Origin of the sequence: Pseudomonas sp. BN102 (assembly GCF_029871245.1) — a bacterium.
Classification (GTDB): Bacteria; Pseudomonadota; Gammaproteobacteria; order Pseudomonadales; family Pseudomonadaceae; genus Metapseudomonas.
In genome coordinates this window covers 1-56929 of record NZ_SSON01000017.1, presented here as the reverse complement: position 1 = coordinate 56929, position 56929 = coordinate 1, and the positions used below count along the sequence as shown (strand labels likewise).

51 protein-coding genes (1 of these 51 cut by a window edge) are annotated in these 56929 nt (G+C 65.2%); 28 read left to right on the top strand and 23 right to left on the bottom strand.

Annotated elements, in window-relative coordinates; all coding sequences use genetic code 11:
• Positions 1-1193 carry the 5' portion of a DNA helicase RecQ gene (recQ, locus tag E8F12_RS01505; protein WP_280323523.1) on the bottom strand. It extends 943 nt beyond the left edge of the window, so 1193 of the gene's 2136 nt are visible here — the first part of the coding sequence; the start codon lies at positions 1191-1193; its stop codon lies off the left edge, out of view.
• Positions 1194-1330: 137 nt separating this feature from the next.
• Here recQ and E8F12_RS01500 point away from each other — a divergent pair, with 137 nt between their 5' ends.
• From E8F12_RS01500 to lapD, 4 genes are all read left to right on the top strand, one after another.
• Positions 1331-1918, top strand: coding sequence for a YecA family protein (locus tag E8F12_RS01500; RefSeq protein ID WP_280323522.1), 588 nt, complete (start codon positions 1331-1333; stop codon positions 1916-1918).
• Positions 1919-1931: 13 nt separating this feature from the next.
• Positions 1932-2333 carry a YbaN family protein gene (locus E8F12_RS01495; RefSeq protein ID WP_280323521.1) on the top strand — a complete coding sequence of 134 codons (402 nt, stop codon included), beginning with the start codon at positions 1932-1934 and terminating at the stop codon, positions 2331-2333.
• 72 nt (positions 2334-2405) lie between these two features.
• On the top strand, positions 2406-3101 hold the full coding sequence (gene lapG, locus E8F12_RS01490; protein WP_280323520.1) for a cysteine protease LapG: 696 nt from the start codon (positions 2406-2408) through the stop codon (positions 3099-3101).
• Between the two features lie 3 nt (positions 3102-3104).
• Positions 3105-5051, top strand: coding sequence for a cyclic di-GMP receptor LapD (gene lapD, locus E8F12_RS01485; protein WP_280323518.1), 1947 nt, complete (start codon positions 3105-3107; stop codon positions 5049-5051).
• 254 nt (positions 5052-5305) lie between these two features.
• Here the strand turns inward: lapD and E8F12_RS01480 are convergent, their stop codons facing one another.
• From E8F12_RS01480 to E8F12_RS01470, 3 genes are all read right to left on the bottom strand, one after another.
• Positions 5306-5644 (bottom strand): tryptophan synthase subunit beta, encoded by a 339-nt coding sequence (locus E8F12_RS01480; protein WP_280323517.1) that lies wholly within the window; start codon positions 5642-5644, stop codon positions 5306-5308.
• 66 nt (positions 5645-5710) lie between these two features.
• Positions 5711-5881, bottom strand: coding sequence for a hypothetical protein (locus E8F12_RS01475; protein WP_280323516.1), 171 nt, complete (start codon positions 5879-5881; stop codon positions 5711-5713).
• 222 nt (positions 5882-6103) lie between these two features.
• On the bottom strand, positions 6104-12208 hold the full coding sequence (locus tag E8F12_RS01470; RefSeq protein WP_280323515.1) for a retention module-containing protein: 6105 nt from the start codon (positions 12206-12208) through the stop codon (positions 6104-6106).
• Between the two features lie 464 nt (positions 12209-12672).
• Here E8F12_RS01470 and E8F12_RS01465 point away from each other — a divergent pair, with 464 nt between their 5' ends.
• Genes E8F12_RS01465 through E8F12_RS01455 form a run of 3 tightly spaced genes read left to right on the top strand, consistent with a single transcriptional unit; the run spans position 12673 to position 17574 of the window.
• Entirely contained in the window at positions 12673-14028 is a 1356-nt protein-coding gene (locus tag E8F12_RS01465; protein ID WP_280323514.1) for a TolC family outer membrane protein, read from the top strand.
• Between the two features lie 22 nt (positions 14029-14050).
• A complete protein-coding gene (locus tag E8F12_RS01460; RefSeq protein ID WP_280323513.1) occupies positions 14051-16210 on the top strand; it encodes a type I secretion system permease/ATPase in 2160 nt (719 codons plus the stop codon).
• 11 nt (positions 16211-16221) lie between these two features.
• Positions 16222-17574: an HlyD family type I secretion periplasmic adaptor subunit gene (locus E8F12_RS01455; RefSeq protein WP_280323512.1), complete on the top strand. Its 1353-nt coding sequence runs from the start codon at positions 16222-16224 to the stop codon at positions 17572-17574.
• A 156-nt stretch (positions 17575-17730) separates the two neighbouring features.
• On the opposite strand, the gene E8F12_RS01450 is transcribed toward E8F12_RS01455, so the two are convergent.
• The gene (locus E8F12_RS01450; RefSeq protein WP_280323510.1) at positions 17731-18333 is read right to left on the bottom strand and encodes a DTW domain-containing protein; all 603 of its coding nucleotides are present in this window, start codon (positions 18331-18333) and stop codon (positions 17731-17733) included.
• Positions 18334-18345: 12 nt separating this feature from the next.
• Positions 18346-19239, bottom strand: coding sequence for a LysR family transcriptional regulator (locus E8F12_RS01445; RefSeq protein ID WP_280323508.1), 894 nt, complete (start codon positions 19237-19239; stop codon positions 18346-18348).
• Positions 19240-19515: 276 nt separating this feature from the next.
• Here E8F12_RS01445 and speB point away from each other — a divergent pair, with 276 nt between their 5' ends.
• The 9 genes from speB to E8F12_RS01400 all read left to right on the top strand — a co-directional run bounded on the left by speB (position 19516) and on the right by E8F12_RS01400 (position 28100).
• Positions 19516-20475: an agmatinase gene (gene speB / locus E8F12_RS01440; protein ID WP_280323507.1), complete on the top strand. Its 960-nt coding sequence runs from the start codon at positions 19516-19518 to the stop codon at positions 20473-20475.
• A gap of 8 nt (positions 20476-20483) precedes the next feature.
• On the top strand, positions 20484-20888 hold the full coding sequence (locus E8F12_RS01435; protein ID WP_280323505.1) for a nuclear transport factor 2 family protein: 405 nt from the start codon (positions 20484-20486) through the stop codon (positions 20886-20888).
• Positions 20889-20911: 23 nt separating this feature from the next.
• The gene (locus tag E8F12_RS01430; protein WP_280323504.1) at positions 20912-22432 is read left to right on the top strand and encodes a cytosine permease; all 1521 of its coding nucleotides are present in this window, start codon (positions 20912-20914) and stop codon (positions 22430-22432) included.
• Positions 22433-22505: 73 nt separating this feature from the next.
• Positions 22506-23330, top strand: coding sequence for a transporter substrate-binding domain-containing protein (locus E8F12_RS01425; protein WP_280323503.1), 825 nt, complete (start codon positions 22506-22508; stop codon positions 23328-23330).
• A gap of 101 nt (positions 23331-23431) precedes the next feature.
• Positions 23432-24175 (top strand): amino acid ABC transporter permease, encoded by a 744-nt coding sequence (locus tag E8F12_RS01420; RefSeq protein WP_280288056.1) that lies wholly within the window; start codon positions 23432-23434, stop codon positions 24173-24175.
• A 10-nt stretch (positions 24176-24185) separates the two neighbouring features.
• Positions 24186-24917, top strand: a complete 732-nt coding sequence (locus E8F12_RS01415; protein ID WP_280288055.1) for an amino acid ABC transporter ATP-binding protein — start codon at positions 24186-24188, stop codon at positions 24915-24917.
• Complete coding sequence (locus E8F12_RS01410; protein ID WP_280323502.1) at positions 24917-25639, top strand: class II aldolase/adducin family protein; 723 nt, start codon at positions 24917-24919, stop codon at positions 25637-25639. Before E8F12_RS01415 ends, E8F12_RS01410 begins: the two co-directional genes overlap by 1 nt.
• 111 nt (positions 25640-25750) lie before the next feature.
• Positions 25751-27130 (top strand): sodium:solute symporter, encoded by a 1380-nt coding sequence (locus E8F12_RS01405; RefSeq protein WP_280323501.1) that lies wholly within the window; start codon positions 25751-25753, stop codon positions 27128-27130.
• Positions 27131-27374: 244 nt separating this feature from the next.
• Complete coding sequence (locus E8F12_RS01400; RefSeq protein ID WP_280323500.1) at positions 27375-28100, top strand: MBL fold metallo-hydrolase; 726 nt, start codon at positions 27375-27377, stop codon at positions 28098-28100.
• A 5-nt stretch (positions 28101-28105) separates the two neighbouring features.
• Here the strand turns inward: E8F12_RS01400 and E8F12_RS01395 are convergent, their stop codons facing one another.
• Together E8F12_RS01395 and E8F12_RS01390 are read right to left on the bottom strand one after the other, a co-directional pair.
• A complete protein-coding gene (locus E8F12_RS01395) occupies positions 28106-28243 on the bottom strand; it encodes a PA1414 family protein (protein WP_280288051.1) in 138 nt (45 codons plus the stop codon).
• A 206-nt stretch (positions 28244-28449) separates the two neighbouring features.
• Positions 28450-29355 carry a LysR family transcriptional regulator gene (locus E8F12_RS01390; RefSeq protein WP_280323498.1) on the bottom strand — a complete coding sequence of 302 codons (906 nt, stop codon included), beginning with the start codon at positions 29353-29355 and terminating at the stop codon, positions 28450-28452.
• Positions 29356-29463: 108 nt separating this feature from the next.
• Between E8F12_RS01390 and E8F12_RS01385 the strand changes: the two genes are divergently transcribed.
• The gene (locus E8F12_RS01385) at positions 29464-30657 is read left to right on the top strand and encodes an MFS transporter (protein ID WP_280323497.1); all 1194 of its coding nucleotides are present in this window, start codon (positions 29464-29466) and stop codon (positions 30655-30657) included.
• Positions 30658-30716: 59 nt separating this feature from the next.
• Here E8F12_RS01385 and E8F12_RS01380 read toward each other — a convergent pair whose 3' ends face one another.
• From E8F12_RS01380 to E8F12_RS01355, 6 genes are all read right to left on the bottom strand, one after another.
• Positions 30717-31802: an extracellular solute-binding protein gene (locus E8F12_RS01380; RefSeq protein WP_280323496.1), complete on the bottom strand. Its 1086-nt coding sequence runs from the start codon at positions 31800-31802 to the stop codon at positions 30717-30719.
• Positions 31799-32839, bottom strand: coding sequence for a histone deacetylase family protein (locus E8F12_RS01375; protein ID WP_280323495.1), 1041 nt, complete (start codon positions 32837-32839; stop codon positions 31799-31801). Before E8F12_RS01375 ends, E8F12_RS01380 begins: the two co-directional genes overlap by 4 nt.
• 301 nt (positions 32840-33140) lie before the next feature.
• Positions 33141-34031, bottom strand: a complete 891-nt coding sequence (locus E8F12_RS01370) for a hypothetical protein (RefSeq protein ID WP_280323494.1) — start codon at positions 34029-34031, stop codon at positions 33141-33143.
• A 311-nt stretch (positions 34032-34342) separates the two neighbouring features.
• The gene (locus E8F12_RS01365) at positions 34343-35362 is read right to left on the bottom strand and encodes an AraC family transcriptional regulator (RefSeq protein ID WP_280323493.1); all 1020 of its coding nucleotides are present in this window, start codon (positions 35360-35362) and stop codon (positions 34343-34345) included.
• A gap of 13 nt (positions 35363-35375) precedes the next feature.
• Positions 35376-37112 carry a bifunctional isocitrate dehydrogenase kinase/phosphatase gene (aceK, locus tag E8F12_RS01360; protein WP_280323491.1) on the bottom strand — a complete coding sequence of 579 codons (1737 nt, stop codon included), beginning with the start codon at positions 37110-37112 and terminating at the stop codon, positions 35376-35378.
• A 224-nt stretch (positions 37113-37336) separates the two neighbouring features.
• Positions 37337-38251, bottom strand: coding sequence for a LysR family transcriptional regulator (locus E8F12_RS01355; protein ID WP_280323490.1), 915 nt, complete (start codon positions 38249-38251; stop codon positions 37337-37339).
• A gap of 107 nt (positions 38252-38358) precedes the next feature.
• Here E8F12_RS01355 and E8F12_RS01350 point away from each other — a divergent pair, with 107 nt between their 5' ends.
• The 3 genes from E8F12_RS01350 to E8F12_RS01340 all read left to right on the top strand — a co-directional run bounded on the left by E8F12_RS01350 (position 38359) and on the right by E8F12_RS01340 (position 42072).
• On the top strand, positions 38359-40101 hold the full coding sequence (locus E8F12_RS01350; protein ID WP_280323489.1) for an amidohydrolase: 1743 nt from the start codon (positions 38359-38361) through the stop codon (positions 40099-40101).
• 103 nt (positions 40102-40204) lie between these two features.
• Complete coding sequence (locus E8F12_RS01345; protein WP_280323487.1) at positions 40205-40936, top strand: TorF family putative porin; 732 nt, start codon at positions 40205-40207, stop codon at positions 40934-40936.
• Between the two features lie 227 nt (positions 40937-41163).
• Entirely contained in the window at positions 41164-42072 is a 909-nt protein-coding gene (locus E8F12_RS01340; protein ID WP_280323486.1) for a DMT family transporter, read from the top strand.
• A 199-nt stretch (positions 42073-42271) separates the two neighbouring features.
• On the opposite strand, the gene E8F12_RS01335 is transcribed toward E8F12_RS01340, so the two are convergent.
• Entirely contained in the window at positions 42272-43357 is a 1086-nt protein-coding gene (locus tag E8F12_RS01335; protein WP_280323485.1) for a polyamine ABC transporter substrate-binding protein, read from the bottom strand.
• A gap of 175 nt (positions 43358-43532) precedes the next feature.
• Entirely contained in the window at positions 43533-44507 is a 975-nt protein-coding gene (gene cysK, locus E8F12_RS01330) for a cysteine synthase A (protein WP_280323484.1), read from the bottom strand.
• Between the two features lie 130 nt (positions 44508-44637).
• Here cysK and E8F12_RS01325 point away from each other — a divergent pair, with 130 nt between their 5' ends.
• The 5 genes from E8F12_RS01325 (at position 44638) to E8F12_RS01305 (ending at position 49145) form a co-directional block, all read left to right on the top strand.
• A complete protein-coding gene (locus tag E8F12_RS01325) occupies positions 44638-45717 on the top strand; it encodes a DUF748 domain-containing protein (protein ID WP_280323483.1) in 1080 nt (359 codons plus the stop codon).
• Positions 45718-45880: 163 nt separating this feature from the next.
• A complete protein-coding gene (locus E8F12_RS01320; RefSeq protein ID WP_280323481.1) occupies positions 45881-46726 on the top strand; it encodes a MoxR family ATPase in 846 nt (281 codons plus the stop codon).
• A 74-nt stretch (positions 46727-46800) separates the two neighbouring features.
• Positions 46801-47196 carry a GFA family protein gene (locus E8F12_RS01315; protein WP_280323480.1) on the top strand — a complete coding sequence of 132 codons (396 nt, stop codon included), beginning with the start codon at positions 46801-46803 and terminating at the stop codon, positions 47194-47196.
• Between the two features lie 33 nt (positions 47197-47229).
• Positions 47230-48408 carry a VWA domain-containing protein gene (locus E8F12_RS01310; RefSeq protein ID WP_280323479.1) on the top strand — a complete coding sequence of 393 codons (1179 nt, stop codon included), beginning with the start codon at positions 47230-47232 and terminating at the stop codon, positions 48406-48408.
• Positions 48409-48659: 251 nt separating this feature from the next.
• Positions 48660-49145 (top strand): SgcJ/EcaC family oxidoreductase, encoded by a 486-nt coding sequence (locus E8F12_RS01305; RefSeq protein WP_280323478.1) that lies wholly within the window; start codon positions 48660-48662, stop codon positions 49143-49145.
• A gap of 91 nt (positions 49146-49236) precedes the next feature.
• On the opposite strand, the gene E8F12_RS01300 is transcribed toward E8F12_RS01305, so the two are convergent.
• From E8F12_RS01300 to E8F12_RS01275, 6 genes are all read right to left on the bottom strand, one after another.
• Positions 49237-49704 carry a hypothetical protein gene (locus E8F12_RS01300; protein WP_280323477.1) on the bottom strand — a complete coding sequence of 156 codons (468 nt, stop codon included), beginning with the start codon at positions 49702-49704 and terminating at the stop codon, positions 49237-49239.
• A gap of 524 nt (positions 49705-50228) precedes the next feature.
• Entirely contained in the window at positions 50229-50537 is a 309-nt protein-coding gene (locus E8F12_RS01295; protein WP_280323476.1) for an NIPSNAP family protein, read from the bottom strand.
• A 37-nt stretch (positions 50538-50574) separates the two neighbouring features.
• Positions 50575-51099: a DUF2937 family protein gene (locus tag E8F12_RS01290; protein WP_280323475.1), complete on the bottom strand. Its 525-nt coding sequence runs from the start codon at positions 51097-51099 to the stop codon at positions 50575-50577.
• 17 nt (positions 51100-51116) lie between these two features.
• Positions 51117-51890, bottom strand: a complete 774-nt coding sequence (locus tag E8F12_RS01285; RefSeq protein WP_280323474.1) for a class II glutamine amidotransferase — start codon at positions 51888-51890, stop codon at positions 51117-51119.
• A gap of 3 nt (positions 51891-51893) precedes the next feature.
• Positions 51894-52340 carry an HIT family protein gene (locus E8F12_RS01280; RefSeq protein WP_280323473.1) on the bottom strand — a complete coding sequence of 149 codons (447 nt, stop codon included), beginning with the start codon at positions 52338-52340 and terminating at the stop codon, positions 51894-51896.
• A 66-nt stretch (positions 52341-52406) separates the two neighbouring features.
• Positions 52407-52886, bottom strand: coding sequence for an MFS transporter (locus E8F12_RS01275; RefSeq protein ID WP_280323472.1), 480 nt, complete (start codon positions 52884-52886; stop codon positions 52407-52409).
• A gap of 96 nt (positions 52887-52982) precedes the next feature.
• On the opposite strand from E8F12_RS01275, the gene E8F12_RS01270 reads away from it, so the two are divergent.
• Positions 52983-55025, top strand: coding sequence for a S9 family peptidase (locus E8F12_RS01270; RefSeq protein WP_280323471.1), 2043 nt, complete (start codon positions 52983-52985; stop codon positions 55023-55025).
• On the opposite strand, the gene E8F12_RS01265 is transcribed toward E8F12_RS01270, so the two are convergent.
• A complete protein-coding gene (locus E8F12_RS01265; RefSeq protein ID WP_280323470.1) occupies positions 55026-55352 on the bottom strand; it encodes a hypothetical protein in 327 nt (108 codons plus the stop codon). It lies immediately after the preceding gene.
• Positions 55353-55485: 133 nt separating this feature from the next.
• Here E8F12_RS01265 and E8F12_RS01260 point away from each other — a divergent pair, with 133 nt between their 5' ends.
• Complete coding sequence (locus E8F12_RS01260; protein WP_280292478.1) at positions 55486-55860, top strand: YajD family HNH nuclease; 375 nt, start codon at positions 55486-55488, stop codon at positions 55858-55860.
• A 43-nt stretch (positions 55861-55903) separates the two neighbouring features.
• A complete protein-coding gene (locus E8F12_RS01255) occupies positions 55904-56599 on the top strand; it encodes a type 1 glutamine amidotransferase domain-containing protein (protein ID WP_280323469.1) in 696 nt (231 codons plus the stop codon).
• Positions 56600-56929: the final 330 nt, after the last annotated feature.

Here is a 56929-nt window from a genome sequence, read left to right as displayed (position 1 = left end):
TCGGTGCAGATGTCGCAATGGCCGCAGGGGTTGGGCAGTTCCTCGTCGAAGTAGGCCAGCAGCGTCTGGCGACGGCAGCGGGTCTCCTCGCAGAGGGCGAGCATGGCGTCCAGCTTGTGCTGTTCGACGCGCTTGTGACGGTCGTCGCCCTCGGAGTTGCTGAGCATCTGCTTGAGCAGCAGCACGTCCTGCAGGCCGTAGGCCATCCAGGCGTCCGCCGGCAGGCCGTCGCGTCCCGCGCGGCCGGTTTCCTGGTAGTAGGCCTCGAGGGACTTGGGCAGGTCGAGGTGGGCGACGAAGCGCACGTTGGGCTTGTCGATGCCCATGCCGAAGGCGATGGTGGCGACCATGATCAGTCCTTCCTCATTGAGGAATCGCTTCTGGTGGTAGGCCCGCAGGTCGTTGGCCAGTCCCGCGTGATAGGGCAGCGCCGGGAAGCCCTGCTCGGAGAGGAAGGCCGCCACCTCCTCCACTTTCTTGCGCGACAGGCAGTAGACGATGCCGGCATCGCCACGGCGCTCGGCGAGGAAGCCCAGCAGCTGCTTGCGCGGCTGATCCTTGGCGACGATGCGATAGAAGATGTTCGGCCGGTCGAAGCTGGAGAGGAAGCGCTCGGCGTTCTGCAGGTGCAGGCGCTGGACCATCTCCTCGCGGGTACGCATGTCCGCAGTGGCGGTCAGGGCCATGCGCGGCACATTGGGGAAGAGTTCGGCCAGTTGGCCCAACTGCAGGTACTCGGGGCGGAAGTCATGGCCCCATTGAGACACGCAGTGGGCCTCGTCGATGGCGAACAGGCCAATCTCGAGGCGCTGCAGGAAGGCCAGCATGCGCGGTTGCACCAGGCGCTCGGGGGCGAGGTAGAGCAGCTTGATCTCGCCACGGCGGATGCGCTCTGCGATATCCCGCTGGGCCTCGGCCGACAGGGTGGAGTTCAGCGCCACCGCCGGTACGCCCAGCTCGTCCAGGGTGGCGACCTGGTCCTCCATCAGCGCGATCAGCGGTGAAACCACTACCGTCAGGCCGTTGCGAAGCAGCGCCGGGACCTGGTAACAGAGGGACTTGCCGCCACCGGTCGGCATCAGCACCAGGGTATCGCCCCCGGACGCCACGCGTTCGATGATCGCGGCCTGGTTGCCGCGGAAAGCGTCGTAGCCGAATACGTCTTTGAGGATGCGCTGTGCCTGGTCGAGCATGGGGGTCTCCGGAACAAGCCGCGCATTATACGTCAGCCGCAGCGGCAAAATGCCCACGCCCATCGGTCCTGCCTTTTGCCGCGGGCCTCGCACTCGACTAGAATTCAGCGTCGTTTATTCCTCAAGGTAGTCCCACGATGTCCTTCGCTGAGCAACTGTCCCGCCTGCAAGCCTTTCTCGACGCCGACGATCTGCACGAGGAAGCTCTGGACTATGTGGCCGCACACGGCTACCTGACCGCCCTGTCGATCTGCCCGGACCAGGTGTCCGAGCGGGAATGGATCGACGCCCTGTTCGCCGAACCGCCGCACTATCGCAGCGACGCCGAGCGCGAAGAGATCGAAGCCACCCTGGTGTTGCTCAAGGCCCACATCGCCCGCCAACTGGCCAGCGACGAGGACCCGGAGATGCCTTGCGACCTGGATCTGGGTGATGATCCGGACGATTCCGACCTGCGCGGCTGGTGCATCGGCTTCATGGAAGGCGTTTTCCTTCGCGAAGTCGCCTGGTTCGAGGACGCTGAGGAAGAAGTCAGCGAACTGCTGCTGCCGATCATGGTGGGTTCCGGCCTGTTCGACGAGCAACCCGAGTTCGCCGACATCGCCAAGGACCGCAACCTGGTGGACGAGATGATCGAGCAGATCCCCGAACTGCTGACCGCCCTCTTCCTCCTCTGCAACGCCCCGGAAGAAAAGCCCGCCCTACTCAAGCCCCGCCAGCACTAAGACCGGCGCGCGGATGGCGCACAGCGATATCCAGCAGCAGCGCCACCCGGCGCTGCGCATGGCGCTGCTGGTCATCGGCTGGCTCAGCGTCGTTCTGGGCGTGATCGGCATCTTCGTGCCGGTGTTGCCCACTACCCCCTTCCTGCTCCTCGCTGCGGCCTGCTTCGTGCGCAGCTCACGGCGTTTCTACCTCTGGCTGGTGGAGCATCCCAGGCTCGGTCCCTGGATCCGCGACTACCTGGAAGGCCAGGGCATCCCGCTCAAAAGCAAGGTCTACGCCCTGGTCCTGATGTGGGCGAGTATCAGCTTGTCCTGCGTCCTCGTACCCCTGCCCTGGGCGCGTGGGCTCATGCTCACCAGCGCAGTGCTGGTGAGCATCTACATCCTGCGCCAGAAGACCCTGCGCAACCGCTGAAACGTGCATTCCGCCCGGCAAATCCGAAATTGCATGCCTAGACTCTCCGCATCCCGGGCGGAGAGGTGGCTGATGCGGCAGCGGTGGTTGGCAAAGGGACTGCGGCAACCCTCGTGGCTGGCATGGCAAGGCACCTGCCTGCTCGCCGGCCTGCTGCTCTGCCTGGCCAGCGTGCTGGCCAGCTGGGACTTCGACCTGATCCTGCATAACGCCGAGAAACGCTACGGGGACCTGGGCCCGGCCAAGGCGCGCATCCTCGCCTGGAGCGAGCTGATCCAGGCCAGCATCGAGCTGCCGGAAGCCGAGAAGCTCAGTGCGGTGAACCGCTTCTTCAACCGCCAGCTGCGTTTCACCGACGATAGCCGCACTTGGCGCGAAAACGACTACTGGGCCACCCCGATCGAAGCCCTGGTGAAAGGCGCCGGCGACTGCGAGGACTACTCCATCGCCAAGTACTTCACCCTGCGCCGCCTCGGCATCCCCGCCGAAAAGCTGCGCATCACCTACGTCAAGGCCCTGCGGCAGAACCAGGCGCACATGGTGCTCACCTACTACAAGAGCTCCACCGCCGATCCCCTGGTGCTGGACAACCTGATCGGTGAAATCCGCCCGGCGTCCCAGCGTACCGACCTGCTGCCGGTCTACGCATTCAACGCCGAAGGGCTCTACACCGGCGCCAAGCGCGCCGGAGACACGAAGAAGCTGTCGCGCTGGCAGGACTTGCTGAAAAAAATGCGAACCGAAGGCTTCGCCATTGGAGAGGGTTAGCCCATGTCGTTACTCAAGCAACTTTTCCTGGCCATCTGCCTGCTGCTCGCGCTGGCCTTCGCCGGCAGCTTCCTCGCCGGGGTGGAAAGCTCCCGCGAGCAGCTGCTCAGCCAGTTGCGCTCCCACGCCCAGGACGCCGCCACCGCCCTCGGCCTGTCCATGACACCCCATGTGGACGACCCGGCGATGATCGAGCTGATGGTCAGCTCCATCTTCGACAGCGGTTATTTCGCCAGCATCCGCGTCGTGCGCATTCCCGATGGCGGCGTGATCGCCGAACGCCGTACGACGACCACCAGCGAGCAGGTGCCGAGCTGGTTCGCCCACTTGGTCAACCTGCGACCCCAGGGCGGCGATGCCTTGATCATGCGTGGCTGGCAGCAGGCCGCGCGGGTGGAGGTACTCAGCCACCCGCAGTTCGCCCTGGCCAAGCTCTGGGACAGCGCCCTCGGCAGCCTGGCCTGGCTGCTGCTCTGCGGCCTGCTCAGCGCCCTGGTCGGCGCCTGGCTACTGCGTACCCAGTTGCGCCCCCTGGACACCATGGTGCAACAGGCCGAGGCCATCAGCCGCCGCGAGTTCCTGGCGCTGCCCAGGGTGCCGCGCACACCGGAACTGCGCCGCGTGGTGCTGGCGATGAACCAGATGGTGGACAAGCTGCGCAACCTCTTCGCCGAGGAAGCCGCGCGCAGCGAACGCCTGCGGGAAGAGGCCTACCAGGACAGCCTCACGGGCCTGGCCAACCGACGCCAGTTCGACATCCGCCTCGCCAACCAGCTGGTACCCAACGACCAGAACGCCGCCGGCTACCTGGTGTTGCTGCGGGTCAACGACCTGGCCGGGCTCAACCAGCGCCTCGGCGGCCAGCGCACCGATGCCCTGATCCGTGACATCGGCGAGTTGCTCGGCGACCTGCAGCAACGCCGCGGCAGCGTGGACTGGCTGGCCTCGCGCAGCCGCGGCGGAGAATTCGCCCTGCTCGCACCGGGCCTCACCGGCGATGACGCCGAACACCTGGCCCACGAGTTCGCCCACCTGCTGGAAAACCTGCACAGCACCGGCGCCAGCGACCGCAGCCCGGTGGCCTTCCTCGGTATCGCCGCCTACCGGCCGGGGGAAGATATCCAGAAGGTGATGGGCCGCGCCGACCAGGCCCTGGCCCAGGCCACGCAACGCCCTGACCAGCCCTGGGCGCGCCTGGACGACTACGACGCCGCGCCGGGCCAGAGCCTGCACGAATGGCGCAGCTGGATCGACGATGCGCTGAACAAGGGCAAGCTGCGCCTCTACTTCCAGCCGGTGAACCTGTGCTCGGACACCTCCCGCAGCCTGCACCACAAGGTGTTGGCACGCCTGCTCGATCCCCAGGGCGAAGCCGTGGCCGCCGGCCGCTTCCTGCCCTGGATCGAGCGCCTGGACTGGGCCGCGCGCTTCGACCTGGCGATGCTCGAACATTGCCTGGCGCATCTGGAACGCCACCCCGCGCCCATCGCCCTCAGCCTCTCCGCTGCCAGCCTGCGCGACGCGGTCAACCGCGAGCGCCTGCTGGCGCAGTTGAAGGCCCACCCGCAACAGGCAGCGCTGCTCACCCTGGAGCTGGACGAACGCCACCTGCCCCCTTCCGGCGAATTGGCCGAGGTCTGCCAGGCCATCCGCGAAACCGGTTACAGCCTGGGCCTGCAGCACTTCGGCGGACGCTTCAGCCTGATCGGCAACCTCGCCCACCTGGGCCTGGCCTACCTGAAGATCGACGGCACCTATATCCGCGCCATCGACCAGGAAAGCGACAAGCGCCTGTTCATCGAGGCCCTGTTCCGTGCCACCAACAGCATCGACCTACCGCTGATCGCCGAGATGGTGGAGTCCCAGGGCGAGCTGGACGTGCTGCGTGAGCTGGGGATACAGGGCGCCATGGGCCGCCTGATCGGTGCACCGGCGCCTTGGCATGAGTGACATGAGTCGCCGGCTGGCAGGATGAACTCGGACTCTCTGTAGGATCGAGGGGGACGCCAAGTTCTTGCTCGCGAACAGCTCGTAGATGGGTTTCGCTTCGCTCGCGGAACGCCGCCCGACCCATCCAAAGTGGCGTCGGCTTCAAGCTTCCAGTCAGTAGCCGGATGATATCCGGGGAAAATCCAGCCGCCGCTCCCGGATTTCATCCGAGCTACGATGTACTGCCCAGCGCTGCCTGTGGGGCATCAAGCAGCTCAGTAAGGCAGCTGCATCTCATCCATGACCAGATCCCCCAGGTCGCCCACCTGGGCGCGGGTGTAGGCGCGGTTCTGCAGCTTCTGGCGGGCTGGGTCTGGCAGGTCGGTGTAGTTCATCAGCCCGCGGTCCACCAGGACCTGGACCAGGTCCTCGAGCACCCGCACCAGTTCCAGGTCGGAGTGCTGCAGAGACATCAAGTGGTCGTGCAGGCAGCGGCTGGCGAACCAGGTCTGCACCTCCGGGTCGTGGGCCGGCATGCTCTGGGTCATGTGGTCGAAGGGTTCGTGCTCCACCCGCAGAACCCTGCCCTTTTCATCGCGTTGCACGTAGACCATGGTTCCCCCTGTCCCAATCGAAACCGGGCCCGCCCCGAGACGGGAGCGGGCCATCGCACCTTGAGACTAGACGTCTGCCTTCAAGGAGCCATCATCGAGCATCTGCGTAATCACCGAAGCCGCATCCGGCGCCGAGTAGGCCGCCTGCAGGTTCACCCCTTCCAGCACTATGGTCTGGCCTGTCCCGCCCTGCAGGGAGAGGTTCTCCGTGACGCCCACCGAGGCGAAGTCGCGCAAGGTGCCCCAAGCGCACCAGGCATTGGCGTCGGCAGGCCCGGAGCCAGGTCCGGACCTCGGACTCGGTGCGTGCAGTGCACCCTGCGGCTGGGCATCTCGCCCTTTCTCGAGGGCTCGAGGCAAATCCAGGTTCCACGAACCTTCATGCGCGAAACCGGCCAGATATCGGCGCACCAAACCCTCGCTCCTCCAGGATGGGAGAGGTAAAAGCCGGCAGCGAGGCTAGACGTCGACCTTCAGCGCATTGTCGCCAAGCATGTCGCTGATGACCTGGGCCTCGTTGGTGCTGCCGTAGAGCGTCGACAGGTCGACGTTGTCCAGCACCACCTGCTGCTCCACGGGGCCCGCCGCCTCGGTCTTCACCGCGATGGTAGTGGTGGTTCCGGTGAAGGCGAAGTCCAGGTAGTTCTGCAACTCGTTGGGATTTTCACCCACCCCGTTCAGCAGGTCGGAAAGATCCAGCACATCGGAGTTGGCGCCGCTGGTATCCACCTGGAAGTCAGTGATGTGGTCGACGCCGCCATCCAGACCTCCCTTCTGCCAGACGAAGGTGTCCTTGCCGTTGCCCCCGGTCATGGTGTCGGCTCCCAGGCCGCCCACCAGCCAGTCGTCACCGTCGCCACCCAGCAGGTGGTCATCGCCGGCCAGGCCGAACAAGCGGTTGTTGCCGCTGTTGCCGACCAGGGTGTCGTTCTGACCCGAACCGATGAGGTTCTCGATGTTCGACAGCGTGTCGGTACCACCTCCCCCGGTGTTCTGCGCCACCAGGGTGTCCAGGCTTACCGTGATGCTGCTGGCGGCATGCCGGTAGCTGACGGTATCCACGCCGCCCAGGCCATCGAACTGGTCATTGCCTGAAGTGCCTTGCATGACCTCGTCATCGGCCGTCCCGGTAAAGGACGTGCCACCGACGATGGCGACCTCCAGGACCTGGGGACTGGTGGTATCGCCATCGGCGTCGATCACCGAAAAGCCGAAGTCGAGGTTGGCGTCCTGGGTGTTGCTCTGGGCGGTGACCAGGCCGATGTCGACGATCTTGATCACATCGTTGTCCGTGGTATCGGCACCCGCACCGGCATTGGCCTCGAAGGCGAGCAGGAATGCCACGGCCAGGGACGACGCGCCTAGGCTGCCCACATTCCGATTGAGGTTGATCCCGAAGCCCGTGACGTCCTCCGTGGAAGTGAGCAGCTGGGCACCGTAGATGAGGTAGTTCTCGCCGGGCGCATTGAAGTCGTTCGACTCGATGATCACCACACCGTCGCTGCCATCCCCGAAGGTGATGCCGTAGGGGTTCGACTCGGAAGCTGTGTAGATATCCTCGCTGTCGACCACGATCGCCCGGGTGGTGATGGAATTGTCGTCCGGGTCGACCAGCTTCAGCAACACCACGAAGTCCTCATCGGCACCCAACTGGTCCACCTTCAGGAACATCGCGCTGGCCCTTGCGGTGCCGGCGCCGGGGTTCGCGCTGCCGCCGGGGCTGCTGGTGTAGAAGTCCATGTTGAGGACCTCGCCACCTTGCAGGGTGTCGCTGGCGACGCCATTCGCCGATCCCGAGATGCTGACCCAGCTCTGGCTGGCCTTGAACGTCTCGCCTGCCGCCAACGCCTCGTTGTTGTCAGTGGTCTGCAAGGGCATGCCACTAACCTCTTCACCCCCCGAGAACCTGACGTAGAAGTTCCCGGACAGCTTCGAGACCACCACCTCCGGCTGGGCGTCGGAGCTGCCCACCAGGTTGAAGCTCTCCCTGGACACCGTATTGCTGGTCTGCAGCACCGTGAAGCCTTCGATCGGCGCATCCAGCTTGACCGTATAGGTCCCCGCCACCTTGTCGAACGTCAGGGTTCCGCTGGCCTGGCTCAACGGATTAGCGGAGGAAAGCGGGTCGGCATCATATTTGAACTGGACGCTGAACACGGCCTGTTCAACGGTTTCCGAAACCCAGGTGACTGCCGTGGCCGAGATCAGGCTCGCTCCCACGGTCCCGGTCAGGCTGATTGCGGAAAAGTCCGAGTTCAGTGCGCTGTAGCTTCCCCGGGTATCGGAGCCGACCCTGTAGTCGAAGATGCCGGTGCCGCCCGTGGAGGGATTGCTGGCATTGGCATACATCAGGTCGCTGCGGACCAGGACCTGCGGGCCGTCGTCATTGACCTTCACCGTCAGGGTCGCCGGCGGCGAGAGGTCGCCGTCCGAGTCGGTCACCCGCACCTGGAAGGGGTCCGTCACCTGGTCCGCCGTGCCACGGTCACCGTCGCCGTCCGCCGAGGTGGTGTCGTGGTGGTCCAGGGTGTTGTCGCTCAGGGTGTAGACCCAGATACCGTCCGGGTTCACCGCCAGCACGCCGTAGACGCCGTTGACCAGGGTGTTCGGCGCGCCGATGGTGATCCAGTTGCCGTCCTTGTCCTGTACTTCCAGCAGCGCCAGGCTGTCGTTGCCGGTCTGGATCAGGAACTGTCCGCTGGTGGTCAGGCGGCCGCCGCCGCTGCCGTCCGGCAGCGCCGATTCCCAGACCATGTCACCGTCGCCATCGAGGTCCGGGGGGCTCACCGTCGGCGTCGAATCCGGGCCCACGTTGATGCTCAGCACCGCCTGCGACTCGTCACCGTCGGCGTCCTGGATCGTGTAGCAGATGGTTGCCACGCCCTCGAAGCCCGCCGCCGGGGTGAAGGTCACCGCCCCGCTGGGCAGGAAACTTACCGAGCCGCTGCCGCCGGTGAGTTGCGCGCCGGTCACCAGGGTCGGCGCATCCGCGCCGCGCACGTCGTTGGCCAGCACGTCCACCGTGATCGGCGTGTCTTCCGCCGTGCTGGCGCCATCGTTCACCGCCGTCGGGCCATCATCGTTGACCTGAATGGTCAGGGTGGTCGCAGGTGCCGGGTCGCCATCGCTGTCGGTCGCCGCCACCGCGAAGTCGTCCAGCAGCACGTCCTGCGCCCCGGTCTGCGGGTTCAGCGGGTGGTCCAGGGTGTTGTCGTTGAGGGTGTAGGTCCAGCTGAAGCTGTTGCCCAGTGGCGCGCTCACCACCAGAGTGCCGTACAGGCCCTCCACCGTGCCGCCGTGGGTCACGTCGATCCCGCCGATCACCAGGCTGCCGAGGCGGTCGCCGCCAGTGAACACCAGCACGCTGCCACTGGTGCTTTCCGCCGTGCTGCCGGGGTTGCTGCCCGCCATGCCGTCGATCCCGGCGCCGGCATTCAGTGCCTCTTCATCGACCACCCCGCCGTCTGGGCCGTATTCGATGGTCACTGTCGGCGTCGAATCCCCGTCGACGGTAATGCGCAGCTCCGCCTGCGACTCGTCACTGTCGCCATCCTCGATGTGGTACGTGATGATCGCCACGCCCGCGAAGCCCGGGGTCGGGGTGAAGGTCACCGCCCCCGTGGGCAGGAAACTCACCGTGCCGCTGCCGCTGATGAGCGTCGCTTCGGTCACCAGGGTCGGCGTGTCGGCGCCGCGCACGTCGTTGGCCAGCACGTTGACCGTGATCGGGGTGTCTTCAGCCGTGCTGTAGCCGCCGTCGTTCACTGCGCTCGGGCCGTCGTCGTTGACCCCGACAGTCAGGGTCGCTTCTGGCGAGAGGTCACCGTCGGAATCGGTGACCCGCACCTGAAAGGGGTCCAGCACCTGGTCAGCCAGGCCACGGTCGCCATCGCCGTCGCCCAACGTGTCGTCACTGTGGTCCAGGGTGTTGTCGCTCAGGGTGTAGACCCAGCTGCCGTCGGGGTTCACCGCCAGCACGCCGTAGACGCCGTTGACCAGGGTGTTCGGCGCGCCGATGGTGATCCAGTTGCCGTCCTTGTCCTGTACTTCCAGCAGCGCCAGGCTGTCATTGCCGGCGCCGATCGCGAACTGGCCGCTGGTGCTTGTGGTGCCGCCGCCACTGCCGTCGGGCAGCGCCGATTCCCAGACCATGTCGCCGTCGCCATCGAGGTCGGGCGTGCTCACCGTAGGAGTCGAGTCCGGCCCCACCGTGATGCTCAGCACCGCCGTCGAGCTGTCGCCGTCGGCGTCCTGGATGCTGTAGAGGATGGTCGCCGTGCCCGCGAAGCCCGCCGTCGGGATGAAGGTCACTTCGCCACTCGGCAGGAAGCCCACCGCGCCGCTGCCGCTGGTCAACTGAACACCGGTCACCAGGGTCGGCGCGTCCGCACCCCGCACGTCGTTGGCCAGCACGTTGACGGTGATCGGGGTGTCCTCCGCCGTGCTGTGGCCGCCGTCGTCCACCGCCGTCGGTACGTCGTCGACTATCTCGATGAGCGCGTGTGTCGAGATGATGGCCAGGCCGTCACTCAACTCGATAAAGAAGTCGTCCAACTCCGGCCCAGTATCGAAATCGGGGGTGGATTCGCTCAGGCTGTAGCTGAAGCTGTAGGTGGTGGTGGCGGCGTCGAAGCCGGTGATCAGCACCGTGCCATGTCTCGCGGCGAAGCTCTGCCCTACCAGGTCAGCGAAGCTGCTGGCGGTCAGGTCCAGGCTCAGCCTGCCCACGTTCAGGAACTTGAGGTTATCCAGGCCGTCCGGATCGCCGACGCTGAAAGTCCCGCTGACCACAGTGCTGCCATCTCCGGCGCTGGAGCCACCGGGCAGGCCGCGCTCGAAGACCTGGGCCAGGCCGCCCTGCGTATCCGGGGTACTGACCCGTATCGTGGGGCCGTCGTTACTACCGAAGATGCTGATCGTCAGGGTCGAATCGCGGGGATCGCCATCGCCGTCCCGCATGGAGTAGGTGTACTGCAGGGTGACCCACTCGCCCAGCTCCAGGGCTTCCACCGCCGCCGAGCCATTGGCCAGCACGAAGCTGTAGCTGCCATCGGCGTTCAGGGTTACCAGGCCGTAGGGGGTATCCACCTGCAGGCTGCCGCTCGCCCCGGCCGTGGCGCCGGTCACGCCGTTCCAGCTGGTGAAGGCTCTGGGCTGGTCGGCGCCGCTACTATCGTTGTCTAGCACATTGCCGCTGAGGGTGACGGGTACGCTGCCGCCCTCTACCGCGACGCAGCTATCCGGAGTGGCCGACGGCAGGTCGTCGATTATCTCGATGCTGACATTGGCCGAGGCGCTGGCCTGCCCATCGCTCACATTAATAAGGAAGCCGTCCGTCTCCGGACCGGCGGCATCAAGGGTGGCTTCGGTCAGGGTGTAGCTGAAGCTGTAGGTACCACTGGCGGCATCGAAGCCGGTGATCAGCACCGTGCCATGGGCAGCGGCGAAGCCCTGCCCCACCAGGCTGGCGAAGCTGCTGCTGGTCAGGTCGAGGGTGAGGCTGCCGACGCTGATGGACTTGAGGTCATCCAGGCCGTCGGGGTCGGCGATCTGGAAGTTGCCATTCACCGTTGTGCCGAGATTCGTCCCGCCGGTGCCGCCAGGCAGGCCGCGCTCGAATACCTGGGCCAGGTCGCCTTCGCTCTGCGGGAAGCTGACTTCCACCGTCGGGACGTCGTTGCGGCCGACGATGGTGATGGTGAGGGTCGCTGAACTCTGGTCGCCGTTGCTGTCCTCGATGGTGTAGCCAAAGTTGAGGTTGACGCTCTGGTTGTCGTCCAGCGCTCTCAGCACCGGGATGGCATTGGCCAGCTCGAAGCTGAAAGTGCCGTCCGGATTCAGGTTCACCACGCCAAAGTCTGTGGTCACCTGGCGAGTTCCGTTGGGTCCGTCCAGGGAAGCGCCGGCCTGCCACGACACGAACCTCAGGGGCAGGTCCGGCCCGCTGTCGTCGTTATCAAGCACATTGCCCAGCACGCGCGGGCCATCATCGTTGGCGGTCCGCCCGTCGTCGCGGGCCAGCGGCACGCCATTGACCGGCTCTTCCTCGGCAGGAATGGCCGTCTCGGGTGCGGGGAATTCGGGAATAAATCCGATGGGGCCGGTGGGGAAGCCTATGTTGGGGTCCACCGAGCCGGCGGTCTCGCCCAGCAACACGAAGGAGTGCCCGCCCCCCGCATTGCCGGCGCTTGCACCTGAACCGGGGCCGGCTGCGGTGGCTTCGGCGGTCTGGGTCGGGTCGACGCCCGCCTGGATGGCGGCCTGCAGTTTCTCGACGTCGGTGAGGTCCTGCTGGCCAGGAGCGGCCGGTGCGCTGTCGGCCGTCCGGTCGGGGTCGGGATTGCCGGCCAGCAGGGTGTTGTCCAGCGTCATGCTGCTGTCGCGTCCGAGCACCAGTTCCTGGCCATTGCCCAGGGCCACCGCCACGGCCCCATTGCTGCCGGTTACCAGTTGCTCGCCGAAATACACAGGGTCGCCTTCGGTGAGCAATCGGCGCGAACCATCGAGCCGGACCGCGAAGACTTCACCCACGACCTGCCGAACGACCCCGATTGATCCAGCCATGATTCCTTCCTCCCGCACGACGTGCTGCCAGCCGGACAGCGCCGATCCCAGTCAATGAGGGGTCACAGCACGTCCGAACCGAACGACGGGTACGTGAAGAAGAATCGAGAGGAGAGAATCGACGCCAAAAAGCCACCAAGTCAAAAAAACGTCACACAACCTGGCGCCGTACTGCTCCTCCGGAACTAGCCCACCCAGAACCCCTTTCTTTGTGCCTGACCGCAATGCGCATTCGCACAAGGGCCCTGAAAGCCCCAAAACACGCGATTTGCTGGCAAAAAGATGTCTTGGATTTCCGACGAATGCATAAGAATTTTTCCTAATATCCCTTGTGAAAATTTCTTCTTAGCTCATCCAAAAGATGTTCTTAGCTCTGATGTTACAAGGCTGAAACGGTTTGCCATGGAATTTCGCCAATTTATCGGCGCCAGGACACGAAGTACCGACACGGAGAATGACAAGAAATGCGCACCTTCAACCCCCTGTGGAGCAGCATCCTGCTGGCCATGGCCGCCACGCAAATCCAGGCCATGACGCTCACGGACGCGATCCAGAGCACTCTGGACAAGCATCCCGAACTCCTGGCCAGCGCCCAGAACCGGCTCGTCGCCGACGAAGAGGAGAAAGTCGCCAAAGGGGGATACCTACCGACCGTCGACCTGATCACCGGTGTGGGTCGCGAGCAGACGGACAGCCCAACTACCCGCGCCCTCGGTGATCACAACAAGGAAACCCTGAACTTCCGCGACGCCGAATTGCGCCTGCGGCAGATGCTGTTCGACGGTTTCAATACACCAAACGAAGTGGCACGCACCGGCGCGGTGGTGAACTCCCGCGCCTACTTCACCCTGGGCACCGCCGAGAGCCTTGCGCTGCGTACGGTGGAGGTCTACCTGGAGGTGCTCAAGCGCCGCGAGATGGTGACGCTGGCCAGGAACAACCTGATGGCCCACGAGCGCATCCACGACCAGATCGGCCTGCGCAGCGAGCGCGGTGTCGGCAGCACCGCCGACTTCGACCAGGCCGAAGCGCGCCTGGCCCTGGCCAAGAACAACCTCTACACCGAGGAAGTGAACCTGGCCGATGCCGAAACCAACTTCTACAGCGCCGTCGGCGTGCCCTCCGACGAGCTGGTGACCCCGGCGACCATCAAGGGCGAAATGCCCGCCGACCTGATTGCCGCGCGCCAGGGCGTGATGGACGCCAATCCCCTGCTGAAATCGGCCCAGGCCGACGTGCAGGCCGCCGAGAGCCAGTACGAGTCCGCCAAGTCTCCCTTCTACCCTCGCCTGGATGCCGAGCTGGCCACCACCGCCGACGACAACGTGCAGGGCGATGAGGGCCACTACAACACCTGGCGGGCCGGCGTGGTGATGAACTACAACCTCTTCAACGGCATGCGCGACAAGGCCCGGCTGCAGGCCGCCGCGCACCAGATCAACCAGTCCATGGACATCCGCAACAACGCCCTGCGGGTGCTCAACGAAAACATTTCCCTGGCCTGGAACGCCATGGAAAACGCCCGCAAGCAGACCCCCGAGGCCCGCGCCTACGCCGACTACACGGCGCGCGTCCGCGAGGCCTACCAGCAACAGTTCGGCCTCGGCCAGCGCACCCTGCTGGACCTTCTGGACAGCGAGAACGAACTCTTCACCGCCAACCGCCGCTACGTGGAAGTGCGCTACACCGAGGAGTTCTCGATGTACCGGGTGATCTCGGCCATGGGCGACCTGCTGCGCCGCCAGAACGTCGTGGTCCCGGCCGAAGCCGTCGCCGTCAGCGAGGTGAAGAGCGAAGCCCAGCTGCCGGACATGAAGTGAGCAGCCGCGGGAGCCCATGCCAATGACCACGATGGAGCGGACTGACAGCCCACGGGACCCGCACCAGGGCCATGACGACCCGCTGCTCGATGGCCTGCTGATCCTCTGTAGGCTGCATGGCCGCCCGGCCAGCCGTGCCAGCCTCTGCAGCGGCCTGCCACTGCCCGGCCAGCGCCTGTCGGCCGAACTGCTGCCCCGCGCGGCGGCCCGCGTCGGCCTGCAGGCACGCTTGCTGCGTCGCGACCTGGCGTCCATCTCGCCGCTCAACCTGCCGCTTCTGCTGCTGCTCAAGGGCAACCGCAGCGCAGTGTTGACCCAGCTGGACGCCAGCGGCCGTGCACTCATCCTGCCCAGCGAGGCGGACGGCGGCGAGCAGTGGGTAGCGCGCGAGGCGCTGGCCCTGGAGTACGCCGGCCAGGCCCTGTTCGCCCGCCCGCGCCATGAGCTGGAGGAAGCCCGCACCCCCTTGGTTCCCCGCCTGCAGTCCTGGTTCCGCGACACCCTCAAGCTGTCCCGCTGGCTCTACGCCGACGCCATGCTGGCGAGCCTGCTGATCAACCTGCTGGGCATGCTGGTGCCGCTCTTCGTGATGCAGACCTACGACCGCGTGGTGCCCAACCAGGCTACCTCGACCCTCTGGGTGCTCACCATCGGCCTGTTGATCGGTACCGGCTTCGACCTGCTGCTGCGGATTCTGCGCGCCAACCTGCTGGACAGCGCCGGGAAGAAGACCGACATCGTCCTCTCGGCCACCCTCTTCGAACGCATCACCGGCATGTCGCTCAAGGCCCGACCGGTCACCATCGGTGGTTTCGCCCAGAGCATCCACGACTTCCAGGGCCTGCGGGAATTCCTCACCGCGGTGACCCTCACCAGCCTGATCGACCTGCCGTTCTCGCTGCTGATGCTGCTGGTGATCGGCCTGCTCGGCGGCTGGCTGGTGGTGATCCCCGTGCTCGCGTTTCCCATCGCCGCCCTCTTCGCCTACCTGATCCAGGTGCGCCTGCGCGACACGGTGCAGCGCAGCCTCGCCCTGGGTGCCGAACGCCAGGCACTGCTGATCGAAACCCTGTCCGGCCTGGAAACCCTCAAGGCCTGCGGCGCCGAAAGCGAGCGCCAGCACCGCTGGGAACACACCCACGGCGCCCTCACCCGCCTCGACAGCCATGCGCGCTTCCTCTCCGCGCTGGCCACCAACGGTACCCTTTTCATGCAGCAGTTCGCCGGCCTGGCGATGATCGTCAGCGGCGTCTACAGCATCATCGCCGGCGACGTCAGCGTTGGCGCCCTGGTCGCCTGCTACATGCTCAACAGCCGGGTGCTTTCGCCCCTGGGCCAGATCGCCGGGCTCATCACCCGCTACCAGCAGGCGCGGCTGACCATGAAGTCCACCGATGCGCTGATGGGCCTGCCCCAGGAGCGCGAAGCCGGCCAGCGCCCCCTGGAACAGCAATCGCTCAAAGGCAACCTGGACATGCGCCAGGTGGATTTCCGCTACCCGGGGCAGACCGGGCCGGCCCTGAACAAGGTCAGCCTGCGCCTGGCGGCGGGCGAGAAGGTCGGCATCATCGGCCGTAGCGGCTCGGGCAAGAGCACGCTGGCGCGCCTGATCCTCGGCTTCTATGCCCCGGACGAAGGCCAGCTGCTGCTGGATGGCCTCGACCTGCGGCAGACCGATATCGGCGACCTGCGCCAGCAGATCGGCTACGTCAGCCATGACCTGCCCCTGCTGGCCGGCAGCCTGCGCGACAACCTGACCCTGGGCGCGCGCTACGCCAGCGACGAACGCATGCTCGAAGTGGCGGAGCTGACCGGTGTCGCCGAACTGGCCCGGCAACATCCCCAGGGCTACGACCGTCCCGTGGGCGAGCGCGGCCAACTGCTCTCCAGCGGCCAGCGCCAGACGGTGCTGCTGGCCCGCGCGTTGCTGCTCGACCCGCCGCTGCTGGTGCTCGACGAACCCACCAGCGCCCTGGACAACAGCAGCGAGGAACAACTGCGCCAGCGCCTGGCCACCTGGTCGGCGAACAAGACGCTGATCCTCATCACCCACCGCAGTTCGATGCTGGCCCTGGTCGATCGCCTGGTCGTGCTGGACAACGGCCAGGTGGTCGCCGACGGGCCGAAGGACACCGTCATCGACGCTCTGCGCAAAGGCCGTATCGGCCAGGCCAACGGGTGAGGAGGCAAGGCATGGCCAGTGCAGAGAAACCCCGCAGCTACTTCGACCGGCGCAGCAACGGCGACACCGAATTCATGCCCGAAGTGGCCGGCGCCATGTTCGAGGACTCGCCCCGCGCCACCCGCGTCACCGTCTGGGTCGTCTGCGTGCTGTTGCTGGTGGCGCTGCTCTGGGCACGCTTCGCGGTGCTGGAGGAAGTCACCACCGGCGAAGGCAAGGCGATTCCCTCGAGCAAGGTGCAGGTCATCCAGAACCTGGAGGGCGGCATCGTCTCGGAGATCCTGGTTCGCGAGGGCCAGGTGGTGGACAAGGGCACTGTACTGCTGCGCCTCGACGACACCCGCTTCCGCTCCAACAAGGGCGAAAGCGAGGCCGACCGCCTGGCCCTGACCGCCCGCGTCGAACGCCTGTCGGCCGAAGCCGAGGGTCGCGAAATGGCCCTGCCCGAGGAGATCACCCGCGAGGCGCCGCAACTGGCCGAGGACGAACTGTCGCTGTACCGCGCCCGTGCGCAGCGCCTGGACAGCGAGCAGCGCATCCTCAGCGAGCAGCTGCGGCAGAAGAAGCAGGAGCTGGAAGAGTTCCGCTCCAAGAGCCAGCAGTACCGCTCCAGCCTGGGGTTGATCCAGCAGGAGCTGAACATGTCACAGCCACTGGTCAAGGCCGGCGCCATCTCCCAGGTGGAGATCCTCCGCCTGCAGCGCAGCGCCGTGGAAACCCGCGGCGAGCTGCAGGCCACCAACCTGGCCATCCCCCGCGCCGAATCGGCAGTGACGGAGATCGAGCGGAAGATGGACGAAAGCCGGCTGGCCTTCCGCTCCGACGCCATCAAGGAACTCAACGAGGCCCGCACCGACCTGTCGAAGATCACCTCCACCAGCAAGGCCATCGACGACCGCGTCAGCCGCACCACGGTGATCTCGCCGGTACACGGCGTGATCAAGCAGCTCAAGGTCAACACCATAGGCGGCGTGGTTCAGCCCGGCAGCGACCTGGTGGAGGTTGTGCCGCTGGAAGACAGCCTGCTGATCGAAGCGCGCATCCGCCCGCAGGACGTCGCCTTCCTCCACCCGGGGCAGAAGGCCATGGTCAAGTTCACCGCCTATGACTACACCATCTACGGCGGCCTCAGGGCCGGCCTGGAGCTGATCAGCGCCGACACCATCACGGACGAAGAAGGCAAGAGCTTCTACCTGATCCAGGTGCGCACCGAGAAGAGCCACCTGGGCAAGGACGACCACCCGCTGCTGATCATTCCGGGCATGGTCGCCACGGTGGACATCATCACCGGCGAGAAGAGCGTGCTGGACTACCTGCTGAAACCCGTGCTCAAGGCAAGGCAGGAGGCTATGAGGGAGCGCTAGCCGTGCCAAATCTGTGGGAACGAAATCTTCTGCGATCTTCGTAGGTTGGGCTGAGCTCAGCGAAGCCCAACGGACCTTGCTCCGCTGCCCGGGAGTGTTGGGCTTCGCAAGCTCAGCACCAACCTACGGGACTGCCTTGTGGCCTGCCCCAGATAACTACTCCCCACCTCCGTGATTGCGCCTGAACGTCTCCTCCCCCATCGCCTCGATCTGCCCCTGGATCAGCGCCTCGAAAGGCCGTAGCAGTTCATCGAACCGCGCTGGCGCTTCGAGGATATCCAGGGCCACGGTGACGGCTTCGAGGGTGGACAGCGCCCCGGCCATGGGCGCCTTGCGCAGGCGGTAGCGCGAGGTCAGGCCCGCGGGCAGCGTCACTCTGGGCAGAGCCCTGAGTTCAGGATTCAGGTGCAGCAGTTTGCGCGCCTTGCGCCAGGTGCCGTCGGGCACCACCAGCAGCAGCGGGCGCAGGTCGCTGGCGGCCATCTCCACCAGGGATCGGGCGTCCTCGCCCGGGAATAGCAGGCAGGCGCGGTAACGGGGATCGGTCAGGCGTTCGCCCAGGTCTTCGAAGCGCTCGCCCACCCGCAGCTCGGCATTCTCCAGCCCCAGGGCGGCCAGGCGCGCGGTATTCAGGGCGTGGTTCACTTCGCTGGGATGCTGCAACAGCAGCACACGGGTGCGACTCGCCAGGTGGGGGATCAGCGGGCACAGACAGTGGCTTGCGGGACGCTGGCAGCGCGGGCAGTGCGGACGGGACATGATGGCAGCTCCTCAGCGCAGGTTGAGTTGCGCACGCAGCAGGTCGCGGAAGGTCAGGATCAGCGGTTCCTTGGCCCGTCCGCGGCGCAGGATCATGGAGAACGGCGCCTGGTAGCCGAAGGTCGCCGGCAGCAGCGCGCGCAGGCGTTTCTGCTCGATCCAGGGGTGGGCGTAGTGCTCCGGCAGGTAGCCGATGTAGGCGCCGGAGAGCACCAGGATCAGCTGCGCCTCCATGGACTCCACGGTTGCCGCACTGTGCTTGAAGCCGTGCCGCGCCAGTTCCGCCTGGCTCCAGTAGCCACGCCCCACCATGCGCTGCTGGGTGATGAGTTCGGCGGGGATGCGCCGCTCGTTGTACAGCGGGTGACGTTCGCTGCAGTAGAGCCAGTGCTGCTCGCGGTAGAGCGGCTGGTAGACCAGGCCGTTCATGCGCGTGGAGAAGGCGCCGATGGCCAGATCCAGGCGGTTGTCCAGCACCCCCAGCTGCAGGTCGTAGGGACTCATCACCGACAGGTGCAGGTGCACTGCGGCGTGCTCCTGGCTGTAGGCACCAATCACTTCGGCCAGCGGCAGCGCCGGGTCGCTCACGGTCGAGTCGAGCACGCCGAGGTTGAGGGTGCCGCGCAACTCGCCCTTGAGGGAGGCCGAGTAGCGCTCGAAGCTTTCCAGTTCGCCCAACAGACGCAGGGTCTCCTGGTAGAACAGCTCACCCTTGCTGGTCAGGCGGAAGCCGGCGCGTCCGCGGTGGCAGAGGCTCAGACCCACCTGCCCTTCCAGCTGGCTCATGTAGGTGCTGATGGCCGAGGTGGAAAGGTTCAGCTCCTGCTGCGCGGCGGCAAAGCCCTGGTGACGGACCACGCTGGCGAAGATGCGCAGGAGTTTCAGGTCGGGCATGGCGGTGGACATGGGAATTCACGGCCTCAAGGACATTGAACGCCGTAGGTTGGGCTGAGCTACGCGAAGCCCAACAACTGAGAAGCCCAACAACTGCGGTGGGCCCGGCAACGTTGGGCTTCGCTGTGCTCAGCCACAACCTACGGATCTGATCGCGGGTCAGTGTACCCGCTCCCGATAGTTTAGAAATCCTTGAAGTAATTATTTGCAGCCAGCGATTTTTCTGTGATGGCACTGTCACCAGAATCGGCCAACTACCTACAACCACAACAACCGTGAGGCCACCCCGTGGACAAGAAACTCCATCAGCCCCTGGGCGGCAATGAAATGCCCCGTTTTGGCGGCATCGCCACCATGCTTCGCCTGCCGCACATCCAGACTCCTGCCGAACTCGACGCCCTGGATGCCGCCTTCGTCGGCGTCCCGCTGGACATCGGCACCTCCCTGCGCTCCGGTACCCGCTTCGGCCCCCGCGAAATCCGCGCCGAATCGGTGATGATCCGCCCGTACAACATGGCGACCGGCGCTGCTCCCTTCGATTCCCTGAACGTGGCCGACATCGGCGACGTCGCGATCAACACCTTCAACCTGCTGGAAGCCGTGCGCATCATCGAGCAGGAATACGACCGCATCCTCGACCACGGCATCCTGCCGCTGACCCTGGGCGGCGACCACACCATCACCCTGCCGATCCTGCGTTCGATCCACAAGAAGCACGGCAAGGTTGGCCTGGTGCACATCGATGCCCACGCCGACGTCAACGACCACATGTTCGGCGAGAAGATCGCCCACGGCACCACCTTCCGCCGCGCCGTGGAAGAAGGCCTGCTGGACTGCGACCGCGTGGTGCAGATCGGCCTGCGTGCCCAGGGTTACACCTCCGAGGACTTCAACTGGAGCCGCAAGCAGGGCTTCCGCGTGGTCCAGGCCGAAGAGTGCTGGCACAAGTCGCTGGAGCCGCTGATGGCGGAAGTCCGCGAGAAGGTCGGCGGCGGCCCGGTCTACCTCTCCTTCGACATCGACGGCATCGACCCGGCTTGGGCTCCCGGCACCGGCACCCCGGAAATCGGCGGCCTGACCACCATCCAGGCGATCGAGATCATCCGTGGCTGCCAGGGCCTGGACATCATCGGCTGCGACCTGGTCGAGGTCTCCCCGCCCTACGACACCACCGGCAACACCTCGCTGCTGGGCGCCAACCTGCTCTACGAAATGCTCTGCATCCTGCCGGGCGTCGAGCGTCGCTGAGAGCAGACATGAGCGAACAGCACATACTGGAGGCCGCCAGCTCGCTGGTGGCCGCCTTCGCCGCGAACGACACCGAAGCCTACTTCGCCGCTTTCAGCGAGGACGCCAGCTTCGTCTTCCACACCTGCGAGCAGCCGCTGCCCAACCGCGCGGCCTACCGCGAGCTGTGGGACAGCTGGCAGCGCGACGGCTTTGCCGTTCTGGCGTGCACATCCCTCAACCCCGTGGTGAGCCTGCAGGGCGATGTGGCGATTTTCTACCACGACGTCGCCACCCGCCTGCGCATCCAGGGTGAAGAAATAGAAAGCCGTGAACGGGAGACCATTGTCTTCCGCCGGCAACCAGAAAGTGGCCGCTGGTTGGCCTGTCACGAGCACTTGTCGGCGATGCCGGAGCAGCTGCCGCAAACCTGACGAGGCTCCCCGGGAGAGAACACATGAATAACAACAACAACGATCACGCAGTAACCCGAATAGAAACCCACGGTGTCGAGCAGATTCCCGATAACGAACGGGATGCCGGCCCGCTGGACCTGTTCCGCCTGATCTTCGGCGGCGCCAACACCTTTGCCACCGCTGTGCTCGGCAGCTTCCCGGTGCTTTTCGGCCTGTCCTTCGAGGCTGGTGTCTGGGCCATTCTGCTGGGCGTGCTGGTGGGTTCGCTGATCCTCGCCCCGATGGGCGTGTTCGGCGCGCTGAACGGCACCAACAACGCGGTGTCCTCCGGCGCCCACTTCGGCGTGCATGGTCGTATCGTTGGTTCCTTCCTCTCCCTGCTCACCGCCATCGCGTTCTTCTCACTGTCGGTCTGGAGCTCCGGTGACGCCCTGGTGGGCGGCGCCAAGCGCCTGCTCGAGCTGCCGGAAACCGACCTGACCCTGGGCCTGGCCTATGGCCTGTTCGCCGTGCTGGTGCTGGTGGTCTGCATCTATGGCTTCCGCTTCATGCTGCTGGTGAACAAGATTGCCGTCCGGGCCGCCAGCGTTCTATTCCTGCTGGGCATCTTCGCCTTCGCCGGGCCCTTCGATGCCGCCTACGCCGGTTCCGTGAACCTCGGCCAGGAAGGTTTCTGGGCTGCTTTCATCGGCGCCGCCCTGCTGGCCATGAGCAACCCGGTTTCCTTCGGTGCCTTCCTCGGTGACTGGTCGCGCTACATCCCGCGCGACACCTCCAAGCAGCGCATCATGCTGGCGGTGATCGGAGCGCAGTTCGCCACCCTGATTCCCTTTCTGTTCGGCCTGGCCACCGCGACCATAGTCGCCGTGCAGGCACCGGACTACATCGCCCAGAACAACTACGTCGGCGGCCTGCTGGCCGTATCCCCGGCCTGGTACTTCCTGCCCGTGTGCCTGATTGCGGTGATCGGCGGCATGTCCACTGGCACCACCTCGCTCTACGGCACCGGCCTGGATATGTCTTCGGTCTTCCCGCGCCTGCTGAACCGCGTGCAGGCCACCGTGATGATCGGCGTGCTGTCCATCGGCTTCATCTTCATCGGCCGCTTCGCCTTCAACCTGGTGCAGAGCGTGTCCACCTTCGCTGTGCTGATCATCACCTGCACCAGCCCCTGGATGGTGATCATGATCCTCGGCCTGATCATCCGCCGCGGCTTCTACTGCCCGGACGACCTGCAGGTCTTCACCCGTGGCCAAACCGGCGGCCGCTACTGGTTCACCAATGGCTGGAACTGGCGCGGCATGGGCGCCTGGGTCCCGAGTGCGCTGGTGGGCCTATGCTTTGTGAACCTCCCGGGCCAGTTCGTCGGCCCGCTTGGCGAGCTGGCCGGTGGCATCGATATCAGCCTGCCGGTCACTCTGGGCACGGCCGCCCTGCTGTACCTGGTACTGCTGGCGATCTTCCCGGAACCGGCCGCCGTCTACGGTCCCAAAGGCCCGCGCTGGGTTCCCTCGGTCAAGACTTCCCAAGCGTCCGCTCAGGGTTCCCCTGAAGCTGCGTAACAACGAAATAGCTCCACTTTATTGCGACTGCCTACAACAACAACCAATGCAAAACGCCTTGAAGGAGTTAACGATGACCAAACGTTCGCTGAAACTGCTTACCCTTGCCGGCCTGTGCGCCGCTACCCTCGGTGGTGGCGCGATGGCCGCCGACGGCAAGCCTTCGTTCGTGAGTTCGGGAAGTTTCCAGGTCTGCTCCGACCCGACTTTCCCGCCGCTGGAGTTCTTCGAGAAGACCGGTGATCGCGAGCCCAGCGGTTTCGACACCGACCTGATCCGCGCACTGGCCAAGCACTGGGGCGTGAAGCCGCGCTTCATCGTCACCGAGTTCACCGGCCTGCTGCCGGGCCTGGAATCCAAGCGCTGCGATGCGGTCATCAGCGGTACCCTGATCACCCCCGAACGCACCCAGAAGCTGAACGCCGTGGCCTATCTCGCCAGCGCCACCATCGTCTTCGGCAGCGGCAAGAGCGACCTCAAGCTGAACAGCCTGGACGATCTCTCCGGCAAGGTGGTGGCGGTGCAGTCCGGCACCCGCTACGTGACCATCATGGAAAAGCTCAACGCGGACCTGAAGGCCGCCGGCAAGACCCCGGCCGTGCTGCAGACCTACCCCAAGGGCAGCGACGTGGCCCAACAGGTACTGGTCGGCCGCGCCGCCGCCGGCCTGTCCCAGGACACCGAACTGGCCTACCGCGAACTGCAGACTCCCGGTCAGTTCAAGACCCTTTATGCCTTCCCCGAGAAGGACATCTTCGGCGCCTACATGCGGCCGAACCCGGAAGACCAGCAGGCCGTCCAGGACGCCGTGTCTGCACTGAAGGCCGATGGAACCCTGAAGGCCATCGCCGAGAAATGGAAGCTCGATCCAGCCAACCTGGAAACCGCCGCGCAATAAGGGGCCCCCTCTCCCACGTGTGGGAGAGGGGTAACCAACTCCCTCTCCCGTAAACGGGAGAGGGAGCCAAATGCTCGCTTCCATTCACGCAGGACACGTACATGAACTTCGATGTGACTGTCTTCTGGGACGCCCTGACGTCCTGGCACTTCTTCCGCGGCGCCTGCATCACCTTGGTGCTGGCGCTGGTGTCCCACTCGGTGGGTATCCTGATTTCCATTCCCTGCGCCCTGGCCCTGGACGGCCCGCCAGCCGTCTGGCGCACCACCCTGCGCGCCGTGCTCAGCGTCTTCCGCGGCGCCCCCACCCTGCTGCAGCTGCTGTTCGTCTGGAACGCCCTGCCGCAGTTCTTCCCGGCTTTCCGTGAAGAGTGGTTCACCCCCTTCATCGCGGCCTGGATCGCCCTCTCCATCAACGAGGCCGCCTACCAGGTGGAGATCAACCGCGCCGCCCTGCAGGCCGTGGACAAGGGCCAGTACGCCGCCGGCCATGCCCTGGGCCTGTCGCGCTGGCATACCTTCCGCTACGTCATCCTGCCCCAGGCCGCGCGCATCGCCGTGCCGCCTACCGCCAACGAATTCATCACCCTGCTGAAGATCACCTCGCTGGCCTCGGTCATCTCCCTGCAGGAGCTGATGGCGGTGACCTCGCAGACGGTCTCCACCACCTTCCAGTTCTCCGAGTACTACGCCGTAGCCCTCGTCTACTACCTCGCCATGGTCTACACCCTGACCTGGCTGCAGAGCGGCCTCGAACGGCGCCTGTCGTGGGATGCCCACGGTAGCGCCAGCAGCAAATCCGTCGGCCTGGTGCAGCGCACCCTGGCCCGCATGCGCCGTATCTGAGGAGCCCGAAATGAACGAAATCATCCGTCTGCAGAACGTCGGCAAGCACTACGACGATTTTCAGGTGCTGCAGGGCATCAACCTTTCCGTGCGCCAGGGCGAGAAGATCGTCATCTGCGGCCCGTCGGGCTCCGGCAAGTCGACCCTGATCCGCTGCATCAACCGCCTCAATCCGCACGACAGCGGCACCATCACCGTGGAAGACCAGGACATCTCCACCAAGTCCGGCAGCGACCACGTGCGCCGCGAAGTGGGCATGGTGTTCCAGAACTTCAACCTGTTCCCGCACATGACGGTGCTGGACAACTGCACCCTGGCGCCGATGAAGGTCCGTGGCATGTCGCGCAAGGATGCCGAGGAACTGGCCCTGCGCTACCTCAACCGGGTGCACATCGGTTCCCAGGCGCACAAGAAGCCCGGCCAGCTCTCCGGCGGCCAGCAGCAGCGCGTGGCCATCGCCCGCGCCCTGTGCATGAACCCCAAGGTGATGCTCTTCGATGAGCCCACCTCGGCGCTGGACCCGGAAATGGTCGGCGAAGTGCTGGAGGTGATGACCGAACTGGCCCTGGACGGCATGACCATGCTCTGCGTGACCCACGAGATGGGCTTTGCCCGCAAAGTGGCCGACCGCGTGGTGTTCATGGACGCCGGGCAGATCGTCGAGACCGCCAGCCCGGCCGAGTTCTTCGACAATCCCCAACACCCGCGTACCCGCGCTTTCCTGTCGCAGATCCGTCACTGATGAACGCACAAAACGAAGCCATCCTGCGCCGGGACCTGGCGGCCGCCTACCGGCTGGCCGCCCTGTTCGGCTGGGACGACACCCTCTACACGCACTTCTCGGTGCGCCTGCCGGGCGTCGAGCCGCGCTTTTTGATCAACCCCTTCGGGCTGATGTTCGAGGAGATCCGCGCCAGCGACCTGATAGTGGTCGACATGCACGGTCGTGTGGTGGAAGGCAACGCCGACTACAACGTCGCCGGCTTCACCATCCACAGCGCGGTGCACATGGCCCGTGCCGACGCCCACTGCGTGGTCCACACCCACACCCTGGCGGGCATGGCGGTGGCCGCGGCGGACAACGGCCTGGCCCAGCTCAACCAGATCAGCGCCGAGTTCCACCAGCGCGTGGGCTACCACACCTACGAAGGCATCGCCCTGGACCTGGGCGAGCGCGATCGCCTGGTGGCATCCCTGGGCGACAACATTGCCCTGATCCTGCGCCACCACGGCCTGCTCAGCGTCGGCGCCAGCGTCGCCGATGCCTTCTACGTCATGTACTACCTGAACAAAGCGTGCGAGATCCAACTCGCCGCCTCGACCTTGCGCGGCATCCGCGAGATGCCGAACGAGCTCAGCGTGCACGCCTGCGAACAGTTCCAGGCCTGCGAATGGCAGCACCAGCTGGTCTGGGAAGCCTGGCTGCGCAAGCTCGAACGCGAGTGCCCCGAATACAAGGACTAGGACAAGCCGGATTGCTTGAAAACATTGGCGCAGTGTGAAGCGTTGCGCGCTTTGCGATACCTGCCACGGCCTAACGAACCGCGGCAACAACAATAGAAAGTGAGATCTGAAATGGCTTTGGATATTTTCGTAGTACTGATCTATGCCGCCGGCATGCTGCTGCTCGGCTGGTACGGCATGCGCCGCGCCAAATCCCATGAGGAGTTCCTGGTGGCCGGGCGCAACCTGGGCCCGGCCTTCTACATGGGCACCATGGCCGCCACCGTACTCGGCGGCGCCTCCACCGTCGGCACCGTGCGCCTGGGCTACGTTCACGGCATTTCCGGCTTCTGGCTCTGCGCCGCGCTGGGCGCGGGCATCATCGTGCTCAACCTGTTCCTCGCCAAGCCGCTGCTGAAGCTGCGCATCTTCACCGTCACGCAGATCCTCGAGCGCCGCTACAACCCCATGGCGCGCCAGGCCAGCGCGGTGATCATGTTCGCCTACGCGCTGATGATCGGTGTGGTCTCCACTTTGGCCATCGGCACCGTGATGGAAGTGCTGTTCGGCCTGCCCTTCTGGGTGTCCGTCCTGCTCGGCGGCGGCGTGGTAGTGGTCTACTCCACCATCGGCGGCATGTGGTCCCTGACCCTGACCGACATCGTCCAGTTCATCATCAAGACCGTGGGCCTGATGTTCCTGCTCCTGCCGATCTGCCTGTATCGCGTGGGCGGCTGGGACGAGCTGGTGGCCAAGCTGCCGGAAACCGCCTTCAACTTCACCACCATCGGCTACGACACGATCATCACCTACTTCCTGATCTACTTCTTCGGCATCCTGATCGGCCAGGACATCTGGCAGCGCGTGTTCACCGCGCGCAGCGAGGGCGTGGCCAAGTACGCCGGCACCGTCGCTGGTGTCTACTGCGTGATCTACGGTCTGGTGGGTGCCCTGATCGGCATGTGCGCCAAGGTGCTGCTGCCTGACCTGGACAACGTCAACAACGCCTTCGCCGCCATCGTCCAGGCCTCCCTGCCGGACGGCATCCGCGGCCTGGTGATCGCCGCCGCCCTGGCCGCGATGATGTCCACCGCCAGCGCCGGCCTGCTCGCCGCCTCCACCACCATCTCCGAGGACCTGCTGCCCAAGCTGCGCGGCGGCAAGGAATCCACCCTGGGCATGAGCCGCCTGTTCACCCTGCTCACCGGCATCGCCGTGCTGGTCATCGCCCTGATCGTCAACGACGTCCTCGGCGCCCTGACCCTGGCCTACAACCTGCTGGTGGGCGGCATGCTGATCCCGCTGCTGGGCGCCATCTACTGGAAGCGCGCCACCACCGCCGGTGCCATCGCCAGCATGAGCCTGGGCTGCATCACCGCCCTGGTGTTCATGTTCACCGACGGCCTCGAAGCCAACACCCCGATCTATTACAGCCTGGCCGTTGGCCTGGTGAGTTTCGTGGTGGTCAGCCTGCTGTCCCGCCGCCCGGAAGCGGCCGGCGAACTGGCCTGACATGCACTGCCGCCTCTCCCCGGAGGCGGCCTTGACGCCCCGGTGCGGCCCTGCCGACCGGGGCTTTTTTTTTGTTCCGCCACGCAGGCCCTGCCCTTCGTGGGGCGAATTCATTCGCTAAGGGCAACGCAGTCGCCCCCTGCCAGGCCCCTGGGCAAACCTTCGGTCTGCTTAGCGAATGAATTCGCCCCCACAGGTGCCATCCTGCTGGCTATCAGCGCCAATACATTGCACGGAGCACCCCATGAAAATCGTCAGCCGCGACCAATGGTTCGAAGTCGAGCACTGCTACGACGGCATCAGCCTGATCAGCGAACCCTTCGTGCGGCCCTTCTACCGTTGCAACCTCTGGCACGTGCAGGGCCGCGACCGCGACCTGCTGATCGACTCAGGCTCTGGCGTCGTCAGCCTGCGCGAACAGCTGCCCTGGCTTACACAGCGGCCGCTGCTGGCGGTGGCCAGCCACACCCACTTCGACCATATCGCCGGCCACCACGAGTTCCCCGAACGTCTGGTGCACCCGGCGGAAGCGGACATACTGGCCGCCCCCACCGGGGCCAATACCCTGGCGGCGGATTACGTCGGCGACGAGATGTTCGAGGCGCATCCGGACTGCCCGCTGTGCTACGCCGAGTACCGCGTGAAGGCGGCGCCGGCGACGCGGCTGATCGATGAAGGGGATGTGCTGGATCTGGGTGATCGGGTGCTGGAGGTGCTGCATACCCCCGGCCATTCACCGGGTGGCATCAGCCTGTGGGAAGCGAAGACGGGCACCCTCTTCAGCGGTGACATCATCTACGACGGTCCGCTGATCGATAATGCCTACCATTCGAACCTGGACGATTACGCGAAAAGCCTCGCACGGTTGCGCGACCTTCCGGTGCGCACCGTGCACGGTGGCCATTTCCAGAGCTTCTCCGGTGAGCGCCTGCGCGAATTGGCGGACAACTGGCTCAGGGCTCACGGATAAACCGGTTACTGCCTCTGGCGGCGCTGCTCGACGAGACGGCGCTGCTCTTCACTACGGACTGGAATGGGTTGCAGGCGCGGTGCCTCGATCAGGCCCAGCGCGACACCCAGCTGCCACATCCACGCTTCTAGCCGCTTCTTCATGCTTGACCCCCTTTCCTGGGACGTTGGGCGGGTGGCCCGTGCTTCTTGGGCCACCCTAGTCAGGAGCTTAGTTGCTCCGGGCAAGATCAAAAATACGCCCCGACGAAAATTCCCTGCTGATCTGGGTCAAGCCGCCGAACGGTATCCGGGAAAACTCCTACGCGCGTGCTCCAGCTTTCGGTGGGTCGGTAGGGCGGAGACCCAGCTTACGAATTCGATGCAGCTGCGCGTTGGGTCGGGCCGCTCGCCGCTTGCAGGCGCCCCTGCTGCAAATCGATCCAGGCCCGCAGGTTGGCGCCGAGCATGCCCTTGCGCCACATCAGCCAGGTGGTGGTGCGGTTGAACGGCGCCGCCAACTGGTGCACCCGCACCTCGTCACGGCCCGGCAGGCTTTCCAGCATCGAGCGCGGCACCAGGGCGATGCCGCCGCCGGCGATCACGCAGGCCAGCATGCTGTGGTAGGACTCGATCTCCATGGGCGGCGCCATGGGCACCCGCGATGCGACGAACCAAGCCTCCAGACGGCGGCGGTAGGAACAGCTCTGGCGGAAGGCGTAGACCTCCAGCCCGGCCACGTCCTGGGCCGACTGTACTGGCCCGTGGGCGGCCTCGGTGATCAGCACCATTTCCTCCTCGAACATCGGCAGGCCGTCCAGCTCGGCGAACTCAAGCGGACCATCCACCAGGGCCGCGTCCAGGCGGCCGCCGAGCAGGCCTTCCAGCAGTTCGCCGCTGGGCGCGGTCTGCACCTGCAGGTTCACCGCAGGCCAGCTGCGGTGGTAGCTCACCAGCATGGGCGGCAGGTGGATGGCGGCAGTGCTGAACATCGAGCCGATGACGAAATCCCCCGCCGGCTCGCCGCCACGCAGCGCTGCCTCGGCCTCTGCCTGCAGGGCGAACATGCGCTCGGCGTAGCCCAGCAGTACCTTGCCCGCCGGCGAAAGCTGCAGGCGCTGGCGCTCGCGCAGGAACAGTTCGACGCCCAGGGCGTCTTCCAACTGGCGCAGGCGCGTGGAGAGGTTCGACGGCACCCGGTGCAGGCGGCTTGCCGCACGGGTGATGGAGCCCTCTTCTGCCACGGCCTGGAAGATACGGAGCTGGCTGAGTTCCATGGCGATACCATTCATATTTAATGAAGAAGTATTTCTTTTTTATTCGTTTTTAGTGAATACATCCAGCCCCTAGCATGGAAATCCGATGACCAGCTTCGGAGAACCGCCATGCCCACGCTGATCCGCCTGCTTGCCTGCTTCCTCGCCCTGATGGTCGCCATGGGTGTCGGCCGCTTCGCCCTCACCCCGCAGCTGCCGCACCTGATCGCCGAAGGCCAGGTGAGCCTGACCGGCGCCGGACTGGTGGCGGCGGCCAACTACCTGGGCTATCTGGTGGGCGCCCTGGATGCCCTCCAGGCCCGCGCGCCGCGCCAGGCCCGGCTGCGCCTGGTGGTCGGCCTCTGGGCCTGCGTGCTGCTGACCCTGGCCTCGGTGCCGGCGGAAGGCCTCTGGCCCCACGCCCTGCTGCGCTTCGGCCTGGGCGTGGCCAGCGCCTGGGTGCTGATCGTGATTACCGGACTCAGCCAACGCATCGCCGTCGAAGCCGGCAGACCGCGCCTGGGCAGCCTGGTGTTCGCCGGCCCCGCGTTCGGCGTGATGCTGACCGGTTTCCTGGCGCTGGGCCTGAACCTGCATGGACAAGGCTCCGCCATCATCTGGCTGGCCTTCGCCGGCGCAGCGCTGGCACTGGCCCTGGTCACCCAGCCGCTGCTGCCCTCCCCGCCCGACGCCGCTCCGCAGGCGGAGACCGTGGCCCATGCCCGACCGAAGGCCCTCTACGCGCTGCTCGGCGCCTACGGCCTGGTGGGCCTGGGCTACATCATTCCCGCCACCTTCCTCTCGCAGATGGCCGCCGCGCGCTTCCACGGGCAGTGGCAGGCGGACCTGTTCTGGCCCGCCTTCGGCTTGGCGGCGGCGATTGGCGTGGCGCTGGTCAGCCTGCGCCGGCAGCGCCCTGGCGGTACCCGCCGCTGGTTGGTGGCGGCGCTCTGGCTGCAGGCCCTGGGCACCCTGGCCTGCACCCTGCCGGGCATGCCCGGTCTCGCGCTCGGCGTCGCGCTGACCGGCGGGCCCTTCCTGGCCGGCATGCAGCTGGTGATGCAGTACGCCCGCGAACTGGACCCGCACGGATATCAGCGCAATGTCGGGTTGCTGACCGCCGCCTTCGCGCTGGGGCAACTGCTGGGGCCGTTGCTGGCGGCAGTGAGCAGCCACTTCAGCGGTGGCCTGCAGCCGGCACTCTATGTGGCGGGGGCGGGATTGTTGCTGGCGGGTGGAATGATGATGGGCGCCAGGGCGAGACAACCTGTAGGGGCGAATTCATTCGCCAAGCAGGCCGAAGGCCTGCCCGGCAGAAACTGATGGGGGCAGCTGCGCTGCCCTTGGCGAATGAATTCGCCCCTACAAGGGATGCCCTGGAATCAAGTCCCGGTCTTGATCTTGGTCCAGGTACGGGTCCGCAAGCGCTCCATCTTCGGCGGCAGCATCTCCACCGAGAACAGCTTGGCCTGTACCTCGGCCGGCGGATAGACGTTGGGGTTGTCGCGCAGCTCCGCCGAGATCAGCTGGTCCGCCGCCTGGTTGGGGTTGGCGTAGGCCACGTGGTCTGAGATGGGCGCCACCACTTCCGGGCGCAGCAGGTAGTTGAGGAAGGCGTGGGCCTGCTCGACGTTCTTCGCGTCCTTCGGAATGGCCATCACATCGAACCAGGCCGCGGTGCCTTCCTTCGGAATGCGGTACTCCACCTTCACCCCATTGCCCGCCTCCCGCGCGCGCGCCGCCGCCTGCATGGCGCCGCCGGACCAGGCGAGTGCCACGCAGACGTCGCCATTGGCCAGATCGGTGACGAACTTCGATGAGCTGAAGTAGGTGATGTTCGGCCGCAGTTTCGCCAGGTGCTCCTCGGCCTTCCTGTAGTCCTCCGGGTTGTGGCTATTGGGCGGCAGGCCCAGGTAGTGCAGCACCTCCGGAATCACCTCGGTGGGCGCGTCAAGGAAGGCCACGCCGCACTCCTTGAGCTTGGCCAGGTTGTCCGGGTTGAAGATCAATTCCCAGGAGTCCACCGGCGCGCTCTCGCCCAGCACCGCCTTCACCTTGTCGACGTTGTAGGCGATGCCGTTGGTGCCCCACATGTAGGGCATCACGTACTGGTTGCCCGGGTCCTTGGCGGCCAGGACCTTGAGCAGCGCCGGGTTGAGGTTCTTCCAGTTCGACAGCTTGCTCTTGTCCAGCGGCTGGAAGACCCCGGCTTTCATGTAGTTGGGCAGGAAGCCGTCGCTGGGCACCACCAGGTCGTAGCCGGAGTTGCCGGAGAGCAGCTTGGCCTCCAGCACCTCGTTGCTGTCGTAGACGTCGTACTGGGGCTTGATCCCGCTGTCGGCCTGGAAGTTCTTCAGGGTGTCCGGGGCGATGTAGTCGAACCAGTTGTAGATGCGCACCACGGGCTCGGCGGCGGCATTCAGCGAGGCGCCCAGCAGGGCACCCGCGAGCAGGATGAGAGTCTTCATCTGGCCGCTCCCTCGTAACCCTGGAGCACGTTCACCGCGTTCACGCCAATGGCTTCCACTGCGTAGCCGCCTTCCATGATGAACAGGGTGGGCAGGCCGAGTGCGGCGATGCGCTGGCCCATGCTCAGGTAGTCTGGCGAGTCCAGCTTGAACTTGGAAATGGGGTCGTCCTTGTAGGTGTCCACGCCGAGGGAGATCACCAGGGCGTCCGGCGCATAGGCCGCGATCTTGCGGCAGGCGTCGTCCAGCGCTGCGGACCAGCCGTCCCAGCCGGTGCCGTGGGGCAGCGGGTAGTTGTGGTTGAAGCCGGCGCCCGCGCCTTCGCCGCGCTCGTCGGCGTGGCCCAGGTAGTAGGGGTACTCCACCAGCGGGTCGCCGTGGATGGAGGCGAAGAGCACATCGCTGCGATCGTAGAACAGCTCCTGGGTGCCGTTGCCGTGGTGGTAGTCCACATCCAGGATGGCCACCCGCCTGGCGCCCTGGTCGAGGAAGGCCTGGGTGACGATGGCGGCGTTGTTGAAGAAGCAGTAGCCGCCCATGAAATCGCTGCCGGCGTGGTGTCCCGGCGGACGGCAAAGGGCGAAGGCGGTATTGGCGCCCTGGCGCATATGGTCCTGTGCGCTCAGCGCCACCTGTGCGGAGCTGTACACGGCCTGCCAGGTACCGGCGGTGATGGGCGCCTCGGTATCGAAGCAATAATGGCCGAGCTGGCCGTGCAACGCGGTGGGGATGGGCCCGTCGCGGCGCAAGCGGCGCGCCGGGAAGGTGGTCGGCAGCAGGTCGCAGCTGTGGCCTTCGGCAGCCCAGCGGTCCCAGGCGCCCTTGAGGAACTCCACATAGGCGGCGTCGTGCACGCGCAGGATCGGCGCCAGGCCGAAGTCGCGGGGTTCGATCACGTCACCCAGGTTCTGCTGGCGAACCCGCGCCAGCACGGTGTCCGCGCGGCTGGGCATTTCGAAACAGGGCTGGAGCTTGCCATCGACCAATTCCGACTGGCCGAAGTGGAGACGGTGATCGTCGCTATAGACGGTCAGCATGGAGGGCACCTCATCTGGGTCTTGTTATTGATGAAGGGATTCTGCGCGGGACAGGGGTTGGTTGCGCAGTGGTGGCGGTGGCCAATAGGGGATCGATATGGCCAATATTGCTGGCCGAAAAAACACGCAGCTGCGGGGTGGATAGAAAGGTGCTATCCCCTACTGCCTGTAAGCGAACTCATTCGCTAATCAGTTGGTAGCCCGGATGCAATCCGGGAGCGGGATTGAGCCGCGTCCGCGGATTCCATCCAGGCTACGAACCTTCAGGAGCCTCTCGGGACAAGTCATCCCGACGATGGTGCTACTTCACGACGTCAGCCACGCCGAACCCTGCGCAGATGTCCCTGGCGGAGGGGTTGTGGGAATAGAAGATCCTCGGGCCCTGCGGCGTTTCCATGAACACGGGATTGAACACCTTGGTGCTGCCCCCGCGCCGCTGCCAGGCCTGCCTGGGCTCCAGAAGGACCACGGCCTGGTCCTTCGCCCTGAGCCGCTGCATGTCGAGCTCGACCACGCCGATTCGCTGAAGCCCGCCATCCGGTCTGCCGGAGCGGGAGTTCCACCCAGCGAACAGGACGAACGCCCGCCCCTTGTAGAAGAAGATCGCCGGATCAGCCTCTTCGAAGTCGTGCCAGCCGGCGCGGGGCAGGTGGTCGAATATCCCACCGAAGTCCTGCCACGGACCGGCGGGGTCCGGCGCCCGTGCAATACCGGCGTAGAGGTTGTCGATCGATTTGTAGGTTGCGTAGTAGAAGCCATCGTCAGGATTGCGGCGGACATGCCAGTCGGCCGCCCTGAGTCCGACATCGTCCTTTCGCACATAGGGGCCGTCCCACTTGTCCGCGACATAGTGGTCGGTCTTGCCGACCTGTGCGTCATAGGCCCAGGCATGCCAGCGACCGTCGACCTCGATCACCGTAGGAAAGCGCCCGGGAATGACCGGCACCGGCTTGGCGTTCGCCAGGCCTTCGACTGTCGGAGAGCGGCGCACTATGGTGTTCGCCGTGTCGAACTCGTGGGAGAACAGCAGATAGTCGCCATCGCGCACCACCATGTCGAACTCGTTGACACCCTGGTCGAGGCAGAACAATTCGCCACGATCGGAGACCGCGTCTTCCGAAGTGAATACCGCCGGTTGCAACTCGCACCCGGACGACAGGGCGACCAGGAATCCCAAGGCAAACTTCTTCATAACTGCCTCATTGCCAGGTTTAGGAAATTAAGGGCCCGCACAGTACCTGCACAGCAAGGCACCACGATCGCGTCATCGCCGCACCGTATTCGTCCACGGCTCAGTCGAGCCGGGGTCTCGGTACGTTCGTGCATACCCGATGGATGGAAGACGAATCCGGCCGCGTCACGATGGCCTTGGAATGCAAGGGGCAGACCAATGCCCGTGCGGGGAAACCACCCGCGTCTTGTCCAGTTTCGTGCCGCCCACCGCCGTCGATGCGGCTGGATCGAAATTGTTACCGCTGTATGACACAACAAATGACCGCCGGGTCACCCCCGGAAATGACTCGGCGGCTGCCCGCTCCAACGCTGGAAGGCATGGCGCAGGCTGGCGGTTTCGCTGAAGCCGAGTTCCTCGGCGATGCGGTAGATGGGGATATCGCCCTGCTGGAGCATTTCCTTGGCGCGGGTGAAACGCAGTTCGTCCAGCAGTTGCTGGTAGCTGGTCTGCTGCTGGGCCAGGTGGCGGCGCAGGCTGCGGGAGGAGCAGTTCATCTGCCGCGCCAGTTCCTCCAGCCCCGGCGGGTCCTGCAGACGGGCTTCGATCAGGCCGCGCACCCGTTCGAGCCAGGCGCGGCGGGCGGCGAATTCGACGTTCTGCCGCCGGCATTGCTCGAGCATTTCCTTGTGGGTCACCGGGTCGGCCAGCGGCAGGCGGCGGGTCAGCCAGGCAGCATCGAAGCCGATGGCACTGCGGCTTGCGGCAAACTCCACCGGGCAGCCGAAGCCGCGCGCGTAGGGTCGCGCCATGCCGCTACCTGCGGGGTAGTCGAGTTGAACCGCACGCAGCGGCAGGGGCTGGCCCAGCAGGTCGGCGAAGGTGACCTTGAGCGAGCCCAGGCAGACCTCGGTATTGAACGGCCGCAGCGCTTCGTCTTCGCTGTAGCCGGCGGCGGTCAGCCAGGCGGTTTCGCCTTCCTGCTCCAGGGCCAGGCGAAAGTAGGTGCCCAACAGCACCGGGTAGCTGAGGCCGATGCGCAGGGCCTCGCCGAAGGTGGGCGCCGAGAGCATGGCGTAGCCCAGCAGGCCATAGGCGGAGATGCGCGTGCGCAGGCCCAGGGTCAGCCCCAGGGCAGGCCGCGGCGCCAGGCGTACGGCGTTGGCGTAGACCTGCTGCTCCTGATCGGGGTTGACCAGGCGTTGCAGCTCGCCAAGGTCCTGCTCGCTGATGCCGCTGCCGGCCAGCACGTCGCAGGCGCAGATCCCATCCTCCTGCAGCAATGCCACGGTCAACGCCGACATATGCAACGAGTTCAGCCAGGTGGCGCGGGTGAAGACATGTCCGACCATAGCGGCTCCAGCCCTACTGGATGGCCTCCGTCAGTTCCCGTTCCTGGCGCCGGTAGGGGAAGACGTCGATCACCTTGCCGGAGCGGATGGCGTCCTGCAGGGTCTTCCAGTACGCGGCGTCATAGAGGTCGCCATGCAGCTTGTTGAACAGCCGACGCTGGTCGATATCGGCGAACAGGAAGCGCGGGAACTCCTCGGGGAACACATCGTTGGGGGCCACCGAGTACCAGGGCTCGGCGGACATCTCGTCCTCCGGATAGCGCGGCGGCGGAATGACGCGGAAGTTCACCTCGGTGAGGTAGCTGATCTCGTCGTAGTCGTAGAACACCACGCGGCCGTGGCGGGTGACGCCGAAGTTCTTCAGCAGCATGTCGCCGGGGAAGATGTTGGCCGCCGCCAGCTGCTTGATGGCCAGGCCGTAGTCGTAGAGGGCCTCATGCACCTGGGCGTCGCTGGCGCTTTCCAGGTAGATGTTCAGCGGGGTCATGCGGCGCTCGGTCCAGCAGTGGCGGATCAGCACCACGTCACCTTCCAGGACAACCGTGGACGACGCCACTTCCAGCAACTCGGCCAGGCACTCCGGCTCGAACTTGGATTTCGGGAAGCGGAAGTCGGCGAACTCCTGGGTATCGGCCATGCGCCCCACCCGGTCGACGTTCTTCACCAGGCGGTACTTCTCGATCACGGTGTTGCGGTCCACCGTCTTGGCGTGGGCGAAGCGGTCCTTGATCACCTTGAACACGGTGTTGAAGCCCGGCAGGGTGAACACGCTCATCACCATGCCGCGCACGCCGGGCGCCATGATGAAGCGGTCGTCGGTGTTGGCCAGGTGGTTGATCAGCGCGCGGTAGAACTCCGACTTGCCGTGCTTGTAGAAGCCGATGGAGGTGTACAGCTCGGCGATGTGCTTGCCCGGCAGGATGCGCTTGAGGAAGCCGACGAACTCGGCGGGCACGGCCACGTCCACCATGAAATAGGAGCGGGTGAAGGAGAAGATGATCGACACTTCCGCTTCGTCGGTGATCAGCGCGTCGACCTGGATGCCGCGGCCTTCGCGGTGCAACAACGGGATCACCAGCGGCCATTGTTCGTCGCGGGTGTAGATGCGCCCCACCAGGTAGGCGCCCTTGTTGCGGAACAGCGGCGCGGCGAAGAGTTCGATGCACAGCTCCGGGTCCTTGCACACCCAGTCCGGCAGGTTTTCGCGCAGCTGGACCTCGAGACGCCCGAGGTCGCCGGCGCGGTCGTCGTAGGGCACGTCGAAGCGGTAGTCGTCGAGAATGGCCGACAGTACTGCGTGCAGCCGCGACTCGGGACGGTAGCTGCGAGTCTGCGGCGCGCGCTCGTGGGCGCGCAACGAGGGCCGAGTGGTGTGGATGAACATGCAGCCGTCGCTGATCAGGTCGTGGCTGAAAAGGCTGCAGAAGATCGAGTTGTACCAGGTCTCGGACAGCTCATCGTCGAAGCGCAGGTCGATCAGGTCGATGTAGGCACTCTTCACCAATGGCCAGAGCTGCACGTCCAGCAGCACCTCGGGCTCGAAGGCCCCGCGCAGCCGCGAGTTCACCTCGCTGACCTTCACCTCGTAGAGGGCGATCCGCTCGGCCGCGGCCTGCTGGGTTTCCTGCCAGTGCGCCTGCTCGAAACGGGCGCGGGCGCCGTCGGTGATCTGGCGGAAATGCTCACGGTAATCGTCGAAGCCTTCGAGGATCAGTCGGGCGATGCCTTCGGCCGGCCATTGCTGCGCCATGGAATTGTTCTCGGCTGCGGTCACGGGAAAGGCGAGCTTAGCCAGAGGGCGCGGTGAAAAAAAGCGCCGGCCGGGTACTTTGGCTGGGGCAAAGCATTTTGTGGGGGCGAATTCATTCGCTATGCAGGTCGCAGACCTGCCAGTGGAGTCCTTCTGGGGCTGCTGCGCAGCCCTCAGCGAATGAATTCGCCCCCACAGAAAAGCAGCCCCGCAGGCTGCTGTCCTCAGGCAATCCCCTTCTCGCGCATGTAGCCCTCCAGCATCTCGATGAACACTCGCACCTTGCGGGTGCGGCGGCGATGGGCGAGGTAGAGGACATGGACCCAGGGGCCGAAGGCATCGGGTTCCAGCAGGTACTCGGGCATCACCCGCACCAGTTGGCCGCTGGCCAGGTAGGGCTCGGCACTCCAGCGCGGGAGCACCTGCAGGCCATGGCCGCGCAGCAGGCAGGCGAGCAGGAAGTCGTAGTTGTCGCTGGCCATTCGCGGTACGGGCTGCGCCACGCGGATGCGCTCCTCGCCCAGGCGCAGCCACCAGAAATGCCGGTTGAGCAACGGATGCTGGAACATCAGCCAGTCATGCTGCTGGTAGGTCTCCAGCGACACTTCGATGCCCTTGCGTTCCAGATAGGCCGGGCTGCCACAGAGGTAGATGCGGTTCTCGGTCAGCGGCCGGGCGATCAGCCCCGGCAGGTCGGTGGGGCCGTCGCGCAGGGCAAGGTCGTAGCCGCCATCGATCAGGTCGACGAAGGCGTCGTTCAGGTCCACTTCCAGCCGTACCTGGGGATGCTCGCGCATGTAACGGCAACAGACGTCCTGGAGGAAGGCCGGGCCGAAGGACGGCGGCGCGGTGAGCCGCAGATTGCCGCGCAGCTCGTGCTGCAACTGTTCCACCTCCTCCCCCGCCAGTTGCAACTGCATCAAGGCCTGACGCGCCCCTTCCAGGTAGATGTGCCCGGCCTCGGTCAGGGCCATGCGCCGGGTGGTGCGTTCGAACAGGCGCACGCCCAGCTCGGCTTCCAGGTGTCCCACGGCCTTGGTCAGGGCCGAGGGCGTCTTGCCTTGTTGTTCGGCGGCACGGCTGAAGCTGCCGTGCTCGGCTGTGGCGACGAACATGGTGAGCGCGCTGAGCTTGTCCATGAATCTGTTCCGGTTCGGCACAAAAGTTGTGCGGAAAGATAGCATTCTGCTGTCTGGCCGGCTTGGTTAGGCTCAGCGCCATTCCAACAAGAACCGGACGAAAACCGATGAAAACTTTTGCCCCTACCCTGATGGCCGCAGCCCTGGCCTGTGCCTCGATGGAAAGCATGGCCGCGGTGGATCTCATCCTTCACAACGCCAGGGTCTACACCGCCGAACCCGGCCAGGCCCTGCAGCAGGCCGTGGCCGTGGAGGACGGCAAGGTTCGCGCCGTCGGCAGCGACGCCGAGGTGCTACGGCTGAAGGAGGCCGGCACCAAAGTGATCGATCTGGGCGGCAAGGTGCTGATGCCGGGCTTCGTCGACTCCCACTCCCACGCGGTGATGGGCGGGCTGGAGCTGGCCTCGGCCAACGTCGACACTCAGCTCATCCCCATGGCCGAGCTGGAACAGCGCCTGCGCCAATGGCGCGACAATGGCAAAGCGCGCCACGGCGACATCCTCAGCGTCGGCGGTCTGCCTTCGGCGTACTGGAGCCAGGTGGCGGAGTTCGAGCGGCGCTTCAACCAGGGCGAATGGGCCGAGGTGCCGATTGTCTTCGTCGGCTGGGACCACCATACCGGCTGGGCCAACCAGGCCATGCTTGAACGCGCCGGCATCGACGCCGCCAAGGTGAAATCCCTGAAAGGCGAAGAGCTGGCCACCATCGGCCATCACGAGGACATGCGCCCCAACGGTTTCCTCGCCGACGCCGGGCTCGACCCGGTGCTGGCGCAGTTCCCCCAGGCCACCGCCGAGCAATTGCTGGAAGCCGGCCGCGCCGCCCTGCGCTACAACCTCAGCCTGGGCATCACCGCCTGGATGGACCCGGCGGCCAACGCCGCGCCGGGCGAACCACTGTTCGACTTCAAACCCACCGCCCAGACCCTCGGCATCCTCCCGGTATACAAGGCCATGGCCGAGAAGGGTGAGCTGAACGCCCATGTCGCCGCGTTGCTGGTGGCCCATCCACAGAGCACCCCGTCCGACCTCGACACCCTGGACAAGGTTCGCCAGCAGTTCCAGGGCCTGCCCAACCTGAGCCTGCCAGGCATCAAGATCTTCGCCGACGGCGTGCCCGAGTACCCGGCGCAAACCGCCGCCCTGCTGGAGCCCTACAAAAACTCGAAGAAGTACGGCGAGCTGCTGATCGACCCGGCGCACTTCGGCGACCTGGTCAGCGCGGCCGATGCCCGTGGTTGGCTGGTGCACATCCATGCCATCGGCGACCGCGCGGTGCGCGAGTCCCTCAACGGCATCGAGCAGGCGCGCAAGGCACGGCAGAGCGGCATCACCCACTCCGTCACCCACCTGCAAATGGTCAACCCGAAGGAGTTCGCCCGCTTCAAGCCGCTGGGGGCGATCGCCTCCATGCAGCTCTACTGGGCCAGCGCCGACGATTCCACCATGGACCTGGTGCAGCCCTACATCAGCGCCATGGCCTACCAGTACCAGTACCCGGCCCGCTCGCTGCTGAAGAACGGCGCCACCATCGCCGGCGCCAGCGACTGGCCGGTGACCACGCCCGAACCCTGGAAGGCCATCTACCAGGCCGTCAGCCGCAAGGGACCGAAAGGCGTGCTCAACGCCGCCGAAGGCATCGACCGCGAGACCATGTTCCAGGCCTACACCCTCAATGCCGCCCGCACCATCGGGCTGGACCAGCAGATCGGCTCGCTCAAGCCCGGCAAGCAGGCCGACCTGATCCTCCTCGACCGCGATGTGTTCGAGGTCGAGCCCGAAGCCCTGCGCGATACCCGGGTGCTCAAGACCTGGTTCGCCGGCCGCGAAGTCTTCGAAGCCACTCTCTAAGCACCACAACCCTTGCTCCACACCCAGCCCCCGCGTTCGTGCGGGGGCCGGGCGGAGCCTTGCCTGCACCTGCCCGAACAATCACAACAACGGGAACCACTCGATGAAACGCTTCACCCTCCTCGCCCTCGCCCTGGCGCCCCTCGCCTGCCAGGCCGTGCAGCTGAACGACGACTTTTCCCTGCAGGTCGACCTGACCCTGGCCAGCGACTACCGCACCCGCGGCATCTCCCAGACCCAGAACGACCCGGCGGCCCAGGCCGGCGCCACCCTGCTGCATTCCAGCGGCCTGTATGCCGGCGTCTGGACCTCCAACGTGGACTTTGGCCTCGACCTCAAGACCCGCCAGGAAGTGGACTACTACGCCGGCTGGTACTGGCAGGCCACGGACGAGGTGAGCCTGGACGCGGGCTACGTCAAGTACGCCTACCCGAAGGAGAGCCAGTTCAACCAGAGCGAGGTCTACGCCATCCTCGGCGCCTATGGCTTCAAGCTCGCCGCCTACTACTCGGACGATGCCACCAACGTCTTCGGCGAACAGCAGGACATCCTCTACAGCTACGTCAGCTACGAAACCGCGCTGCCCGTGGATGTGGGCCTGAAGCTGCGTTACGGGCGCAACGACTTCAAGGACCCGATGTTCTGGTCCGCCAGCGGCGAAAGCACGGAGGACTACCACGAGTGGGAAGCCAAGCTGACCCGCGATTTCCTCGGGGTGACCTGGGGCGTCGCCTATGTCGACACCGACCTGTCCGAATCCGAATGCGCCAGCTACTACGGCTTCACCGATGTCTGCAGCGCGACCTGGGTGGCGAGTGTGAGCAAGAGCTTCTAGCGCCGCACAATCCACTGTGGGGGCGAATTTATTCGCCAAGGGCTGCGCAGCAGCCCCGTGGAAGCCACAAGGGCAGCCCTACGGACTGCTTCGCGAATGAATTCGCCCCCACATGGAATGCCTCCCTGCCCTGCCCAGAACTGTTCCGCCAATTTGAAAGCAAGTTGTGGATTGCGCCGCCGTCCGGGCGGCGTCATCGTGCGCGCTCTCGTCGCAAGGAGCTGCCCATGAAACCCGCCGACCTCCTCCGCCTGCTGAGCCTCGCCGCCATCTGGGGCGCCAGCTTCCTGTTCATCCGCATGTTGGTGCCGGAAATCGGCGCCCTGCCCACGGCCTTCCTGCGGGTGCTGCTGTCGGCCATCGGGCTCGCGGCGATCCTCGCCTTTCTGCGCAGCAACTGGGACTTTCGCGGCAAGCTGGGCAAGACCCTGGTGATCGGTATCGTCAGCTCCGGGGTTCCTGCAGCCATGTATGCCCTGGCGGCGAAGGTGCTGCCGGCCGGCTACTCGGCCATCTTCAACGCCACCACGCCGCTGATGGGCGTGCTGATCGGCGCGCTGTTCTTCAGCGAAAAACTCACCGGCGCCAAGGCAGCCGGGGTGCTGATGGGCCTGGCCGGGGTGGCGGTGCTGACCCGCACCGGGCCGGTGGCCTTCGACGCTCAACTGCTCTGGGGGGCCGCAGCCTGCCTGGTGGCGACCACCTGCTACGGCTTCGCCGGATTCATGACCAAACGCTGGATCAGCGAAGCCGGCGGCATGGACAGCGGCCTGGTGGCCTTCGGCTGCCAGATCGGCGCCACCCTCTGCCTGCTGCCGGTGTTCGCCTGGGATGCCCAGGCCATGCCGGTTGCTCCGTTGCTGGAGCCGCAAACCTGGCTGGCCCTGGCGGCGCTGGGGTTCCTCTGCACCTCTTTCGCCTACATCCTCTACTTCCGCCTGATCGCCAATGTCGGGCCGGTGAAAACCATGACCGTGACCTTCCTGATCCCGCCCTTCGGCGTGTTCTGGGGGGTGCTGCTGCTCGACGAGTCGGTGTCCATGGCGCACCTGCAAGGCGGCGTGCTGATCGCCCTGGCGCTGTGGCTGGTGCTCAAGCCGGCGACGGTGCCGGCTGCGGTGAAATCGGCGGGTTGAAACAGAGGTCGGGCGATTGGTGTAGGGGCGAATTCATTCGCCAAGGGCCGCGCAGCAGCCCCATTGGAGTCCCAAAGGGCAGGCCTGCGGCCTGCTTGGCGAATGAATTCGCCCCTACAAGAGAAGATTGCCACGTGCAATCGGCGGCATCCCTCACCCCAGCCCTCTCCCAGAGAGAGAGGGGGCAGTCCGAGCAGGCCTAGCGCCCGGTCTTCACCGCATTCCACACCCGGGTGCGCACGCGGTCGATCTTCTGCGGCATGGACTCCAGGGCGAACAGGCTCTTCATCACCTCGGCCGGCGGGTAGATGGCCGGGTCGGCCTTGATCGCGGCTTCGACCATGGGGTCGGCGACGACGTTGCCGTTGGCGTAGTGCACGAAGTTGCTGACGCCAGCCATCACTTCGGGGCGCATCAGGTAGTTCATGAAGGCATAGCCGGCCGCTTCATCCGGCGCGTCGGCAGGCATGGCGATCATGTCGAACCAGAGCGGCGAGCCTTCCTTCGGTGTCGAGTACTGGATATTCACGCCGTTGCCGGCTTCCTTGGCGCGGGTGGCGGCCTGCAGGATGTCGCCGGAGAAGCCCACGGCCACGCAGATGTCGCCGTTGGCCAGGTCGCTGACGTACTTCGAGGAATGGAAGTAGGTGATGTAGGGGCGCACCTTCATCAGCTCGGCCTGGGCGGTCTTGTAGTCCTCGGGCTTCTGGCTGTGGTGCGGCAGGCCCAGGTAGTTGAGGGTGATGGGCAGCAGCTCCGGGCCGTTGTCGAGCACGGCGACGCCGCATTTGGCGAGCTTTTCCATGTTCTCCGGCTTGAAGAACAGGTCCCAGGAGTCCACCGGGGCGGTGTCGCCGAGCACCGCCTTGACCTTGTCGACGTTGTAGCCGATGCCGGTGCTGCCCCAGAGGTAAGGGAAGCCATACTGGTTGCCCGGGTCGTTGACCTCCAGCGCTTTCAGCAGCACTGGGTTGAGGTTCTTCCAGTTGGGCAGTTGGCCCTTGTCCAGCTTCTTCAGGGCGCCGGCCTGGATCTGCTTGGCCATGAAGTGGTTGGAGGGCACCACCACGTCATAGCCGGATTTACCGGTCATCAGCTTGCCGTCGAGGGTCTCGTTGCTGTCGTAGACGTCGTAGCTGGCCTGGATGCCGGTTTCCTTGCTGAAGTTGGCCACGGTGTCCGGGGCGATGTACTCGCTCCAGTTGTAGATCTTCACCGTGCCGGCCGCCTGGGCGGCGGTGGACATGGCCAACGTCAGTAGGAGGGGCGCGAAGGAGCTTCTCATTGTCTTTGTGTCCTGGCTGCTTGTGGTTCGAGACCCGCCGGGCGGGGGTTCCAGCTTCTCTACCACGGCCTTCACTGACAATCAGCGACAAGTCCCAGCGGACCCGCGAGGAAGCGCTGCGCCTGCGCTTCGCTCGCCAGAAGACACAGGGCGGCCCAGGGCCGCCCGCGCCGGTTTACTGCTGGAGCTCCTGTTCGGTGAACAGGCCGTCGAACAGCATGCTGGAGAGGTAGCGCTCGCCCGAGTCCGGCAGGATAACCACCAGGGTCTTGCCCTCCATTTCCGGACGCTCGGCCAGGCGCACCGCCACCGCCATGGCGGCGCCAGAGGAGATGCCGCAGAGGATGCCTTCTTCGCGCATCAGGCGCAGGGCCATGGCCTTGGCTTCGTCGTCGCTGCTCTGCTCGACGCGGTCGACCATGGTCAGGTCGAGGTTCTTCGGCACGAAGCCGGCACCGATGCCCTGGATCTTGTGTGGGCTCGGCTTGACCTCCTCACCGGCCAGGGTCTGGCTGATCACGGGCGAAGTCACCGGCTCCACCGCCACCGAGAGGATCGGCCTGCCGCAGGTCTGCTTGATGTAGCGGGATACACCGGTGATGGTGCCGCCGGTGCCGACGCCGGCGACCAGCACATCCACCGCGCCTTGGGTGTCGTTCCAGATTTCCGGGCCGGTGGTCTTCTCGTGGATGGCCGGGTTGGCCGGGTTCTCGAACTGCTGCAGCAGCAGGTACTGCTCGGGGTTGCCGTTCGCCAGTTCGCTGGCCTTCTCGATGGCGCCCTTCATGCCCTTGGCCGGCTCGGTGAGCACCAGCTCGGCGCCGAGGGCCTTGAGCACCTTGCGCCGCTCCAGGCTCATGGAAGCCGGCATAGTGAGGATCAGCTTGTAGCCACGGGCGGCGGCGACGAAGGCCAAGCCGATGCCGGTGTTGCCGGAAGTGGGTTCGACCAGGGTCATGCCCGGCTTGAGCCGGCCGGAGGCCTCCGCGTCCCAGATCATGCTGGCGCCGATGCGGCATTTCACCGAATAGGCCGGGTTGCGGCCCTCGATCTTGGCGAGGATGGTCACGCCGCGCGGCCCCAGGTGGTTGATGCGCACCAGGGGCGTGTTGCCGATGGCTTGGGAGTTGTCTGCGAAGATACGGCTCATGATTCCTGTCCCTAGAGGTTGAGGGCGAATAAAGCTGACCAGCCTATGCTGGCGGCCCCGTGCAGTCCAGCCGAACTCATGGGGCAGATGGGCAGTCCACCGAAAGAGACGCCCCCTTGGCGGAAGCCCCATGAAACAACGCTACAGCCTGCCCCTTGGTGCGATCCTGGTCCTCGTCCTGCTGCTGGTGACGGCCCATCTGGCCCTGCCCTGGCTGATCCGCGACTACCTCAACGGCAAGCTCGCCAACATGGGCGAGTATCGCGGCCAGATCGCCGACGTCGACCTCGCCTGGTGGCGCGGCGCCTATCGCATCAACGGCCTGTCCATCGTCAAGGTCGACGGCAAGGTGCCGGTGCCGCTGCTGGACACGCCAGGCGTGGACCTGGCGGTGAGCTGGCACGCCCTCTGGTACGACCATGCCGTAGTCGCACGGGTGATCTTCGCGGCGCCGGAACTGAACTTCGTCGATGGCGGCGCCAACGCGGAAGAGTCCCAGACCGGTGCCGGCACGGACTGGCGCGACCAACTGGACAAGCTGTTGCCCCTCACCCTCGACGAGGTGCGGGTGGTGAACGGCCGGATCTCCTTTCACAACTTCAAGTCCAGGCCAAAGGTGGATATTGACGCCACCGAGGTGAATGCCAGCGTCTACAACCTGACCAACGTCACCGACAGCGGCGGCGAGCGGGTAGCGCGCCTGGAGGGCACGGCGCTGGTACTGGGCGATGCGCCGCTCGAAGTACAGGCGACCTTCGACCCGTTCAAGGACTTCGAGGATTTCGAGCTGCGACTGCGCACTCGGGAGATCGACCTGCCACGGCTCAACGACTTCTCCCGCGCCTACGGCAGGTTCGACTTCAAGGCCGGCAAGGGCGACCTGGTGATCGAAGCCCGCGCCGACGATGGCCAGCTCAGCGGCTATATCAAGCCGCTACTGCGCAAGGTCGACGTATTCGACTGGCAGCAGGACGTGGAGAACAAGGACAAGGGGTTCTTCCGTTCCCTCTGGGAAGCCCTGGTGGGCGGCGGCGAAACGGTGCTGAAGAACCAGCAGCGCGACCAGTTCGCCACCCGCGTGGAGCTGCGCGGCAACATCCACCGCCAGGACATCAGCGCGCTCCAGGCCTTCCTGGCGATACTGCGCAACGCCTTCATCGAGGCCTTCACGGCCCGCTTCGAACTGGCGCCGCCACAACAGGATGACTAGCGGCCATGGCAATTGCGCCAATACGGACGAGTGACCGCCCATTCAGTGACTGAATGAAGCGTCTGCGTTCACAGTCGACTCGTGCGCACGTTATAGTCGGGCTTTTCCCAAATACTGAACCGCCCGGTTTCGTACCGAGGCGCCCGAGTCCGAGGAATCCCTGATGAAGTTCGAAGGCACCCAGTCCTACGTCGCCACCGACGACCTCAAGCTCGCGGTGAATGCCGCCATCACCCTGCAGCGCCCGCTGCTGGTCAAGGGCGAACCGGGTACCGGCAAGACCATGCTGGCCGAGCAACTGGCCGCCTCCTTTGGCGCCAAGCTGATCACCTGGCACATCAAGTCCACCACCAAGGCGCACCAGGGCCTGTACGAATACGACGCGGTGAGCCGCCTGCGCGATTCCCAGCTGGATTCCGACAAGGTCCACGACGTTCGCAACTACATCAAGAAAGGCAAGCTGTGGGAGGCCTTCGAGTCCGAGGAGCGGGTCATCCTGCTGATCGACGAGATCGACAAGGCCGACATCGAGTTCCCCAACGACCTGTTGCAGGAACTCGACAAGATGGAGTTCTACGTTTACGAGACCAACGAGACCATCAAGGCCAAGCAGCGCCCGATCATCATCATCACCTCGAACAACGAGAAGGAACTGCCGGACGCCTTCCTGCGCCGCTGCTTCTTCCACTACATCGCCTTCCCGGATCGCGACACCCTGCAGAAGATCGTCGACGTGCACTACCCGAACATCAAGGCCGACCTGGTTTCCGAAGCCCTGGATGTGTTCTTCGACGTGCGCAAGGTGCCGGGCCTGAAGAAGAAGCCCTCCACCTCCGAACTGGTGGACTGGCTGAAGCTGCTGATGGCCGACAACATCGGCGAAGCCGTGCTCCGCGAGCGCGACCCCACCAAGGCCATCCCGCCGCTGGCCGGCGCCCTGGTGAAGAACGAGCAGGACGTGCAGCTGCTGGAACGCCTGGCGTTCATGAGCCGCCGCGCCAGCCGTTGATCAACCTCCCCTCTCCCGCACGCGGGAGAGGGCCGGGGGAGAGGGCAAACCCGCCCACTGAGGAGACCCCAGCCATGCATAGCGGCAGTTGCCTGTGCGGCGCGGTGAAGTACGAAATCGACGCGCCCATCGAGTCCGCCACCCATTGCCACTGCAGCCAGTGCCGCAAGGGTCATGGCGCGGCATTCGCCACGTACGGCAATGTCCGCCGCAAGGACTTCCGCTTCACCCAGGGCCTGGAGTCGGTGGCCGAGTACCACTCCTCCCCTGGCGTGACCCGCACCTTCTGCAAACACTGCGGCTCCAACCTCCAGTGGTTCGCCGAGCATCCTTATCCCGACTGGGTGTCAGTGGCCCTAGGCACCCTGGACACGCCGCTGGGTGAAATCCCGCAGAAGCACATCTACCCAGAATCCAAGGCCGACTGGTACGCCATCGCCGACGGCCTGCCGCAGGAGCCGCGCTCCTAGCGCTTCACACAGATCAACAACGAGGGTGCAGCCATGCTGCTCAACCTGTTCAACGAAATGCGCGCAGCCAAGGTACCGGTCTCGGTACGCGAGCTGCTCGACCTGATCAACGCGTTGAAGCACAACGTGGTGTTCGCCGACATGGACGAGTTCTACTTCCTCGCCCGCACGGTGCTGGTCAAGGACGAGCGCCATTTCGACAAGTTCGACCGCGCCTTCAGCGCCTACTTCAAAGGCCTGGAGAAGCTCGATGATTACCTCCAGGCGCTGATTCCCGAGGAATGGCTGCGCAAGGAGTTCGAGCGCATGCTGACTGACGAGGAGCGTGCGCAGATCCAGTCCTTGGGCGGCCTGGACAAGCTGATCGAGGAATTCAAGAAGCGCCTCGAAGAACAGAAGGAACGCCACGCCGGCGGCAACAAGTGGATCGGCACCGGCGGCACCAGCCCCTTCGGCTCCGGCGGCTTCAACCCCGAAGGCATTCGCGTCGGCGATGCCGGCAAGCGCCAGGGCAGAGCCGTGAAGGTCTGGGACCAGCGCGAGTACAAGAACCTCGACGACCAGGTGGAACTGGGCACCCGCAACATCAAGGTCGCCCTGCGCCGTCTGCGCAAGTTCGCCCGTGAAGGCGCGGCGGAAGAGCTGGACCTGGAAGGCACCATCGACCACACCGCCAAGGACGCCGGCCTGCTCAACATCCAGATGCGCCCGGAACGCCGCAACACCGTGAAGCTGCTCCTGCTGCTGGATATCGGCGGCTCCATGGACGCCCACGTGAAGGTCTGCGAAGAACTGTTCTCGGCCTGCAAGACCGAGTTCAAGCACCTGGAGTACTTCTACTTCCACAACTTCGTCTACGAGTCGGTGTGGAAGAACAACCTGCGCCGCACCTCCGAACGCACCGTCACCATGGACCTGCTGCACAAGTACGGTCCGGACTACAAGGTGGTCTTCGTCGGTGACGCCGCCATGGCCCCCTACGAAATCACCCAGGCCGGCGGCAGCGTCGAGCACTGGAACGAAGAACCGGGCTACGCCTGGATGAAGCGCTTCATGGAGAAGTACAAGAAGCTTATCTGGATCAACCCCTACCCCAAGGACACCTGGAACTACACCGCCTCCACCAACATCGTCCGCGAGCTGATCAACGACCAGATGTACCCGCTGACCCTGCGCGGTCTGGAAGACGGGATGAAGTTCCTCTCCAAATAACAACGGGCCCTGCGGGGCCCGTTTTCATTTGAGGTGTTGTCGACTCATCCACCCGGGCTTGCCTTGGCAGGGCGGACAATGCTCTTCTTGCCCACCGGAGGCTGCGGGCATGCCAACTGCCTGGTTCGATTTGCCACCTATACTCCTTGGGCAACTCGGGCTTGCTATCCGTGTCGTGCTTCTCCTCGGACCCCGTCGCATAACCAGCAGTCATTCCCCACCGCTTTTCGACTTATCCAAGAAGATCAAAAATGAAAAACCTAGCTGTCCTGTCAGCGGCACTTGCCGTCGTCCTTGCAGGCTGTACTTCAGGCTCATCCAAGCTCGAGTCCGGTACAGCGCACACGGAAGTCTGCAAGGCAACCAGTGAACAAGAAATATCGGCCTTGTTCGATCGCTGGAACCGCTCACTGCAAACCGGCGACCCACACCAGGTTGTCGCCAACTATGCCGAGCGTTCCATCCTGCTTCCCACCGTATCGAACAAACCGCGGTTGACCCCATCCGAAAAGGAGGACTACTTCCATCACTTCCTGGAAAACAAACCGCAGGGCAGGATCGACTCCAGAACGATAGAGATCGGCTGCAATACAGCGGTTGACGCCGGGCTCTATACCTTCACCTTCGGCGCTACCGGCACTCAGGTAAAAGCTCGCTACACATACACCTACAAGTGGGACGGACAGCAGTGGCTGATTACCAGCCACCACTCCTCCGCAATGCCGGAGAAAGAGTGAGGCGCCAACGGCGCATGCCACTCTGACCGGGTCGCTGCAAGGGGTTGGAGTGATTAAGAAATTACTCCGACCCTTTTGCCCGGAAAGGGCATTAGTGATGGTGCTTCTTCGTCCGCAAGTACTCAGACAGGGCGAAGAAGCGCTTTCGAGTTGCACGAGCGAACAGGCGATTCACCCAGCTATCTACAAGCTTGCCAAACCAGCGTGGACGTAACTTCAGGCTGAAGCTGTAGATCAACTCTGACGTGCCCTCATCCAGATCACGATGACGCATTGAGGCCGACCATTCCTGAAAGATACCTGTTGGCTCCACCAGTACCGCAGCAGCCACCTTGCCTGGTTTGTAGTTGACGAATCGAGTCCGCATTGACAGGGGCCGCATCCATCCGCGCCCTTGGTTGAATGTCACCGCCCCGATGTAAGGATGGCTACTTCCACCCTCCACATTGGCTTTCGACAACAAGGTATCCCACTCCAGACGCACGTTGTGATTGTGGAATGCCTCGAAGGTAGCGGCGGCAGGGGCCGGCATGACTAGCGTGATCTTATGGCGACTCATGACCGAGGCCCCATGGCTGAAGATGAGAGCTAGCCTAGACCAGTCACACCAGCTCGGGCTTGCGCAACCTCGGGTAATTCGAGGCGTTTGCTGGCGTTCTGGGAGACAGATTCACAATCAAGTAATTGAGTGTCTGCTCTTGGCTGCCGGTTCCGGCCATGGCAACAAGGACGTTCCAGATACCCTCCCCGAAACCAGCAATTCGATAGCTTATGATGACCCTGCGCTCAGCGATGAGCCGAGCTGGCAGCAGATGCCATTTGGGGATTGGTGAGGCGAGTCGTTGTGGGGGCGATTTCAATCGCCAAGCAGACCGCAGGGCTGCCCTGACGTGTTGGAGGGGGCAACTACGTTGCCCTTGGCGAATGAATTCGCCCCCACAAGAATGTTGTTCACCAGACTGCTGCCGGAGGTTTGGCAGCCCTCTCTCCCGGCCCCTCTTCCGCAAGCGGGCCAGGGGTGACCCAGCCGGATACCAGTCAGCGCGCCGGGGCATTCGTAGAGTGAGGTACCTTCCGGTGCCCTTAGGCACCAAACACGGGTCTGAAGAACGTACGCACATAGCTGAGAATGCACTTCGTATCTTCCGCGTACTTGAACGCGGCCATGCATTCCGGGTCGTTCATGGATTGCTGCCGGTAGCGTTCGTACTCGGCAAGGCTTGGAAATGTGAACATCGCAATCGCGATGTTGTTTGCCCCCTCGGAAGGCAGGAAGTAGCCGTGATGCTTGCCGCCGAACTTCTCGACAAGCGGGATCCACAGCCTTCCGTAGTGTTCGAACTCGCTTAGCTTGTATGGATCCAGAACATATCTCAGGTAGCAAGTGACCATTCCCGTCCTCTCTGGCATATATCGTATGGCATGTGCATCACCGCAAATGCCGCTCCTGCGCCTTGCGGCTGCGGCCGCCGCTGAAGGCCCAGCCTAGCAGCAGCAACTGGCTTTCCACCACCCAGGCCAGCAGCAGGCCGGCGCCCAGGCCCCAGGCGATGGCCTCGGGCACCAGCAGGAGCTGGTAGCTGTAGGCGGCCAGGGTTTCCTTGCGCAGTTCGGGGTTGGCACTGATCAGCACATGCCAGGCGCGCTGGTACCAGGGGCCCTGCAGGGCCCGCCATTCGCGCTGCAGGAGGCTGTCGCGGGCCACCAGCTTGGCGACGCTCTCGGCGTCGCTGCGCATCACCGGGTCGTCGCTGGCGCGGTAGTGGACAACGAGGGCGTCCAGGTCGCCCTTGAAGAAGCGCCGGGCGGTGTCGCGGAAGCCCTTGAGGCCCTGCTCCGCTTCCAGGCGGTGAGCGTCAACGCGCTTGGCATAGTCTTCGATGAAGCCCGGCACCTGCACCCCGACCAGGAGGCCCAGGGTGAACAGGATCAGGCGCAGATAGCTTCGCAACATTCCCTGTCCTCCGGTTATCAGGTACGGCCCTGGCTGACGATCTCGCCCCGGCGCCAGAGGATCCACTCGCCGGGCTCGTAGATATTCCAGGTCTCGTTATCGGTCAGGGGCTCGGTGGCGATCACGGTGACCACGTCCTTGGGCGTGGTTTCCGCCTGGAAGTCCACCGTCAGATCAGCGTCCTTCAGGCGCGCCGGGCCGAAGGGCGCGCGGCGGGTGATGTGGGCCAGCTTGCTGGAGCAGAAGCTGAACAGCCAGTCGCCGTCGCTGAGCAGGCAGTTGAACACGCCCTTCTGGCGGAACTCGAAGCAGGCCTGGACCAGCACCGGCAGGAGGATCTCGGCCATCACAGGCTCGGGGAAGGCGCCACGCACGCGGTTCAGCAGGTTGCAGAAGGCCGCCTCGCTGTCGGTATCGCCCACCGGCCAGTAGAACCCCTTCGACGGCTCGAAGCCGGCCAGTTGGCCGTTGTGCGCGAAGCACCAGTTGCGCCCCCAGAGCTCGCGGACGAAGGGGTGGGTGTTGGACAGGCAGACTTTGCCCACATTCGCCTGGCGAATATGGCCGATCACCGTTTCGCTCTTGATCGGGTAGCGCTGCACCAGCCGCGCCACTTCGGATTCGACGCTCGCCGCAGGGTCCTGGAACAGGCGCAGGCCGCGCCCTTCGTAGAAACCTATGCCCCAGCCATCGCGGTGCGGGCCGGTGCCGCCGCCGCGCTGCATCAGGCCGGTGAAGCTGAAGACGATATCGGTGGGGACGTTGGCGCTCATGCCGAGCAGTTCGCACATGGTTCAGAAATCCAGCTTCAGGGCGTTCTTCAGTTGGTCAGCTTCGCGCGCCAGACGCGCCTGCAGGGCGGCGCGGCCAAGGGGCAGGAAGCGGGTCAGGGCTCGCCAGAGCAGGCTGGCGAGGTCGCCACGGCGGCGTGGGATCAGGTGCAGATGCAGGTGCGGCACGTGCTGGTTGGCAGCCGGGCCGTCGTTGATCAACAGATTGATTCCCTGGCGGCCATAGCCGGCCCAGCGCAGTGCCTGGCCCACCTTGTCGGCGCGGGCCAGCAGGCGCTCACGGGCAGCAGAGGAGAGATCTGAGAGGCAGGGGGCGTGCTCGCGGGCAACTATCAGCACATGGGCCGGACGCAGCGGGTTGATGTCCAGCAGCACCAGGAAGTGCTCGTCTTCATGCAGCAAGTGGGCCGGCAGCTTGCCGGTGGCTATGGCGCAGAACACGCAGTCCATGGGCACTCCTTGGCGGGGAAAGGCCCATGCTGAACGCGTCGTGACCAGGCTGCAAGGCCTCGGCGGTTACAGGCGAGGCTCTATGCGCAGGCGACGGTCGCCGTTCTGGTCGTAGCGGGTATCCACGTCGGCGACGCGGTCGCGATTCGTCTCGCGCAGGGTGGGCTCTTCCTCGGAGTTCGCTTCGGCCTCGCGGGCGGCGCGGATCTCCTTGACCTTGCGCTCGATGGGCCAGCGGATCAGGACGAACACCACATAGCCGGTAATGGCGATGATGCTGTACATGGTCAGATCAAGGACCGCCTTCCAGGCGTTGTTGCCGACCTTGAACAGCAGGTCCAGGGCGGTGATGGCCACGGCCGGGGCGAACTGGTCCTTGGCCGGATCGACTATGGTCGGCGTCAGCAGCAGCACCGCCACCAGCAGCCGCAGCGGTTCGCGCAGCCAGCGCCACATCCAGCCGGTAAGGTGATACCAGACCAGCAGGCAGCCGAGCGCGGCGAGTCCGTAGGCGGCCCAGGCGAGCAGGTAGTCGTTTTCAGTCATTGGCGTCCGTGGCAAGGCTGGCAAAAGGGCGCTTATGATAACGGCTTTTCCCGGTTCCGGCGCTCCTGCCGTCGCCCGACCGCCCTGCCTTCGAGAGTGCCCATGCCCCAAGCCCCCATCGCCCGAATCGAATCCGGAGACGACCCCTACCGCTGGCTGGAACAGCGCGACGCACCCGAAGTACTCGCCCACCTGGAAGCGGAGAACGCCTGGCTGGAGGCCGAACTGGCCGGCCAGCAGGAGCTGCGTGAGGCGCTGTTCCAGGAGATCAAGGGCCGCATCCGCGAGACCGACCTCTCCCTGCCGGTGCCCTGGGGCCCCTGGCTCTACTACCAGCGCACCACCGCCGGCGACGAATACCCGCGCCACTACCGCTGCCCACGCCCGACCGACGGTTCACTGACCCTGGAAGAAGCCCGCGAGGAGCTGCTGCTGGACCCCAACGAACTGGCGGCCGGCGGTTTCCTGTCCATCGGCGCCTTCAGTGTCAGCCCCGACCATGCGCGCCTGGCCTACAGCCTGGACACCAGCGGCGACGAGACCTACCAGCTCTACGTGAAGGAGCTGGCCAGCGGTGAAGTCCGCGCCCTGCCCTTCGAGCAGTGCGACGGCAGCATGACCTGGGCCAACGACAGCGCCACGCTGTTCTTCGGCGAACTGGACGATACCCATCGCCCGCACCGCCTGCATCGCCACCGCCTGGGCGAGGCCACTGCCGAGCTGGTGTTCGAGGAGTGCGACGGCCGCTTCTTCCTCAATTGCTACCGCGCCAGTTCCGAGCGCCAGCTGATCCTGCTGCTGAACAGCAAGACCACCAGCGAGACCTGGGTGCTGGACGCCGATACCCCCCAAGGCGCCTGGACCTGCCTGGCACCGCGAGAGGAGGACCACGAGTACTACGCCGACCACGGCAAGCTGGGCGGCCAGTGGACCTGGCTGATCCGCAGCAACCAGACCGGTATCAACTTCGCGCTCTACCAGGCCAGCGAGGCCGAGCCTACCCGCGGCCATTGGCGCGAGCTGATCGCCCATGACGAGGCGCGCATGCTGGAAGGTGTCAGCCTGAATGCCGGCGCCTTCGTCCTCAGCCTGCGCGAAGGCGGATTGCCGATCATCCAGGTGCATCCGGAAGGTGCAGCGACCTACCCGCTGCAACTGCCGGATGCCGCCTACAGCCTCTATGTCCAGGACAGCCTGGAATTCGACAGTCCGGTGATCCGCCTGCGCTACGAGGCCCTCAATCGCCCGGCCCAGGTGCGCCAGCTGGAGCTGACCAGCGGCGCTCAGCAGGTGCTCAAGGAAACCCCGGTGGAAGGCCCCTTCGATGCCGACGCCTATGTCAGCCAGCGCCTCTGGGCGACGGCGGCGGACGGCACGCGCATCCCCATCAGCCTGGTGGCCCGACGCGAGACCCTGGGTAAGCCCGCGCCGCTCTACCTCTACGGCTACGGCGCCTACGGCGAGAGCCTCGACCCCTGGTTCTCCCACGCCCGCCTGAGCCTGCTGGATCGCGGCTTCGTCTTCGCCATCGCCCATGTGCGCGGTGGCGGCGAACTCGGCGAAGCCTGGTACCGCGCCGGCAAGCTGGAACACAAGACCAATACCTTCGGCGACTTCATCGCCTGCGCCGAACACCTGATCGCCGAGAGCTACACCGCTCCGGAGCAGTTGGCCATCAGCGGCGGCAGCGCCGGCGGCCTGCTGATGGGCGCGGTGCTCAACTTGCGCCCCGAGTTGTTTGCCGCGGCCATCGCCGAGGTGCCTTTCGTCGACGTGCTGAACACCATGCAGAACCCCGACCTGCCACTGACCGTGACCGAGTACGACGAATGGGGCGACCCGAACGAGCCGGACGTCTTCGAGCGGATCAAGGGTTATGCGCCCTACGAGAACGTGAGTGCCCAGGCCTACCCGGCGATGCTGGTGGTGGCCGGCTACAACGACAGCCGCGTGCAGTACTGGGAAGCGGCCAAGTGGGTGGCGAAGCTGCGCGCCAGCAAGACCGACGACAATCCGCTGCTGCTCAAGACCGACCTCGGCGCCGGCCATGGCGGTATGAGCGGCCGCTACCAGGCGCTGCGCGACGTCGCCCTGGAATATGCCTTCCTGCTCAAGGTGCTCGGCCTGCCGCAGCGCTGATCAGGGATCGCCGGTGCTGGTGCCCAGATCCTTGGTGTTTCGCTCCAGCTGCTTCTCCAGCACCGGGATCGGCTGGTCGCGCTGCTCCAGGGATTCGCGCAGGCGCTGCTCCTGGTCGACATTGTTCATCAACCTCGGGTTGCCGCTCTGCGGCACCGGGCTGGTGACGGCGCGCGGCACGATCTGTGGATAAGGCTGCGGCGTGACCGTGCCGGGAGCGCCCGCCGGCGCCTGCAACGGCGCGCGCAACAGCGGTGGATTCTGCCCCGCCGCGCCGCCTGCCAGCAGGGCGAGCACCAGCAGCAGCGGAAGCTTGCTAAGGTTCATGGCCTGTCTCCGGCTGTTTCTCGCTTGAGTCTAACCCCCGGTCGACGAAGCGGCTGCGCGCGCGACGGGATGCCATCGATCGCCGGTGCCCGGTCTAGACTTTCTTCGAGATCCCGACACGGGAGTGCGGTGGATGAGCACGGAACGAACGGCGCCCCCGACGAGCAAGCTGGACAAGTTGCTCGCCGATGAGCGCAAAAGGCGCGAGCACAGTTACCGGGAACAGGCGCTGAAGCTGTATCCCTGGGTCTGCGCCCGTTGCGGCCGCGAGTTCAGCGGCAAGCGCCTGTCCGAACTTACGGTGCACCACCGCGATCACAACCATGACAACAACCCGCCGGACGGTTCGAACTGGGAGCTGCTCTGTCTCTACTGCCACGACAACGAGCACTCCCGCTACACCGACCAGCAGTGGCACAGCGAAGAACAACCCGGCACCCGGCGAGAGCCAGGCGCCACCTACAAGGCACTAGCCGGCATCGGCGATCTGTTGAAGCGCAAGGAATAGCCCGCCCTGGGCCGTTCGTCACCGAGTCTGCAAGGAGATCACGATGAAGATCCTCATGGTACTGACCTCCCACGACAAGCTGGGCGACACCGGCAAGAAAACCGGCTTCTGGCTCGAGGAGTTCGCCGCGCCCTACTTCGCCTTCCGCGACGCCGGCGCCGAAGTGGTGCTGGCATCACCCAAGGGCGGCCATCCGCCTCTGGACCCGAAGAGCGACGACCCGGATGCCCAGACCGAGGCGACCCACCGCTTCCGCGAGGATGACGTGGCCCGCCGCGCCCTGGCCAACACCCTGCGTCTGGACAGCCTGATGCCGGCCGACTACGACGCCCTCTTCTACCCCGGCGGCCATGGCCCGATGTGGGACCTGGTGGACGACCTGCATTCCATCGTGCTGGTTGAGAGCTTTTACGCCGCAGGCAAGCCGGTGGGCGCCGTGTGCCACGCGCCGGCCGTGCTGCTCAACGCCAAGGCCCCGGATGGCGCTCCGCTGGTGCAGGGCAACGCGGTGACTGGTTTCTCCAACTCCGAGGAAATCGCCGTGGGCCTGGCCGAGGTAGTGCCCTTCCTGCTGGAGGATGTGCTGAAGGAGAAAGGCGGCCACTACTCCAAGGTGGCGGACTGGCAACCCCATGTGGTCGCCGATGGCAACCTGATCACCGGGCAGAACCCGGCCTCCTCCGAGCCGACGGCGGCGGCGCTGCTGGAGCTTCTGGGGGGAAGGCGGGACGAGTTGTAAGGCAGCAGACGGCGAATGAATCCTTGTAGGGGCGAATGAATTGGCTATGTCTGCGTTAGCTGTTGCTGCATCGACAAAAAAGCTCTAGCACGGTATTTTCAGGCCTCCGCACCTGCCTGATACATCCCTCACCCCCGCCCCTCTCCCTGAAGAGGAGAGGGGTGACTCGCGCCTGACAGGGCGCAGCAATCCTGATGCCTGATCAGTGCCTGAACCTGTGCAGAAGAGGTGGGGCAGCGACTCTGCCCCGTCAGGAGGCCAAGCGGCATCGTTGCGCAGGGGGACGAGCGGCATGGATGCCGCGAGAGGCGTGCGGGGCCATGGATGGCC

Bases quoted from the DNA above. Each gene is read 5' to 3' on its own strand.
- E8F12_RS01500 (WP_280323522.1), top strand. From the start codon at position 1,331: ATGTCCTTCGCTGAGCAACTGTCCCGCCTGCAAGCCTTTCTCGACGCC.
- E8F12_RS01495 (WP_280323521.1), top strand. From the start codon at position 1,932: ATGGCGCACAGCGATATCCAGCAGCAGCGCCACCCGGCGCTGCGCATG.
- lapG (WP_280323520.1), top strand. From the start codon at position 2,406: ATGCGGCAGCGGTGGTTGGCAAAGGGACTGCGGCAACCCTCGTGGCTG.
- lapD (WP_280323518.1), top strand. From the start codon at position 3,105: ATGTCGTTACTCAAGCAACTTTTCCTGGCCATCTGCCTGCTGCTCGCG.
- E8F12_RS01480 (WP_280323517.1), bottom strand. From the start codon at position 5,644: ATGGTCTACGTGCAACGCGATGAAAAGGGCAGGGTTCTGCGGGTGGAG.
- E8F12_RS01470 (WP_280323515.1), bottom strand. From the start codon at position 12,208: ATGGCTGGATCAATCGGGGTCGTTCGGCAGGTCGTGGGTGAAGTCTTC.
- E8F12_RS01465 (WP_280323514.1), top strand. From the start codon at position 12,673: ATGCGCACCTTCAACCCCCTGTGGAGCAGCATCCTGCTGGCCATGGCC.
- E8F12_RS01460 (WP_280323513.1), top strand. From the start codon at position 14,051: ATGACCACGATGGAGCGGACTGACAGCCCACGGGACCCGCACCAGGGC.
- E8F12_RS01455 (WP_280323512.1), top strand. From the start codon at position 16,222: ATGGCCAGTGCAGAGAAACCCCGCAGCTACTTCGACCGGCGCAGCAAC.
- E8F12_RS01450 (WP_280323510.1), bottom strand. From the start codon at position 18,333: ATGTCCCGTCCGCACTGCCCGCGCTGCCAGCGTCCCGCAAGCCACTGT.
- E8F12_RS01445 (WP_280323508.1), bottom strand. From the start codon at position 19,239: ATGTCCACCGCCATGCCCGACCTGAAACTCCTGCGCATCTTCGCCAGC.
- E8F12_RS01435 (WP_280323505.1), top strand. From the start codon at position 20,484: ATGAGCGAACAGCACATACTGGAGGCCGCCAGCTCGCTGGTGGCCGCC.
- E8F12_RS01430 (WP_280323504.1), top strand. From the start codon at position 20,912: ATGAATAACAACAACAACGATCACGCAGTAACCCGAATAGAAACCCAC.
- E8F12_RS01425 (WP_280323503.1), top strand. From the start codon at position 22,506: ATGACCAAACGTTCGCTGAAACTGCTTACCCTTGCCGGCCTGTGCGCC.
- E8F12_RS01420 (WP_280288056.1), top strand. From the start codon at position 23,432: ATGAACTTCGATGTGACTGTCTTCTGGGACGCCCTGACGTCCTGGCAC.
- E8F12_RS01415 (WP_280288055.1), top strand. From the start codon at position 24,186: ATGAACGAAATCATCCGTCTGCAGAACGTCGGCAAGCACTACGACGAT.
- E8F12_RS01410 (WP_280323502.1), top strand. From the start codon at position 24,917: ATGAACGCACAAAACGAAGCCATCCTGCGCCGGGACCTGGCGGCCGCC.
- E8F12_RS01405 (WP_280323501.1), top strand. From the start codon at position 25,751: ATGGCTTTGGATATTTTCGTAGTACTGATCTATGCCGCCGGCATGCTG.
- E8F12_RS01400 (WP_280323500.1), top strand. From the start codon at position 27,375: ATGAAAATCGTCAGCCGCGACCAATGGTTCGAAGTCGAGCACTGCTAC.
- E8F12_RS01395 (WP_280288051.1), bottom strand. From the start codon at position 28,243: ATGAAGAAGCGGCTAGAAGCGTGGATGTGGCAGCTGGGTGTCGCGCTG.
- E8F12_RS01390 (WP_280323498.1), bottom strand. From the start codon at position 29,355: ATGGAACTCAGCCAGCTCCGTATCTTCCAGGCCGTGGCAGAAGAGGGC.
- E8F12_RS01385 (WP_280323497.1), top strand. From the start codon at position 29,464: ATGCCCACGCTGATCCGCCTGCTTGCCTGCTTCCTCGCCCTGATGGTC.
- E8F12_RS01380 (WP_280323496.1), bottom strand. From the start codon at position 31,802: ATGAAGACTCTCATCCTGCTCGCGGGTGCCCTGCTGGGCGCCTCGCTG.
- E8F12_RS01375 (WP_280323495.1), bottom strand. From the start codon at position 32,839: ATGCTGACCGTCTATAGCGACGATCACCGTCTCCACTTCGGCCAGTCG.
- E8F12_RS01370 (WP_280323494.1), bottom strand. From the start codon at position 34,031: ATGAAGAAGTTTGCCTTGGGATTCCTGGTCGCCCTGTCGTCCGGGTGC.
- E8F12_RS01365 (WP_280323493.1), bottom strand. From the start codon at position 35,362: ATGGTCGGACATGTCTTCACCCGCGCCACCTGGCTGAACTCGTTGCAT.
- aceK (WP_280323491.1), bottom strand. From the start codon at position 37,112: ATGGCGCAGCAATGGCCGGCCGAAGGCATCGCCCGACTGATCCTCGAA.
- E8F12_RS01355 (WP_280323490.1), bottom strand. From the start codon at position 38,251: ATGGACAAGCTCAGCGCGCTCACCATGTTCGTCGCCACAGCCGAGCAC.
- E8F12_RS01350 (WP_280323489.1), top strand. From the start codon at position 38,359: ATGAAAACTTTTGCCCCTACCCTGATGGCCGCAGCCCTGGCCTGTGCC.
- E8F12_RS01345 (WP_280323487.1), top strand. From the start codon at position 40,205: ATGAAACGCTTCACCCTCCTCGCCCTCGCCCTGGCGCCCCTCGCCTGC.
- E8F12_RS01340 (WP_280323486.1), top strand. From the start codon at position 41,164: ATGAAACCCGCCGACCTCCTCCGCCTGCTGAGCCTCGCCGCCATCTGG.
- E8F12_RS01335 (WP_280323485.1), bottom strand. From the start codon at position 43,357: ATGAGAAGCTCCTTCGCGCCCCTCCTACTGACGTTGGCCATGTCCACC.
- cysK (WP_280323484.1), bottom strand. From the start codon at position 44,507: ATGAGCCGTATCTTCGCAGACAACTCCCAAGCCATCGGCAACACGCCC.
- E8F12_RS01325 (WP_280323483.1), top strand. From the start codon at position 44,638: ATGAAACAACGCTACAGCCTGCCCCTTGGTGCGATCCTGGTCCTCGTC.
- E8F12_RS01320 (WP_280323481.1), top strand. From the start codon at position 45,881: ATGAAGTTCGAAGGCACCCAGTCCTACGTCGCCACCGACGACCTCAAG.
- E8F12_RS01315 (WP_280323480.1), top strand. From the start codon at position 46,801: ATGCATAGCGGCAGTTGCCTGTGCGGCGCGGTGAAGTACGAAATCGAC.
- E8F12_RS01310 (WP_280323479.1), top strand. From the start codon at position 47,230: ATGCTGCTCAACCTGTTCAACGAAATGCGCGCAGCCAAGGTACCGGTC.
- E8F12_RS01305 (WP_280323478.1), top strand. From the start codon at position 48,660: ATGAAAAACCTAGCTGTCCTGTCAGCGGCACTTGCCGTCGTCCTTGCA.
- E8F12_RS01300 (WP_280323477.1), bottom strand. From the start codon at position 49,704: ATGAGTCGCCATAAGATCACGCTAGTCATGCCGGCCCCTGCCGCCGCT.
- E8F12_RS01295 (WP_280323476.1), bottom strand. From the start codon at position 50,537: ATGGTCACTTGCTACCTGAGATATGTTCTGGATCCATACAAGCTAAGC.
- E8F12_RS01290 (WP_280323475.1), bottom strand. From the start codon at position 51,099: ATGTTGCGAAGCTATCTGCGCCTGATCCTGTTCACCCTGGGCCTCCTG.
- E8F12_RS01285 (WP_280323474.1), bottom strand. From the start codon at position 51,890: ATGTGCGAACTGCTCGGCATGAGCGCCAACGTCCCCACCGATATCGTC.
- E8F12_RS01280 (WP_280323473.1), bottom strand. From the start codon at position 52,340: ATGGACTGCGTGTTCTGCGCCATAGCCACCGGCAAGCTGCCGGCCCAC.
- E8F12_RS01275 (WP_280323472.1), bottom strand. From the start codon at position 52,886: ATGACTGAAAACGACTACCTGCTCGCCTGGGCCGCCTACGGACTCGCC.
- E8F12_RS01265 (WP_280323470.1), bottom strand. From the start codon at position 55,352: ATGAACCTTAGCAAGCTTCCGCTGCTGCTGGTGCTCGCCCTGCTGGCA.
- E8F12_RS01260 (WP_280292478.1), top strand. From the start codon at position 55,486: ATGAGCACGGAACGAACGGCGCCCCCGACGAGCAAGCTGGACAAGTTG.
- E8F12_RS01255 (WP_280323469.1), top strand. From the start codon at position 55,904: ATGAAGATCCTCATGGTACTGACCTCCCACGACAAGCTGGGCGACACC.